This window comes from Ruminococcus sp. B05 (assembly GCF_003628495.1).
GTDB lineage: Bacteria > Bacillota > Clostridia > Lachnospirales > Lachnospiraceae > Schaedlerella > Schaedlerella hominis.
Genome location: NZ_RBZR01000019.1, coordinates 1 through 57671 on the forward strand (window position 1 = coordinate 1; position 57671 = coordinate 57671).

Consider the following 57671-nt stretch of genomic DNA (forward strand, 5'->3'; position numbering starts at 1 on the left):
AATCTGACGCTGGAAGCTGCCATATCCTGTCTTTATAATTTTCTCGATTAAACTCTGTGATTGCATCCGGCTTTTTATAATCTGAACCAAGTTTCGCATAAATCTTATTCCAGGAAATTCCAATACTCACTGTTACTCCAAGTTCGTATTTAATCCGATGGCTGATTTCTCTTGCAATCGTCATTCCGCTTCCTTTCAGATTTCTGCTGTCCGATACATCCAGCCAAGCTTCATCAATTCCATATGGCTCGATCTTGTCCGTATACTCCGAATAGATTTCTCTTGCCATCTGTGAAAATCTCAAATACAAATCCATCCGTGGTGGTACAAATATGATTTCCGGACAAATCTGTTTTGCCTGCCATAATGCCATTCCGGTCTTTACACCTTTTTGCTTTGCAATGTAATTTGCTGTCAGCACAATCCCATGTCTGGCTTCCGGATCGCCACCGACTGCCAGCGGCATTCCGGCAAATTCCGGATGATGCAGCATTTCTACACTGGCATAAAAACAGTTCATATCACTATGCAGGATCACACGCTCACTCAAACTTTTTACCTCCCAGCTGTTTCCTTCAACATGATGTCTTATCAATTTTTGTATGTTTAGTATATATCGACATTCCGGAGATAGTCAAGTAACATCTTGGTTGTATTTTCTCCATTTTGGAGATTATTGTTGATTTTATTTCTGACATACGGTATAATGCATATAGAAAATTCAAATAGAAATGAGGCGAACAAATGCGCGATTTCGGGGAAATATTAGCAGAAAATAGAAAAAAGAAAGGATACTCTCAATCAGATCTTGTAGACCTGCTTTCTCAGGAAGGTATTCAGGTCACTACAAAAGCAATCTCCAAATGGGAGACCAATGCACGAGAACCAGCTTTACATGTTTTCCTGACACTTTGCCAGTTACTTGATATCGAAGATATATATGAATCCTTCTTTGGAGAAAACCCATATAACATTATGAGTGGATTGAATGAAGAAGGCAGAAATAAATTGATTGAATTTGCTGATATTTTGAAAGCTTCTAAAAAGTTTTCTCCACTGTCTGCAAAAATTATCCCATTCCATCATCCTGTAGAAATTACCTGGGAACCAGTTTCTGCTGGTACTGGAAATTACCTGGAGGATTCTGTAAAAGAAACCTATGATGTAGGACACCTTGCTCCTGAGCAGACTGACTTTGGTGTACGGATTTCCGGTGACAGTATGGAGCCACTTTATCATACAGACGATGTTGCATGGATTCAGAAAAAAGATTTTCTTGCTAATGGTGAAATTGGAATCTTCTATCTCAACGGCAATACTTACATCAAGGAATTACACGATGAGCCAGATGGTGTTTATCTGATTTCTTTAAATCAAAAATATCGTCCTATCCAGGTTTTGGAATCTGACTCTTTTAAGATTTTTGGAAAAGTAATCGGGAAATGCAAAGGTGCAGAAATTCCGGGATTTCATTAGATTTCAACAGCAGGTTCATGATCCTGCTGATAACAATAAGCAAAGGAAGTGATTGAATGGCAATCAATAATACACTAAAAGATATTCGTGAAGAACGGAATCTCATTCAAGCAGATTTGGCTGAAGCCATAGGTTCCTGCAGCCAGACTATAGGCCGCATCGAACGTGGAGAACGTAATCCCTCTCTTGAGATTGCAATCCGGCTGGCACATTACCTGAAAGTGCCTGTAGAAGATATTTTTCAGGTTGAAGACTAGAAACACAACTGCCAGAAAACCGAGGAGTAAAATCCCCGGTTTTCCTTTTACTCAAAAATCAGTGTAATCCTTTTACGAAGTCCGCTGCGTTTTTCATATCTTCTTCATTCGGATGGTCTTTAGCAATACCTCCAACCAGTTTAAATGGTCCGAATGTGTCATACCCTTTACAGCCAAATTTTCCAACCACACTGGCATGTCTTTTATCCAAAATCTGCTCTATGGTTTTATAATTCGCACTCCCGCCATAAGTACAGATCAGAAATATCTTTTTGTCGTCCGGTAGATTCTTCTCTGCAAATTCCAATATCGACTGATGAAACTTTGAAAAATAGATTCCTGATGCAAACCCAATCATATCATAACTGCTCAGGTCTGCATCTTGCTGTTTCACAGCATCAATCAAATCCACCTGACATTCTTCTGCGATCCTCTTTACTAATTTTTCTGTATTTCCATGATGCACAGATGCGTATACTATCGCTGTTCACATTTTTCTTCCTTTCTGTCTGCTCCGTCAATCAGGTCATAGCTCATATCCAAAAAGTCCAATATCTTCGCTTCACTGACTGAACCATCCAGTAAAATCGTGATCCAGTGCTGTTTATTCATATGGTATCCTGGTAAAAATCCATAAGTCTGAATAATCATACTGGTCATTTCTGGATCGCACTTTACATCCATGATTTCAACCAGATCATTTCCCTCTAATCCCAGTTTCGATTTTTCAACCGTCATGATCACTGCATACCATTTCCCATTTTTATGTCGAAGTACTGCACTGTCCGATAGTTTACTCCATAAATATTCCGGCATTGTGCCATACTGTTTCTGCACATATTCAAAAATTTCTTCTTTCTTCACAATCTATTCAACTCCTGATTTTTCTGATATCCTGCCCATAATCATACCACATTTTCGTATCCCATACTACCTGCCAAATTCTTTTGCATTTTTCCGGTTCTCCTGACTTTAACTAATAGAGGGGTAAAACAGCAAGGACAGGAAGTGAGGATACACTTCCGAAAAATCCCAATTTAGGGAACCCTGCCCTAAATTGAAAAATGCTGAAAGCAACGATACTACTGCCCTCTCAGAAAGGAGAGCCCGCCAATGGCTGAAAGAAAGAGAAACAAAGAAATCCATTTTTATGTCACTGAAGAAGAAAGGAAGCTTATCCGCAGAAAGATGATAGAATCCAAAACAAAAAACATGGGAGCTTATCTGCGTAAAATGGCAATCGACGGTTACATCGTCAACACCGATACCACTCCACTAAAGAAACAGTATGAGGAAATGCACAAGATTGGCATAAACATCAATCAGATTGCAAAGAAGGTGAATACTACTGGAGATCTGTATCCGGAAGAAATGCAAGAATTGAAAGAGATGGTGAAAGAATTATGGCGTATCTTAAGATCTTCCCCATTAAAGTAACAGACAAGAAAGCTCTGAACTATATTACAAATCCAGATAAGACAGATGAAAAACTGTTAGTTTCCAGTTTTGGCTGTTCCCCAGAAACTGCAGATCTTGAATTTTCCATGACAAGAGAAATGGCAAAAAAGAATGGAATGGACAAAGGCGATAACCTGGCATTTCATCTAATCCAGTCATTTAAACCTGGAGAAGTTGATGCCGAAACCGCCCATCGCTTAGGGCAGCAATTCGCAGATGAAGTACTAAAAGGAAAATATGAATACGTGATCAGCACCCATGTTGATAAAAATCATATTCATAACCATATCATCTTCAACGCTGCAAGCTTTGTTGATTACCACAAATATGTTTCTAATAAGCGGAGCTACCATAAGCTCTGCAGAATCAGCAATCGTATCTGTCATGAAAATGGACTTGCCACCAGTATGCCAACCGGAGAAAAAGGCAAAGGTTATAAGGAGAACATGGAATATCATCGTGGCACCAGTTGGAAAGCCAAGCTACGTGTTGCAGTTGATAAAGCAATCTGGACTTCCATCAACTATGAGGAATTTTTACAAAAAATGCAGTTAGCCGGATATGAAGTCCGACAGGGAAAACACCTGTCCTTCCGTGCACCGGAACAGAAAAACTTCACTTATATGAAATCTCTTGGAAGCTATTATTCAGAAGAAAATGTCCGCATCCGTCTGTCAAAAAATCGTAACAAAGTAAAAGCTCCAAGGCATCTGTCCAGAGAAGCTCGCCTGTATGTCAATATCTCCACGTATGTTACAACTGGCAATCGAGAAGGATTTGAACGATAGGCAAAATTAAGTAATCTAAAAGAGGCAGCCCGCACCTTCAACTATCTTTCCGAAAATAACCTGCTGAATTATGAAGATTTCAAGCAGCACGTTTTCGATATTGAAAATTCTATTAAAGCAACAGATCAGCGGATTGAAGAAATCAACACTGAACTTGGGACCAAAAAACTTATTCAAAAGCATTGTGATTCTTACCGACTCTGCCGTAAAGTTATTGAAGATTGCAAATCTGTCAAAAATCCAAAAGCATACCGCACCAGGCATCAGGCAGAATACCAACTTCACGATTCATTAAAAAAAGAGCTTCAGGATCTGGGCGTTACCAGAATCCCAAGCTCTGAAAAAATCCAAAAGCAGATTGAAAATCTTGAATCGGAACAGTCTGCCGCTGTCCGGGAAAAACAAGAATTACAGAAAAAACAAAAGACACTGGATATCATTCAGCAGAATTTCACTGCACTGCTCGATGCTCCTGAGATCAGTTCAGACTTACTTCCGGCAAAAAAGGAACCTGTTTCTGTCACAAGAGAAAAATAAGATTGCACTGGCAACTCACTCATTTTCTTCCAAATCTTCCCAAGGTTTCAAATCCTTTTCCTCCCAGGTGACACCATACGGTGCACCTCCGGAGGTATAACCAGCAATACAGAAAAATCGGTCATCTTGCAAGATCTCTTCTTTGGTCAGATTATCTCTTGCTTCTTTTTTCCGTTTTGCTCGCCTCTGTTTCCTCTTTTGTTTCGCAACAGCTGCTTTTTCTTCCGGCGTTTTCCTATGTCCTTTTGCCATAAATGTTTCTAGTGTAATTCCACTCTGAATGTCTTTTAGTATACGAGTTTCATACCCTGTTTCACGTTTCTCAACAATTCTATAAAACTCTTCATATTCTGTTTTGGGAGCGATTGCTTTAACTGCTACAAATAAGCTTTTGCAAATATCATTCATTTCAGCAACATCCGGCATTCGCTGATTTTCAAGATAGAACTTCAAGTACATCTTGTATGTTTTATCTGCTATTGTACTCTTCTGTTTTTGTTTTAGATTTTTATAGCTTCTGTTATTCCTCTACATCTATACTTCCTCATCTGCCTTCTTTCTCCCGTGCCATCAAAAGCATTTTTTCAAAAGACTGAGCGAATCTTTCATTGTGAACTTCCAGAAATTTTACAACTAAATCCAACCTATATCCATTCATCGACATTCCGAATCAAGTCAATGATTTCATCCAATGAACGCTCGCTTTCCACGTATGCATTATACAACGCCTGCTTTGCCCTCTCGATTTTCCGTTCCGGATGTCGTTCATCCAACAGTGTGTAAAGCTCCTCAGCAAGAACACTGTGTTCCTTATCTTTTTCCTGAAGTCTTTCAATTTTTCTGTCCAGAGCTTCTATGTAATAATCCGACCTCCGTGTCCCATAGTCTTGACTGAGATGTTTTTCGAGCATTCCGGGAAGCTTGTGCTCTTTCAATACATTTTGGATCACAATATATGTTCCGATCCGGAGGACGCAGCTCCGATAAGCTTCAGGGCGTTCCTCCGGCATAGGAGAGTCGGAAAAGATGTCAGTCAGAAAACTTTTTATTTGGGTACATCATTTCCGGATGGTTTGGATCAAGTTTTCCGATGCTGACCCGCACAGGGATCGTGTATTTCTTTTCCGGGTAATACGTGCGACCAGTTTCGAACTGAATGTATGTGAGATTTCCTTTTTTCATCCGGGTAATTTTTCCCTGTGCTTTGGAATCGGCACCGTAAAACTGTAGTACATGTGGACCTCCTTTAGTATGATATTACACTAAGGAGGCCCACATTCCCAAGAAAAAATTCAATCAGAAAGTGCGTAAAATCAAGGAATTTGGCAAGTTTTTCCTGCTTCGTTTTTGCTTTAATGCGAAGTACACGAAGAATTCACAATTGTATGAATGGCTTTTTTTAATCTCTATCCATTAGGCCTTGGAACACTCAAATTACCCCTATCAAATATTAACTAATAGTATTTTCTGAATATTGCGTTTTCCTGCAATTTCTTTTCGTAATCTACTGAATTCTCCAGCTTCATCCCAATCTCCAGATCAATATCTTCATGCTCGCCATTGCTCGCAAAAAAATACTTTTTCCCAGTCCGAAGGTTCTTTCGGATTGTTTCATACTGGAACCGGACTTCATAAAACGGGATAATGACCTGCATATTTAATATCTGCTTTGAATGCAGGTTCTTCACAAAATCCCTGTATTCCTGCGTTGCCGGAATTGTTCCTTCAATTGCCTCTCCTGAGCAAATTCTCAGCAGTCGGCAAATTCATGGATATGCACGTTTTCACTCCTTTCTCCACTGTCCTTCTTTGATCATTTTCCAAAAGCACAAAAAAGGAACGTAAACACTCCTTTCTCGCTCCACATCATTTTCTTTGTTTTTTAGTTTTCATTTTGTTTCCCGCATTCCTGCTCGTTTATAATCAATCAAAGGTTGTTCTTGTCTTCCCTCCTTCCGCCAGCCTGAACATAAAAAAAACACCAAAAAACAATTCTTTGCTTTTTGATGTCATTTCTGTCTTTTCAGGCTAATGCCTGAACCAATATTACAGAAGCCCGAACAGACTTCTTCGGTGCGTTTCGCACAATCTGCTTTCAAATCCCGGATCATTTCGAGATGAAATTTCTTATTCAGGATATTCCCCGAATGAAACTGTTTACGCATTTATCATGGCACTAGATTTTGTTTTCGTCAACATTTTCAAGTACAATATATTGATATTTTTGCACTAAATGGTATTCATAGTACTACAAAAGATATAGCAGCAATAGCTTAATATCCAGCATTGCTAACGGTTCCGGGGTGCATTCATATTTTTGAACAATTCTTTTAATTTTTGAAAGCTCTCTTCAGATAAATCATGTTCCATCTTACAAACCTCCTTTTGCGCCAGTTTATCATCAATTCCGGCTGAAACCAATAACTCATAAGAGAAGCAATGTTTTTCATAAATTTCTTTCGCACATTCACTTCCTTTTTGAGTCAGACTAAGAATACCCTTGTCATCTTTTTGAACCATTTTCTCATCAATCAAAATTTTTACCATATTCGTAATACTTGGTTTACTGTATCCGAGAAAATCTGCAAGATTGATTGAACGTACCTCTGATAACTTTTTTGTAATAGATATAAAGCTTCTAAGTAATCTTCTGCTGATTCATGTAATGCCATTAAGCACCTCCTATCTTTTGCCTGACTAATTTTTTTGATAAATTTCCTTTGAAAAACTATCTTACTGCGCCGGAACACAATATCTCTTATTTTGTTGCAACAGCAAAATGCAGTGAAAAACTATTATTATCCCTTATTTTTTTGTATGCAATTAATACATTAATTCATTTAAGTGTCTTTAATGTATTCTTTTATCACTTCAAATATCTCTTTGTTTATTACTATATCCTTTTCGTTTTCAATCCTTGTAGGATAATGACCTCTATTCTTTTCCAACAAAAATTCAGCCTGATTATTGATAATATCTTTCCGTAAACTATATAACGAATTATTTACTTCGACTTGATCATCTTTAGCCCCCTGTATAATTAACACAGGTTTTTGATATTTATTAACGCCATCTTTTCCACTAAGTAATGCATACTTACCAAATTGAATCTTTTCAAATACAGCTATCCAAAACTGTAATAAATATGCAAAACATTTCATGTTTTTTTGCATACACATTCTCACAAATTTATTTGGAACATCAAAGGCCGATATTATAATTGCCTTATTCAAATTTTCTTTCTGTATATTCAACAATGCCGCCACAGCATATGCACCTGTACTATGCCCAAATGCGATAATTTTATCTAGTCCTTGTTTTTTTAAATATAGTACAGCATTTTGGGCATCTATAATAAACTGTGCAAATCCCTTTATATTTTCTCCTTCACTTTCACCACATCCTGTCATATCATAAGAAAATACAAGGTATCCACAGTTTATCAGTTCACATATTTCTGGCATATAAGCATTATACGTAACTCCATACCCATTCACAAGCAAAACAACCTTATTATTAACTTTATTTTGATTAATTCCATAGAAATATCCTGTTAATTTATTTTTTCCCGAATAAAATTCTATTTTTTTCTTCTGGGAATATCTGATTTTTTATCCGCTTCACAAATATCTATTCTCTTTCCAAACTGCATACGATACATTATGAACGTAAGCAAAAAACTCAAAGCAAGAATAATAAATGCCAATAAGATAATAATAATTATTATTTTCATGATAACCTCTTACTAATATTTAGGTATGCCGTTTCATTAGGAAAGCAAATTTTTCATTATTATAATTATAATTTTTTGCTTTCCTAAAATACCAACGACATATTAAATTAATCCAAACTTAACACCGCACTCTGCAAGCAGTCATAATCCATAAACAAACAATGTGCAGAATACTCCTTGCATCTCAAGAACACAAATTGCACAACAATGTTTATAAATGACTTTTTTTAATCTCAATACATTATGCCAGAAAACACACAAAACCTCAAATCACTCCTATCAAATATTAACCAATGGTATTTTCTGAATATTGCGTTTTCCTGCAACTTCTTTTCGTAATCTACTGAATTCTCCAACCTTCAGCCTGCTCACGAATACTAATAAAATCTCGATAGGTTCCTTTTTGTTTCAGTAATTCTTTATGAGTTCCTTTCTGCACTACCGTTCCTCCATCAATAACGAGAATCTGATCCGCATTTTCAATCGTTGCTAACCTATGGGCAATCGTTATGATTGTTTTACCATGTGTTAGAGCAGAAATAGCTTCCTGAATCAAATGCTCGTTCTCTGGATCAATACTGGCTGTTGCCTCATCCAAAATAACAATTGAAGCATCTTTTAACATGGCTCTTGCAATCGAAATCCGCTGCTTTTCACCGCCAGAGAGGGACGAACCACCCTCACCAATTACGGTATCATACCCATTTGGCAGGGCCATGATAAAATCATGGCAGCGCGCTTTTTTTGCGGCAGCAATGATCTGTTCCTCCGTAGCATCTGGGCTGCCGAATTTAATATTGTTGCGAATCGTATCCCGAAACAGATACACATTCTGGAACACCATACTGATGTTCTTTAACAGACTATCGCAGGTAAATTCACGAATATCTGTTCCACCCAAAGTAATTGTTCCGGCATTAACATCATAAAAGCGGGCGATCAGACTACATAGGGTAGATTTTCCGCTTCCAGAGGGGCCTACAATCGCTGTTGTGGTATTCTGAGGAATCCTGAAATTTACATCATGCAGCACAATCCTTTTATCATAACCAAAGGACACATCCTGAAAGGCGATGTCATAAGAAGTCGGCGTAATATCTTTTCCGTTCTGGTCAATATAATCTGCATTTTCCAGAGATTCCAGCTTGTTCATAGCTGAATCTATAAGCCCCAACATGTGCGCCGCATCGTTAACGTTTTCCACACTTCCAAAAACCACGAAAGAAAACAGGACAAACATCAGGAAATAGGCAAGGCTCATTTGCCCTTCAAGAGCCTGCCATGCACAGATGAATACAATTCCCATCGATGCCAGTTTCAAGGCAAACAGATGCAAACAATTAAATGGCGTATAGCCTTTTTCTACTCTGATATGAATATCTTTCAAATCTTTATTTGCGTTGCGGAAACTCTCAATAGAAGCGCCTTCCTGTCCGAACGATTTAACGATGGACAGCCCGCGGATATATTCAATCGCAGAGCCAGACATATCCTCCATGGCCTGGTGCGTGATAGCAGCGGTCTTTTCACTATGCCTGCTGATACCATGTAAGGCCAATGAGGAAAAGGCAACGCCGACAACAGAAATCACTGCTGCGGCTGGACTCAGGAAAAGGAAACACAGGAGAATTGCAATAAACTTTGCATATCCGTTGATAATGATGTCAACCATCTTCATTCCCTGCAATTCAAGTGTGGATAGCTCCGTGGTAACACCTGTCAGAATATCGCCCACGCTGTTTTTAGAAAAATATCCCAGAGGAACCCTTTTCAGCACATCGCCTAAATGGATTCGCTGCCCTGCGGCTACTTCATAACCAATGCTTTCCTGCAACACCGCCCGCAAATAAGAGAGTAGAAAGTTAAGCGCAATCGAGCCAACAATAATCCAAAGCGTCTGCCAGATCAGGGAGGATTCTATTGTGTTGCCTGCCCAATAAGCTGCGATTGCTTTATCAAGGGCATAAGCGGCAGCCATTGTAGGGATCGCCGTAGACAGGCTGCTGAAAAAGGAAAAAACAGAGCCAAGATAGAGGCGTCCCTTATATTTCCCCGCCCATTTAATGATCCGTTTCATAGACTTAAACATGAGCGGCCACCTCCTTCTTTTCACTCACAGACCAATTCTTCGCCCCGATGTGGGCTTTCCACATATCCGCATAAAGCGGACACCGCTTCAACAATTCTTTCTGCTTTCCGCAATCCACAATCCGGCCTTTTTTCAACACGACAATCTGATCTGCGTTCTGAATGGTGGAAAGGCGGTGGGCGATCACAAGAAGAGTTTTACCCTTTGATAACGCCATGATAGATTTCTGAATTTTATCTTCGTTCTGCGGGTCAGTAAATGCTGTCGCTTCATCCAAAATAACAATCGGGGCATTTTTGAGGATCGCCCTCGCAATCGCAATTCGCTGTTTTTCGCCGCCGGACAGCCTCTTTCCGGCATCACCGGCAGGGGTATCATATCCTTTGTCCAAACGCACAATAAATTCATCACAGCAGGCCGCTTTCGCCGCCGCATATACTTCTTCATCTGTGGCGTTTGGATTTCCAAGACGGATGTTTTCTTTCAGGGAGCAATTAAACAGGAAGTTATCCTGCGTCACAAAACTGACCAGTTCGGAAAGCTGGCGTATAGACAACTCTTTGATATTCTTCCCCCCAATGGTAATGTTGCCGCCTGTCACGTCCCAAAACCTTGCAATCAGACGGGCAATCGTTGATTTACCGCCGCCAGACGGTCCTACAAGTGCCGTAAAACTTCCCTCTGGCAATTCCAGGTTCACATCATGCAACACTTCATTTTGCTCGGAACCGTCATAGGAAAAGGTTACATGCTTCAACGCAATATCATTGTGAGGAATAGATACGATTTTCCCTGAATCCGGCAGTACAGGCAGGTTCAAAAGTTCATTTGCCGCCTCTACTGCATATTCCATAGACTTTGCTTCGTTAATGAAAGTGGTTGCTTTCATCAACGGTCCAACAATGCTGAGGGAAAGGATAATCCCCATTGCAAGCTCCGCAGGGGAGATACTTCCATTCTGCACCAGCAAAAGGCCGACAGGAAGAACCCCTAGGAGCGTTGTCGGCATAATTGCCATCATCAAGTTCATGGTTTTCCATGTACTCTTAAACCATGCCAGAGTAAAGTCCTTGAATGACTGGACAGCACCAACAAATTTTTCATAAGAGCTTGTGCTTTGGTTAAAAGCCTTTACAACCTCGATACCTTCCACATACTCGATAATGATACTGTTGACATGGTTATTTGCCTCCATATAAGCGGCATACTGGCTATTATAATTCCTCATCAGGAAAAACATAGGAATCATAGCCAGTATCGGAGCAATCAATACCGCCAATCCCATGCGCCAGTCGATGACCAGCATCCAGATAAAAATTGCAATAGGGAGCAGAAGGTTAGAGGTCAATTCTGGGATCATGTGCGCCAAAGGCGGCTCTAAATCCTCAACTTTATCCATGATTATGTTTTTCAGATAGCCGATTCGCCGCCCCATCACCTCGCCAAGAGGAGCTTTCATCAGTCGATCCGCAATTTTCAGACGGATTCCTTCCAAAATAGTATAGGCTGAAATATGCGCCAGGATCGTAGAAGTTCCATAGCAGAAAACCCGTATCAAATAGCCTGCCGACCCAACCATGCACCAAATCAGAATACAATTTAATGTTACAGTTCGGTTGATAAATGCCAGCAGGATTTCATATACAGCCCAAAAAGGAATAAACCCTCCGGCAACACTCAAGATAGCACATAACACTGAGAGGGTCATTTTCCCTTTGCATGGCTCGGCAAAGGAAAACAGAATTTTAACCCAGTTATCTTTTTGTTGTTCCATTACAATCACCTTCCTTCTTTTTAGCTAGCAAAGAAAAAGGATGGGTAGTCCTTGCTAACCATCCTCATTGTAACAGTATTCGATTCTTCTTTCCTCTCCAAAACGGCATTTATGCACCATTTAGAAAAAAGATTTTCGGTACTCCATAGGCGTTTGTCCCATCACCTGACGAAAGGCCGTTGCAAATTTACTGGGACTTTCATATCCGACAGCTCCGGCAATTTCTGCAATCCCCTTTTTGGAATCCTGCCTGAGCATTGTAGCAGCGATATTCATTCGATAACGGCGAAGATAAGAATACATGGAATCTCCGTAAACCTCTTTGAAACAGTTTTTCATGCCCGTCAATGAAATCTGGAACCGTTCAGCCAATTCATCCATTGTATAATGCTCTTGCAAATCCGTTGTAATCAGGTCGTGGATTGCTTTTATTTTCTCTACCTGCCCTTTATAAAAATAAGGACGTTCCTCTTTGGACTCGGAAATTTGCAAAGCGTCCAGATACAAAAGTAGTTCCAGTGCCTTTACTTTATAGTAGTCTCCTTTGATTTGCTGCGGGACAAAGTAAAGTTCTGAAAAAATATGTTCAATTCCCGGCTCATTATGAATAACAAACGGTTTCTTGTCGTTACAATACTTCTTTTGAAGTTCATATAAATCAACCGAAAACCCGCCAAAAAAATCTCTGAGGGCTGGCACAGCAATTTCCAAATCAAACCCGAGCGTCATCCCGTGGTAATGGCAAAGCGGAAAGCAAACTCGTCCCGAATGGAAACGCCTGTTATCAACTCGCATTTCATGCTCCTGTAAATAGCCATAAGCATGATTGCCAATTTCGTTTTCGATTCGTCCCTCCCGGCAATGGTCGATATAGAGAAGCGAACTGCCTGTACTACTCTGAAAATGAGAAACGCATTCTTTTAGGTGCATATCACTATACATCACAAAAGCGCCATCAAAAATTTTGTGAGCTGTCATTGTCCCTTCGCCGCTTTCGTCAAAAATTTGCAGGACAACACAATCCTCAGTTTCAATGACATTTTTTACATTTGATCCGCAATTTATTTTACCATCAAACAGTTTGATTTCCGCCGCCCCCTTCCAGTATAAAGAAGTTTAATAGCCGTTCTCGTCCTTCCATATCCCAGAGGGAATAGCTTTCTTCCAGCATTCCGTTTTCCAGATGAATCACATGATTGCAGCATCTAAGTATAAATTCCGGGTCGTGGGTCACAATCATAACTGTTTTTCCTGAATTAGCAAGCTCTTTGACCGAATCGGCTACCTGTCTCATATGAAAAAGATCAAGCCCGCTGGTAGGTTCATCAAATAAAATCAGCGGACGTTCAGAAGCAATCGCTGATGCAATAGCTACACGTTGTTTTTGTCCTCCTGACAGTCCCATCGGATGACAGTTCTTGTACGGGAGTAAATCCATTTCATTCAGAATGGCTTCTGCCCTTGCTATATTTTCAGGAGAATCGTCCGAATCCTTTTCCGGCATACTCAGTAAAACTTCTTCTAAAACACTCTCAGTAAAAAGCTGGTGGTTCACATCCTGCATAACCATATAGCATATTTTCAGACGCTTTTTACCTGCATAGGATATGCCGTCTTTTTCAAGAATTCCTTTACAGCGTTTTTCCAATCCACACAAGCAACGGGATAGTGTTGTTTTTCCCGCTCCATTATGCCCGATGACCGCCGTTACATTTCCAGCAGGAATCTCAACTTCTTCCAAACGAAGCGTTTCCGGCTGATTTTTGTACGCAAAACGGAAATGGTTAAGTTTCCACATTCCCCGTCCTTGATGCAGACCGACAGGATCAATGTCTGCAAAGTCACACAAACCCAGTGGCCTTAATCCCATTTTAGCCTTTTCTGATGCCGGAATCAACTGAAATTCCGACAAATTATAGTCCCCTTGTATTTCTCCATTGCTTAAATAGATAATCCTGTCAGCTAAATCATAAAGATAATAAAGCCGATGCTCCGCAATGATGATAGTTTTTCCCTGTGCTTTTAGTATTTTCAACAATTCCTGAAAGTCAGCTATGGAATAGGCATCAAGATTGGAAGATGGTTCGTCCAAAACAAAAATATCCGGTTCCACAGCAGCGGCAGAACCACAAGCGATTTTTTGCTTTTCTCCGCCCGACAGGGAAAAAACACTTCTATCCAACAGGTTTATAAGATTTAACTGCTTGGAAACGCGCTCCACCCGTTCCAGTATATCTTCCTCGGCTAGCCCATGATTTTCACATCCAAAAGCAATTTCACTGGTCGTGTCCACATTAAAAAACTGAGAACGTGGATTCTGAAAAACAGAACCCACTTTTTTTGATATATCAAATAACGACAGGCTACTCATATCTTTGCCATCGAGTATGACTCTACCTTCCAGCTTGCCATCGTAATAGTGCGGAATCAGGCCATTAAACAAACGAGTTAATGTAGTTTTGCCGCATCCTGATGTTCCGCAGAGCAACACGAAATCTCCATCATTAATAGACAGGTCTATATTTTTCAGCGTTCCATGTACTTCACGTTCTCCGTCGATACTTTCATTTGAAGGGTAGGAAAAAGAAACTTTTTTACATTCAATCATAATCCTACCTCCCTGCAATCATTGTTGCAATCGGAATAGCAAAAGCCACTGCACACAATAACAAGAAAAGAATATCCTGCACATGAAAACCGATTTCGCAGATATTTGTTCTCTTAACCGGTCCGCCCAATCCTCTCGTCAGGGCTGCAGCACTTAATTCTTCCCCAATCTTAACAGAACACATAATTACAGGAACAAGCCTATATTCCAACATTGCACCTGCTTTGCCTCCGCCGAAGCGAATCCCTCGCATTTTCATAGCATCGCCTATCGCATTATATTCCTCAACAACTGTTGGGAAAAAGCGGAATATAACAGACATTGGAATAATAATTTGCTCCGGCAAATGCAGCTTCTTCATGGCAGCAACAAATTCACTGACGGTGGTTGTTTTGACTGTAATGTATCCCATCATAATTCCCGGAACAAACCTCATTAAAAAGCCACAAACTGCAACAACAAAAAAACTTGGCAGTCCTGACAAGTACGGGAGTGACAGTATTTGCAGTAGATAGCTGCCACCGTACAAGGCAAAATAGATACATGACCCCTTCCATGCCCCTTCGGTCAGCATCAATATCAGAGGAACTGCCGACAAAACAGGAGCGAACTGTCTGGAATTTACACCAATGCCTCCACTTAAAACAAATACGGAAATTGTGATAAGCAAAGCGAGTTTCGTCCGGGGGTCTAACAGTATTCCTCTGCCGCTTTTCTGACTTGCTAATAACTCCTGACGCATTATGCAATACCTGCCCTTTTGAAGTGTTTCTTAAAAATCTTCTGTCCGATGATAGCGCCAATCACGCCGCAGACAAAACCGGCAATCAAAAGAAGCGGAAGTGTATATGCACTGATATACCCCATAATCGCATCGGCATATTCCTGACTATAGCCGGTAATCAAATCTTGGTAATAGCTGTCCCTTGTTACAACAATAGGAATATAATTACCAATAATCCACATCGAGAAAACCCCATGAGAAATGATCCCTTTCTTTGCGCTCTTATAATCGCCGGACTTCAAGATTAGATCAGCCAGAACACCAAAAACAAAACCGGTAATAATACTCCAATATCCCATACCTGTGAGCAGCATCAAAATACCACAGATCAAACCGGTCAGAGACACCATTCCAAACTTTTGGATTTTAGAATAGTACAGCATCATAACAATGCCGGCAATAAGCGGCGCAATCGCAATCAGCAGTGGCAAAAAAATAGGGATAAAACCCAACATAGCAACGGCCATAAATACCACGAAATAAATTGCAGTAAAGATTCCAACGTTAATAAGGTCTTTTCCTTGTAGTTTCTTCATTATAACATCCTCCTTCTTTTGGTTAGCCAGTTCTAACCTTCTTCAACGTAATATAACAGATATGATAATATTTTTCTACTCCAAAAAGGCATTTTAAATCCAAATAGATTTTTTTTGATTCATTTGAATATTATTTTTGAAATAGAATTCTTTTGATTAAAGTTTAACTATATTCTGTTTTATTTCTCCCGGAAGACTCTCTATAAATTTTTGAATACCTTCTATTTCATCTAAATTATATGCCTTTCCTTTTGAAATTTCATCGTTTAGGCACCATTCTGCCACCAACGCACAAACATACCCCGATAGGGAATTCCAGTTACACGCATATTCAAAAGACATAAGTTTTTTTTCTACATCATTTCCATTTACAAGTTCTATACCAAACCAAAATATAGTCTTTTCATTTTCTGTACTTTTGTTCCTATACATTTTTTCCAATTGCTCTGTATATCCAAAAGTATCCATACTATTCGAATGATATATTTTGCTTCCAATTTCAAAAAAACTAGCCATGGAAGACAGATCAGAAAATGTGTTAAAAAAACAACCTTCCTTGACTCCTGTTTCCTTGCACACTCTTCGAAAATCTTTACTAATAATAGGATACAGATACATTGTTCCTACTTTCTCATCTATACATATACTTTCCCCTATCCTCATTTTGCATGGAATAATTTCGTCTTTATAAAAAAAACTCATGCTTTTAGATTTATTATTAATCATACTTGATATTACATCTTGTGTAGCTCCATGCGAAAAATAACTATTTCCATAAAAGTATTCTTTGATAGATACCTCAGCTCCTTTATGTATTTCTGCCACATACTTAAATAGAGCTTCTGATAATCCTGGATATGTACCTGATGATAGTATAATTCTAGTTTTTTTATCCCCTATCATACTTTTATTATCAACAATATATTTCTCGACATCTCCTTCTCCAAATGGATCAATATAATCATTCCCTTGCTTAATACACTCTCGAACTATCCTTGTCCCAACTATAGATGCGGGAGATGTACAATTAATGACTACATCGCATTGCGAACAGAACATTTCAACTTGTTTCGGAATAAATACATCCATCTGTATAATTTCTATATTCTCTGTTGAAAATTCTTCTTTCAAACACTGAAGTTTATATTGATTACGTGCCCCTATAAGTAAAGCATACCCTTTCCCTTGTAACGCAGATAACACAGATGATCCTACCAAACCTGTTGCTCCAAGAATTCCTATATTCTTCTTCATCCTCTTATATTCCTCTCTATAATTATTTGTGCTAGCAATGTGGCATTTTCCTCACTATGAATGCATGTAACATGATTTCCCGGAACATTTATCACTTCAAATTCCCCAAGACATATATCGTTCCACATTTCTAAATTTTGGTTTTTATCTGCAAAAAAATATTTTTGTTCTTCACATGCTGATAAATAACAAATATCCCCACTATAAAAAGGTAATTCTACATTTGCACCTTTAAATCCATGCTGATAAATTTCAAATGTTGCTTCTAGCAGTTCAGCACTCACGTTAATGCAAGTTTTTTTCTCAATGGCTTTTGCGTAGGCTTCAAATCTTTTTTCTTTTGTACTATTAACAAATTCCCAAAGACCACTATTGTTTTTCATTTTGCTATCTTTCTCTATAATGTTAAAGAAAGTATTTTGAGGGATATTACCATTATTTCTTTTCCTCACTTCTGTAATAAATTCCATTACCTTAAAGTCATCGACATCTTCCAGAACCTCCGAAAGCATTAATTGATAGTTAGGCAAAAAGATCACTTCATCTATAAATTCATCCTCTACCTTCCCGGAAACAGGATAACTATCTATAACAAACAGATTATTTACTTCGATTCCTTTCTCCAGCAATTTTACAGCTACATTTAATGCAAGAATACCTCCAAGACAATATCCAATAAGATTAATATTTTTATAGTGAAGTTGCTCTATTTTCCGAACATACTCGTCTGTAATTCTATCAACTAATTCATGATATTGTATTGAATAATACCATTCTACATCTTCTACATTTATAAATAGAAAATCTCCCAAATCCTCTTTTCGTAATTCCTTTTCTACAAAGCGATAACAATTAGTTGTTCCTAATGCCGTATGGAAAAAAATATATACTGTATCCTTCGCAGTTTTCTCTATAATTCTAAAATCATCAGTTCGTACATTCTCAGATGTTAGAATGTTCTGCTTGCTCTTTACAAAGGTTGTTATTGCTTCCCCCGTAGGATTATTCAATATTTGGCGTAGAATCTCATCAAAAGTGACGGATGTTTTAGTTTGCTCTATAATTTCTTTTACTCTGCCCGCAATCTGTGCCATTAATAAGGAATCTGCCCCTAATTCAAATAGATTATCATCTGGATATAATGCATCAACCTTTAAGACACTGATTAAAATCGAATAAATTTCTTTGTCTATTAAATTTTCTAATTCCCATCTTTTATGTTGAATCTTATCATCCCTTTTATCAATAAAGAGTTTCCGAATTGCCTGTCTATCGACTTTACCATTTGAAGTACATGGTATTTCATCAATAAATTGCAAAAAAAACGGTATCATATACTGAGGTAAGTATCGCTTCAATGCTTCCCGTACACTCTTTTCATCTTTTTTTTCATCTTCTTTTGGAACAATTACCGCAACCAACTTTGGTTCATTATTCCAATCTACTGTTGTTACACAACAGTTTTTCCCCGAGCAGCAATCCATAATTGCATTTTCTATTTCCCCGGTATCAATTCTATGCCCCGAAATTTTTATTTGGGAATCTTTGCGTCCTAAAAACTCAATCTCTCCGTTCCTTAAATATCTGCCGAAATCCCCGGTTTTGTATATTCGTTTATTATTTAACCAAAAAAAGCTACTTTGTGTTTTAGAAACATCTCCCAAATACTCTTTTGCTAACCCTTTTCCTGTTATATATAGTTCTCCTTGTACCATATCTGGGCATGGTTTCATATTTGCATCCAGCACTTCAAAACCTTGGTTACTTAAAGGAACACCGTACGGTATGCTACTATTATATGATTCACCCATTTTGCACTCGTGATAAATAGACCATATGCTAGCTTCCGTAGCCCCTCCTAGTGAATATATTCGAACATCTTTTAAGAATCTGCAAATTTTTTCTGGCAACTTTACTGGTATCCAATCACCTGACAACAATATTTTGTTAATTGACAATTTTTCTCCTTTATAGAATCGTTCAAGATAGTCTACAAACATTTCCATAAAGGCGGGCACAGAATTCCAAACTGTGATATTCCACTTCTCTACCAACATAAGCCAATAAGACGGATCTTTATATCTAACTTTTTCTGGTATTACTATTGTTCCACCTGTAGCTAACATTCCAAAAATATCATAAACAGAAAGATCAAAATGTAATTGTGAGAGCGCCAGAATACTGTCTTTATCTTTTACCTGAAATCTTTCATTTATATCTATAATCGTATTTACAACAGCTTGCTGCTCGATAACTACCCCTTTAGGTTCACCTGTGGATCCAGACGTAAAAATCACATATGCCACATCATCAAAGTTGTCATTAACAATCTCATCATAACTCTTTTTTAAAATGACACTGTCTTTGTCAATCCATTTATATTTTTCTCTATATTTATGAGTTTCTTCTTTTTCTCCAATTAAGCATTTGATTTTTGCTATCTCCAGTATTTTATCTGCACGAATTTCTGGTTGGTCATTGTCTATCGGAACAAATGCTGCTCCAATCAACAAAGTTCCCAAAACACTCGCAATCTGAAAAAAACTCTTATTCAATTTGATTCCAACATAGTCACCTGCTTTACAACTGCATTTCTGCAATTCATCTGCTATTCCATATGCAGTCCACAATAGTTCTTCATATGTATGTTCTCCACATTCATCCACGACTGCTGTTTTTTTCGGCATTTCTAAAGCACTCTTCAGAAATAGGTTCTGCAGAGTATCCATCTTTATCTCTTTAAAAGTACTATTTACATTCTTTCTTTGATCCATTTGCTTTTCAGGTAATTCTACATTTGCTTGTTGATTCCAAAATTCAACGGATTCCGAAATTTTTTTCAAATATGTTAAAAAGGTACAAAATATATCTTGAATAACTCCTTCTTCAAAAATACCGTTTCGGATATCCCAATTAATAAATAAACCTTCTTCATTATCCATAACTTGACAATCTAAGAAAGCCTGCGGCGTCTGACTGATTCCATTATTATTAACTTTCCCAACCATCCCATCGTTTTTTATCAATCCAATAGAACTTGTAAAAATAATAGGAAAGAAAAGCATCGGATTCTTTCTTCTCTTTCGCAAATCGCGAATCACTTCGATCCCAGAATATGAACTATGATCCAAATCTTCAAAAATTTGTTTATTTACATTTTTTACAAAATCAGCAAATATTATTTTCTCACTTAAATCAATTTCTAAAACATCTACACTAGTAAAGTCTCCAATAGTATTGTAAATACCCGTATATTTGTTATTTCTTATGAGTGTAGTTAGATTTAATGAAAATTTTTTGTTTACACTCCAGCGTTCAATACACAAAGCAAATATAGAAAGCACAGTCGCTGTAGGCGTCACACTATTTTGACTTGAAAAAAACTTTATTTTTTCCCAGTCTTCAGCCGATAATTTCCTTGCCATACGAATAAATTTATTACTTTTTTCAGCATTCGATCGCATCGGGAGAACTGGCGCTTCAGGAATTATATCCAGTCTATTTTTCCAATACTCTTTATCTCTACGATATCGACTACTGTTTTTCATTCCCACCTCATTAAGTACATAATTTCGAAATGAAATAGCACACTTTTCATCCCCGTTACCCTTATTGTAGTATATTGTCTCAAATTCTATTAATAATGTCCAAATACTTGCCCAGTCTGCAATCAAAAAATCAAACGATAAATGCAATGTAGTTTTTTCTTTGTCTTCGGTTACACCAATATCAAACATAGGCCACGTTTCAGTATTATAGTATTTATCAGACCATTTGCTGCGTATTTCTTCACATTTTGTAGATATATATATGGGATATTCTGCCACATCTCTTAATACTTCTTGAGTCCCATCTTCTAAAACAATAGCTCTCAACATATCATGCTTATCAATTAACTGATTCCAAATCTTTTGTACTTTTACAGAATCCAAGGCCGGATAATCCAGTTCTAAATATAGATGACTTGCCACATCCCCATACTCGAAAGAATTTTTTCGCCCTAACAAATAAGCCATTTGAATATCCGTCAGTGGAAATTTATCGAAACGCTCCCTTTCTTCTTCAAAATAACTTATAATTTCCTTTTTGTTATAAATCAAAATATTTTTTATATCATCATCTAATTTCCCATCCTTTTTTAAATAACGTATTTTCCCACCTTCAGTCCAAATACCAATTCCTTGTTCCCGCATATTTTGAATCAATTTACTTACTTCCACTATATTTATCCTCCAACTGGCAACTTAATACAAATACCTTTTGATTATACACGCACAGTTCAGAATCAATAGTTGGCAAACTTTTTTCGACAGCAAATCCAACTTTCTGAAACAGTTCGTGCCATTGATATAATTTTAAAAAAGTTTCATTTTTTTCGGCTCTTGCATCATCTGGCTCTTGCATCATAAAAGCTTGGGATATTAACATTTGAACAGATTCACCAATTGCTTCTACGATAATTACCTTTCCATCTTTTTTTAAAACTTTTTTGATGTTTTTTAAAGTAACTTCTATATTTTTTGCGTTATTCAGCACACCTACTGCAATTACTATATCTACGCTATCCTCCTTTATTTTATCGCTAACAAAATCATTATTAATATCTATTTTTAAATATTCAATAAACCGAATTCCTGAGAATAACTCTTTAGCACGATTTACAAAAAAATCTGAAATATCAGAAAAAAAATATTCTTCTACACTAAGAAATTTTATTTTTTCGATAATAGGCTTGGCTGTTGAAGCCGTTCCTCCTCCTAATTCCAACAGTCTACATCCTTCACGCAGTTCACATTCACTTTTAACATAATCCGAAATCATTTGATTATAATAACTTGAAATTGGTGTCTTTGAATACAAATCATCCGCTACATACATCTGACCTTCCGGAAACAATAGTAATGTAGGATTTAATTCCCCTTTCATGATATAGTTAAGTTTTAAAGCATTATTCTTAAAATATTCATATGTGGATATAGTTCCTAAATTTGCATTTTCCCAAACGTTTTTACCATCCACCCAAATTTTTTCAAGTTCTGAATAATGCATTTTTTTCTCAAAATAATATTCTTTTTCTTCATTTCTTATATAGCTATTAGAGTTAAGCACATGAAGCCAACGATGTATTATGGGAACAAAATCAGCTTTCACTCCTATTCGTTCTATCAGTTCATCACTCGTATATCCTTTATTTACTTCTTTGATATTCTGCTGCAAATAATAATACATTGTTTTTAGACACATATTATTAAATACTGCCATACCACCAAGCAAGGCACTGCTTTTTTCAAACAAAGAGGTACTTTCTCTCAAAAGTTTTTCTGACGGATAGTAACTATAAAAACTCCCCGAAACAATCTCAGGATATCCCAGTCCTTTCATTAAAAGTTGCCAAGCATGACTATTATTCAAAATCCTTTGTATATATTGAATAGTTGGTTCTGTCGGTTCCACTACAGTTTTTTCTATATCCTTTGCAATTGCACAAGGCCATTCATCCTTAAAAATCATTTTTTGTTTCTTCTCGCTACTATATAATATAAATGAATTCTGTTCATCCATATTTAAAGGTGAATGGAATTCTAATCGCCCTGGTATAATATTTTCATCCGGGAAATGAATTCTAGGATTCCAAATAACAGGACCATCAGGATCAAACAATGTCAATTGTCCACCTGCAAATCCAACACTAATCCGAAACAGCATATGTAAAAATCCATCTATATTTTCTTTTTCGATTTCATTATGTGCTCTGAAACTTATTGGAATATCTCCAATCTTTACAGTTTCCGTCTGAAAGGGCACATGACCGCATATACTTCCCACATTCTCCCATGGGCGAAGTGTCTGAAGCACTTCGCCCAAAATACTAATTACTGGATAGGAAACCTGAGTCGCTAAATCAACATTAATATATGCTATTTTTTCTGTCTTACTAACTATATGGACATTACGTATAAAATTTTGAACTGCAGGTAGGTTCAAATACAAGTTACCAACCCCAAAATACACTTTTTGATTTTGCGCAATCTTATAGCATTCCCCCAATTCTTTATAATGAACTGGCTGCTCCAACAGAACATTTATTCCTTTTCTCAATAATTGTTTTGCTATATTAGCGCCTTCGCCTCCTAGTGCCCCTGTTTTCACAGCAACACAAGCAACATCTACCCTTTCTTCTACTTCATCTAATGAAGTATATAGAGGAATATTATAATATCTTGCGCATTCATAACTCCTATCACTTCCTTTGGCTAATAAACCTACTATCTTTATTCCTTTCATTCGCTTTAGCGCTTCAAGATAAAATTGTCCAAACCGACTACCATAAACAATAATATTCTTCATATAGTTTTTACGCCCTCCTATTATATTTCGCCATCATCCTCCATATAATTGTTTGAGTCCATCTCCTGCTGAATTCGTGCTGCAAATTCTGAAATAGTTGGTGCTTCAAAAAGCCAACTAATTTTAGGCTCTATACCTAACTCTTCCTTTAAAGCGTTTACAAGTCTGATAGCTTTTAAAGAGTCTCCTCCGTTTTGGAAAAAATTTGAATCCTTATCCAAAATATCTTTTTCAAGTATAGTTTGCCACACTGAAGCAACACTTTTTTCAAAATTTGTCATATTTATATCTGCTTGTTTCTCATCTTTTTCATCAAAATCCGTTTGCTTTATAGAATTGAGTAATTTATTTCTATTTACTTTTCCATTGGCAGACAACGGAATTTTGACAACTTCATATATTCTCTTAGGAATCATATATTCTGGAACAATATTTTTTAGCCTCTCAATAATCTCTGCTTCACTTATAAAATTCACTTCTTCATGATTCCTTGCTATAAATATCGTTTCTCCAGTTCCACATTTCGCATTTTCGGCGGTTAATCTAAAACTCATAATGTTATCGAATCCAGCATTTTTCAACAACTCCTTCCACTTATCAACTGACAAAAGCGGCATACATGTACCCTTGCGAAGATCTTGTATCATTGAGAATCCTTTTTCTAATAACGCTACTGAATTTAGAATCAATCTATTAGGAATGGTATATTCCTTAAATAAAAGAATGCCACCAGATTTTAGCATTTCTTTGAAATTGGATAATGTCAATTCAATATCATAGCTTCTATGAAGTGTATTGTCTGCTACTATTATGTCCATTTTATGGCGAAGTTCTCCAATATAAAGATAAGGTTCCTTAAAATCATAAGTTATACTTTTCAGTCTGTTCACATCTCCAGCTATCTCTAATGCCTTATCTATATACTCGCTTGATTCATCCAAGTAATAGAATTCTCCACCATTTCCTAGCACATCCATATATCTTTTGGTATTACTTCTCATCCTACTCCCAATTTCCAAAACAGAAGAGTCAGTTCCCGTAATCTGTAAACTCATTTTATATAATGAAAACAACACATCTTTCATCGTTTTATCGAGTGGGCTAATTTCTTCCAAAACTACTGGTAATGCTTTAAATTCCCCCTTGCTTATTATTTCTACGTCAGCATATTTGTTGCGTAAAATGGTAATTGTTGCTGGTATATTCTCTTTCAATTCCTTATAAAGTTTTAATACCCTTTCCTTTTCTTGGCATTCTTGCATTTCCCTGTATAAATCATACTCGAATTCATCTCTTCGACAAATTATAACGCCTAAATTTGTCTTAACCATCATTCCTTCATCTATTAAAATATCTATCCATTTCTTTACAAGATTTTGGAATTCAAGATTAACGTTGAGAAGTTCTGCAAATTCTCTTGATGTATATTCGCAGTTTTCCTTTACACCCATTTCTATAAATGTTTGAAATATTATCATTGCGGATATTTTTTCTAAGGATTTTCCATAAGAATTTATAAATATCTCTTCCTCATTCTTTACAACTTCTTTTTTTAGTTCATTTATTCCATTTTCCCAAAATATATCCTCATCAATTTTGACATATTTCATTTTATCGAAACAAATAAAGGCTATTAAGTATTTTTTGTTTATTACCTCTACTATTGACTCTTTGATTTGGGGAATACTATTCAACGCATTTTCAAGTTCTCCTAATTCAATACGATGTCCACCTATTTTCACCTGATTATCCAATCTCCCAAGAAATTCAATATTACCATCATTCCAATACCGTCCCATATCTCCGGTACAATACAGCCGTTCTCCAGTTCTATCTAAGACAACAAATTTTTCCTTTGTTTTTTCTTTATCGTTTAAATATCCCTGTGCAATGCCATCTCCGGCAATATAAAGTGTTCCCGGTACCCAGTCAGGGCAATCTTCCATATTCTGATCCAGAACATAATACTTCTGGTTTGCAAGCGGTTTCCCATACGGAATACTCTTCCAATCTTCCGGCACAACCTCTGGAATCTCGAAATGATTAGACCAGATACTGCCTTCTGTTGCTCCTCCAAGAGCAACAATCTCAACATTCTGGAACAGATTACGGATTCTCCCCAGAAGTGAAACAGGAACCCAGTCACCACTCATCATTACTAACCGCAGCGATTGTGAAGTTACCTGCCTTTGATATTCCTCATATTCTGCCAGCATTTCTACAAAAGCTGGCACGCTGTTCCATACGGTAATATTCTCATGATTCAACCAGTGAATCCAATGCGCTGGATCTTTTCCATATTCCGGATCCGGAAGAACCAATTTCCCACCTGCGCCTAAAATGCCAAAAACATCATAAACAGACAGGTCAAAATGAAGATTGGAGATTCCAAACGCCGTATCCTGTTCTGTAATCTGATAGCGTGCATTGATATCCAGTATCGTATTCACTGCATTATGGTGAGTAATCATTACTCCTTTCGGCATCCCGGTTGTTCCCGACGTATAGATTACATACGCAAGGTCTCCCGCCTTATTCTCCTGTGCTTTGTATTCAGAATCGGTTTTTAATTCAGACACAGAAATACAATCCCACTCGTGCAGCCATTCGGTATCCTGATCATACGCCTGATTCTGCACAAGAATGATTCTTGTTCCACTATCACGGAGAATCTTTTCAACTCGTTCTCTCGGATTATGGATATCTATCGGAAGATATGCGGCTCCGGCAAACATGATTCCATAAACAGCAACTACCTGCTCCCACCCTTTTTCCATAAATACAGCTACCGTCTCTTCTTTTTTTATTCCCATGCTCTGCAACTGCCCGGAAATGTAAAACGCTTCTTCTTTTATCTCCCGATATGTCATCCGCCTGCTGCACGTTACCAGCGCCTCCTTATCCGGAAATTTGTCTGCCGCCTCCAAGAATAATCCATCCAACGTTTTCTCTTCAAATTCAGCCGCCGTTTCATTCGCCTGACGCCGTTTTTCTGAAATTTCCGCTATTACCAGACTTGCCGTTTTTTCCTGCATGATCTCCGGATGAACTGCTAGCGTATGAAGCAGGCCGGTATATGCCCGGAACATCTCATCCAACATTCCTGGATAAAATAATTCGTCCACGGAATCCCAAAACAGGCATAAACAGCCATCCATTTCAACCACCTGATGATCCAGCCACACCTGCGGCGTCTGTGAAATGTTATAGTTCAGTTTTCCAAGCCACTTTCCTTCATGCCACTGCTCCACGCCAAGACCACTGGTAAACACTACCGGCATAATAGCGCCCCGCATATTTCCAGTCTTTTTCTTTAATTCGCGCTCCAGTTCAACCGCGCCATAAGCTGTATGCTCCAGATCTTCTGTAAGCTGCTTCTGAATTGCCTTTGTCCTTTCCGCAAAATTATTCCCTGCATTCTTTATCTCCAGCAATGTCAGTGTTGTAAAATCTCCAACCAGATTGTTCACTTCCGGATGCAATTGTTTCCGGTCAAACTGCGTCAGATTAAGTGTAAAATCCTTATTACTGCTCCACAAGCGGAGAGTCTCCGCATAAGCACTCATCAAAAGAACAGAAGGCGTTACCTCCAGTCTTCCCGCCGCGTCTTTTACAGACTGCCATTCTTTCTGTGACAGTTTTGCGCTCCGGCGACAGAAACGCTGCTCTGTAATCTGGCTTTCGTTCTTTGCAAGCGGCAGATCCGGTGCGTCCGCAAAAGTCTCCACCCGGTCTTCCCAATATTTTTTATCTTTCTCATAAGCAGAGGTAGACTTTATCTGCTCCAGTCCCAGCACGTAATCCCGGAAAGACAAAGTAATCGACATTTCCGCTTTTCCATTTCGATATACTTCTGCCCACTCATCTAAGAGATGGAACATACTCCAGCCGTCAAAGATAATATTGTCAAAACTGATATGGATTCTATGCTTCTGGTCCTCTATTTTAGTGATTCGCACATCAAACAGAGGCCATTCATCTGTCTGAATTACCTGATGAGACATCTCTGCCCGTTTTTCATCCAATGCCTTTTCTTTTTCTGTCACTTCCAATTGTCGGATATCCGTCACGTCAATATGATACTGGGGAGTATTCTCCAGTATGCGCTGCATACCATCCGGCTGGATAATAACACGCATCATCCCATGCCTCTGTATCAACAGATTCCATGCCGTCTCTGCGCACTCAGTATCAAGGCCGTCTGCATCCAGTTCAAAATAACAGTGTGTTGCAACATTTCCCAATTCATACAATCCGCTTCTGCCAAGCCAGTAAGCATACTGCACATCGGTTAATGGGAACGAATGATATGCTTCCTCCAGATTCGGTTTGATCTGCAGTGTATCTTCTTCTTTCCGTTCGGACTGTTCAATAGCTTTTGCCAGAGATTTTACGGTCAGATTTTCAAAAATCGTACTGATCGTTATTTTGCAGCCGAAGGTTTTCTGTACTTCCGAGATCAACCTTGTGGCAATCAGCGAGTCTCCCCCAAGGCTAAAATAATTATCTTCAATTCCAATATTTTCATATCCAAATAATTGTTTCCAGATATCTAAAAGCTTTTCTTCTGTTTCTGTCGTTGCCTTTGAAAATCGGATAACCGCAGTTTCTTCTTTAAAATCTTCCCGCAATTGCTTCCTGTTAATCTTCCCATTGGACAATGTTGGGAGCTGCTCCATGAAATGATAGTTCTGTGGAACCATATACTCCGGCAGTTTTTCTGACAGATATTCCCTTAGTGCTCCATTATGATAGGACAGGACAGACGCCTGCTGTCTGCTGCAGCATATACATCTTCCATATCTCTCTGTCACAGCACAGTCTTCGCCCAATCCTGCCTCTGATAAACATTCTCTCCACAGCAGGCAATCCGGGGTAACCAGCCCTGCTTCTTTTCTCTTGTCCCGAATATCCGCAAAACCATTTTCCAAAAAAGCCGCTGTAAGTTCCTGAAGGTATGTCCTTACCACAAGGTCAGTCATCAGCAATATTCCGTTTGGCTTCAGTAATTCCGCTACTTTCTTTACCGCATCCGCAGCATCAATATTTCTATGTAAAGCATTTACCGATATCACAACGTCATAACTATGCAAGGACATCTGCTGCTTATCCATGCCTTCTTCCAGATTCAGCATCTCAAACTCGACTCTCTCATATCCCGCAAGTTCTTTCTCTGCTTCCTGCAGAAAATATTTTGAAGAATCCGCATATGTATAAGCCGCGCTTACATCTTCCAGTGCATTCAAAAACTGTCTTGTAATTGCAGTGTCCCTTGTACCAATTTCTATAATCTGGAGTGGCTCTTTTCTGCGTTCTTCTGCCAGAAGCCTTAATCCCTGCACCAGTCTTTCCACTGTTTCCTCGCAGCCCGGAATCCTCCGAAGCAGCATATTCGGAGCCAAAGCCGGCTCTTTCTGGTAGAATACGTCCAGCGGAACTTCATTCCCAGTAACCATATGCTTCAGATACGGCTTCAGTTTATTAAAATACGTTTCCGTATCTCCAGCTTTTTCCGGTACAGCCACTTCCTTCCCGGTACGCGATAGTCTGCCGTCCTCTTCTCTCAGGATTCCTTCCTTCTTTAAAACTTCCAACCATCTTGCCACAGTATTCTTCTGTGTTTCCGTAATGCTCCCTTTTTCAAAAATTTCCTTCTGCGAAAGAACTTCCTTCTCTGATACAAAAATGCCTAACTCTATGAGTGTCTCCAGCATAAGCTGTACACATCTCTGGTCTGCATAGGCAAGGAAATTTTTGTATGCTGTCTTCCGTTCCTGCTGCATCTGCCAATTGCTGACATCATCCTTCAGTTCTTTCCAGCCCCCACCAAAGATATCTGTGCCGTACAAATACGTTGTAACTTTAGAATCTTCCTGTATCGGCGCTCCGATATAAGCAGCCAGCGTTTTATTGCCATGACCATCACTAACTGTATCAACAACTGCATGAGCCACACCCGGAAACTCCTGAATCGCATGTTCAATTTCTCCCAATTCAATCCTGTGTCCGCGAATCTTTACCTGATGGTCTTTTCTTCCCAAAAATTCAATTGTCTCATCATCCCAGATTCTTCCGAGATCGCCGGTCCGATACCATCTTCCATACTGATCTGTGATAAATTTCTGCCCCGTAAGCGCAGAATCTCCCCTATATCCTTTTGCTACACCAAAACCGCCAATCCAGAGTTCGCCTTCTGCCCAGTAAGGGCAATCCCTTCCATACTCATCCACAACACGATATGCCTGATATCTGAGTGGCTTTCCATAAGGAATAGATTTCCAGTTTTTCGGCATCGGCAGGGTAACATTCTGATAATTGGACCAGATACTTGCCTCTGTAGCTCCTCCCATAGCGACAAACTGGCAATCCTCTGTCCATGCCGCAACCCTCTGCGGGAGATCCATCCCAATCCAATCTCCAGAAAGCATAACCGCCCTGATCGGCAGTTTCTGTTTCATGGATTCCGCCCGTATCAAAAGCATATCCAGAAGCACCGGCACTGAATTCCAAACGGTAATCTGATATTTCAACACTTGTTCCAGCCAGTAATCCGCATTCCTTCTCTCCTGCTCTGGAAGCAATACCAATGTTCCTCCTGCGCCTAAAATTCCAAAAACATCATATACCGACAGGTCAAAATCCATAGCTGATACAGCCAGCGCCCGATCTGCACTTGTCACATGGTACTTTTCATTAATATCCTGAACCGTATTCCATGCGCTTTCATGCGCAATCTCTACACCCTTCGGAACACCTGTAGAGCCTGACGTCATGATGATATAGGCGCTGTCCTTCGGCGACACCTCTGGCAGTCTCACATTTTCCTGTCCCTCTTCCATACCCTCCATCACAAGGATTTCCGTACCTTCCGGCCAGTCCAGTTTTTCGGATAATTCCCGATTCGTGACCACATAGCGGACTCCCGTCTTCTCATGGATTAACGCTCTCCGATCTTTAGGCTGGCTTAAGCTGACCGGAAGGTATGAATTCCCGGAAAGCAAAATTCCTAATGCCGCCTCGATCTGTTCTATCCCGCGCGGCAGGGTAAGTGCAACCGGGACTCCCTTAATATCCTTTTCTGAAATTCCTGCCGCCACTGCTGTTGCCCGTGTTTTTAATTCCCCATAGGATACCGACCTTCCGCTTCCCGCATCAATAAGCGCAATATCTTCCGGGCAAACTTCCGCATGGTTCATAACAGCCCAATGCAGGCATTCCACACGCTCCGGCACTCCTGTACGCGCTGTATCTTCAATTTCTCTTTTTCTTTTTTCAGGAAGCACATCAAATCGCTGATTCCAGTCCTTCTTTCCCAATTCATGCAGAAGATTCTCAAAACACTCCAGCATATCCGGGATCATATTCTCCGGGAATAACTTATCCACGCTGTCCCATGTAAGCTGTACGCCATTTTCATCTTCATAACTCTGGAAGTCATTCCACACCTGCGGCGTTTGGGAAATCATATAGGAAAACTGTCCCAGTTCTTTCCGGAACGTATCATTTACCAACGGCGTTCCCAGATTGCAGGCAAAAACAACCGGCGCCACTGCCCATGCGTCTCCATACATCTGTGCAAGGTCTCTCTGGACTTGCACGCCGGAATATGCCGTATACTTCATATCCTCATGAAGCTGCTTCTGGATTCTGTCTAGCAATTCTGCAAACGTCGGATTCCCTTCGCAGTCAATCTCCAGCAATAACAGTGTAGTGAAATCTGCTATCACGTCTTCCAATCCCTGCTGCTCTGTTTTCCGGTTAAAAAATGGAATATTAATAAGGAAACGATGATTCCTGCTCCACCGTTCCAAAACCGTCGCATATGCAGTAAGAAGAACCATTGCCGGAGTTGTCTGGTATTTTTTTGCCCGCATTTGCAAATGATCCCATTCTTCCTTTTCGATTCTCACAATCCTGCGGTTGAACACCGTTTTTTCCACTTCTTGCGGACGTTTTGCCAATGGAAGGTCAGGGCCTTTTGGCAAATGCTCTAAACGATTCTTCCAGTATTTTTCTGCGTTTTTCCGTTCCTCCCCTTCTTCCTGTTTCTGCCGTTCCAGATAGGAAGCAAAATTCCACCCTTTTGATTCTTTCGGCAGGTTTTCCCCTCGGTAAGCAGATGCCAAATCCCTCAATAATATCTGCAGACTCTGTACATCAGCAACCAGAAGCGCCATGTCCACATGAAGGCGTGCCTTATTTTCAGGAAAAAGCGTAAGCTCTATTCCTGCTACTTCACCTTCCTCAATCTTTAACTTCCGATGGGATAAACGTTCTCTGACAGATACTGCCATTGCCTCTGCTTCCTCAGATGACATCCGTGAAAAATCATGAACCTTTATTTTTTCGCAATACGGCTTATCCAGGATTTTCTGTGTCCCGTCTTCCAGAAAGCAGGCACGCAGCATGGGATGATGATACTGCAGCACATTCCATGCTTTTTCCAGACGCTCCGGATCTATATTTCCCCCATCAAACTCTAAATACGCATGACAGTCTATTCCTCCAAGAGCCTGTTCTTCATCCCTGCCAACCCAATATGCATACTGTACGTCTGTTAAAGGAAACGGCTGTTTCATATCCTTTTCCGGCGTTATCTTAGATTCTTGCGCCCGTTTTTTGCCCGCTTTTTTCTTCATGCTGCGCTGGATCAGCGCCCACCAGCCTTCAAGGGTAGGATTTTCCATCAATGAACCGAATGAAACCTTAACCCCCTGTTTTCTCCACTGGTTTACCAGACGCATGATCGTCAGGGACGAAAGCCCAAGCTCCAGCAGATTTTCGGAATCCCCCAAATCTCTGGCTACCGGCAGCTTTTGTTTGATCTGTTCCTTTATCTCTATATATTCCATGATTCTGTCTCCTTCTATTTTTCCTGTGCCATCCGTTCTAATGCTTTCTTATCTATTTTTCCTACGCTGGTCAGTGGCCATGTCTCTACCCGTTCTATCTGATCCGGCATTTTATACGCCGCAACGCCTATTTCCCGCAGGAACCTGTGGATTTCCTGTAAATCGATCCCGGCTTCATCATCGGTCACAAGGAATGCAGATATCCGGTTTCCAAGGGTTTCATCCGGAACGCCGACAACGGCTGCCTCTTTGATTTTCGAATGCCTGCAAAGGTAAGCTTCAATCTCTGAAGGCATGATCTTTTCTCCGGCGCGGTTAATCTGCTCTTTGATCCTCCCGCCCAAACGTAACCTTCCGTCTTTCGTCCACATAGCTTTATCGCCCGTCCGGTAAAATCCGTCCGGCGTAAAGCTCTTTTTATTCGCTTCCTCCGCCATATAATAACCATCAATCGTATACGGGCCTCTGGATAATAATTCCCCAAAAACTCCTTCCGGTACGGCCTTATCTTCTTCATCCACAATCTTCACTTCATCCGCAGGAGACACCGGAGTTCCCTGGCATCTTGCAATCAGGGAACCTTCATCCTCCGGGCTAGTAAAGGACAGTAGCCCCTCCGCCGTACCAAATACCTGCATCAGTTTACACGGCCATTCTTCAATGATCTTATCCGCAAGGGAATCTTCCAGCATTGCGCCGCCTACCTGCAAAATCCGCAGGCTGGATATATCAAAATCTTCATCCCATTCCAGCATTTCCATGCACACAGTAACCATAGCAGGAACCAATGCCGTTATCGTGACACCTTCCTCTGTAATTGCGTCAAGGATATCATCCGGGCTGGTCGCAGACGCAAGCACAACTTTTCCTCCCACGTCCAGCGTGCCTAAAAGCCCCGGGCAGCATAATGGGAAATTATGAGCTACCGGAAGAGACGCCAGATAAACGTCACTGCTATCCAGGCGGCATCTCTTCGCGGACATGCGGGCATTATACATATAATCCGTATGGGTGCGCGGAATCAGTTTCGGAACCCCTGTCGTCCCGCCGGACAGCAAAAGCACCGCCGTTTCATACCCATCCACAGCCGGAAATGCTCCATTTTCTCCACACGTTTCCGCAATCATTCCACTGATATCCCCGGATTCGCTATCTACAAATATATGCCGGATACATGAATATTTCTCTTTCATCGCATTTGCCATCGGCACATATGAAAATCCCAGATATTTCTCCACCACAATATAAGCGGCCGGCTTTGCCAGTTCAATAATTCCTTCCAGTTCCGCCTCCCTGTGGGCCGGCAGCATCATGATCGGCACCGCCCCTATCTTGGAAAGCGCAAAAAACACGACCACAAAAGAAATCCTGTTCGGAAGCTGTACAAGCACTTTGTCTCCCTTTAAAATCCCTTTACGCAGAAAAGCTGTCGCAAGACAATCTGCTTTTTGCTTTAATTCCATATAACTGATCTCGTCTTCGCTGTCCGTGACCGCAGTTCTTTCTCCATATTTTTCCGCCCACTTATCAAGCTGTTCTCCAAAACTACATCTCTCCCAACCTTCCAGATACTCATATTTGCTCATATCTTTCTTATAACCCATTTGATTTATCTCCTTTCTTATGCACCGCCACATACGCAGCATATCCTTTGATCCTGACCGGATACAGGAACCAGCCCTGATCATTCCTGCCTTTTTCTATAATTTCCCCGTTTCTGACAGAGAAGAAATCCATTCCTCTTCCTAATCCAATACCGAGTGCTTTTACATACGCTTCTTTGGCCGCCCAGTACTGGAAAAACAAAGCCGATCCTTCCTTTATTACATCTTCCGCTTCTTCTTCCGTATAAAAATTCCCGGCTATCTCCCAGTAATCCGGACATCCCGCCATTTCCTGCACATCCACTCCGATGTCCATTCCAACAGCGAATCCCGCTAGTATGAATTCTCCCGAATGCGAAATATTAAAATCTACGGTCTGCTTTCCTGCAATCTTTTTATGATAAGGCTTGCCCCGTTCACTGACAGAAAAATCAATCGTTTCCACATCTAAATATCTTTTCAAGAGAAGCCGCACGACAACCTTCCCGGCTATATAACGCATCCTGTCTTCCGAAAAGCGGAATCTTCCGACCTGCTCCGATTCCTGCCCACTCAGGATATATTCATGGTTCACCCAGAAATCTGTCATTTCCGGCCAGCAGATGCACCATATATGTATCTCATTTTCACGGATACAAAGTTTGCCTGCCGCCAGAAATTCCTTCGCTCCATACCGTTTAATCTCCATCTTTTATTCCCGGCAGGCGCCTTATAACTTCACTTATTACTTCGTCTTCGTAATCCCGCAAATAAAAATGTCCTCCCGGAAATATCCGGTAGCTAAAATCATTATCCGTATACTTTCCCCATTCGCAGATTGCGCTCTCATCCGCTTCGCCATCCTTTTCTCCGCCAAATGCAGCGATAGGCGCATGCAGTACTATTCCCGTCTTGTCATAATATGTTTCATCCATGGTAAAATCTGCCCGTAGCATAGGCAGAAAGAAATCCAATAATTCCTGATTCTCCAGTATCTCTTTTGGCGTCCCCTCAAATCTTCCCAGTTCCCTCTTAAACTCTTCATCCGGAAGATGATAGATCGGATTCGGCTCCGGAATACTGGGAATCCGGCTACCGGAAATAAACAGACAGCTCGCTGTATATCCGACCGCTTCCAATCTCTTTTCCAGCTCATAGGCAATCTTACCGCCCATACTGTGCCCCCATAAGGCATACGGTCCATCCACAACCTCTCTTACTGCCTCTTCCAGATCATCTAACATAACCGGCATATCTATATACGGCTTCTCCATGATCCGTTCTTCCCTTCCCGGAAGCTGAACCAGACATACCGTTACTTTTCCCTGCATCTTTTTCGCCCACTGGTTATAAGCAGAAGCGCCGCCCCCCGCAAACGGCAGACAAAACAAAGTTATTTTCTCTTTGTTAATATTTTCTGTATTTTTTATCAACTTCAAATTCACTTTTATGTTCCTCTTGCATCATGTTCTTTTTTATTCTGTTTATTATCATTTTGTGATATGCTTTTCCCAAGCATTTCTTATTCCTATCCAGGATTAGTTGACTCTAACTCTTTGTCAAAAAAAATTTTTGATCCATCCCAATATTAAACCGGACGCCAAAACAATATGCGCTACCATAATCCCGTTTACGACCAGGAAATATCCGGTTACAGAAAAAACACCTGCTATCGCGCATTCAATAATTAAAATTGCCCTCGCGCGCATACCATAAACTTTCTTTTCTTTCTCATCCAGTTTCTTACTGCTGGCATCCACCGGTGCCATAACAAATATGACTCCAACTGCAGCAAGCCATATGATCCGTATTTGCCACATCACAGCCGAACCAGACGCCAGATACTGACCGCACAGAAGGACAAGGATACTGGAAACAACCATGCAGCTCCCTGCTTTTTCTAAATGAATCCCTCCGGCATACTGCCTTAGAACAGTAAAGGGCAATAAAAAGACTAGCATCTCCAGCCAATTCCCCGTTACAATGCCAAGTATGACAATGATAAGGTATATCGCCACCCTGCCCAGCAGTACGCCGTAAGCATATTCATACAGCCTGCGGTCTTTCTCTTCAAGAATCCCGTTCCTGTTTTGCACTTCAAAAAGCCAGCCGGTAGTTTTTTTCCACACTAGAATTTCCTCATTTTCTTAACTTCTTCCGGCTCTTCTTCCTGATAGTACAGCCAGTTGCACGCCAGATTTGCCGTATATGCCGTCAGGCAGAGTGCAAGACAGTTTACAACTCCAAGTACTTTGATACCCAAGCTTTTTCTGATTGTTTTTTTCATAGTTACATGCCTCCATTTTTTTCCGATAGTTTACACAAAAATCGCCCTTTTTTCAATTACCGTGGCAAAAACGGTAACTTTTTGGGCGATTTTTGCACATCTTTATTTTATTGTAAAGATCAGCTTAACAGAGAACTCCTGTTCTCCGACCTCCACTCTCATAATTCCAGCATACTTTTTAACCAGTTTTCCAACCGTATGCAGTCCGATCCCGTGACTGTCTGCATCTCTTTTGGTGCTTATGTACCGGTCCTTGTCCTTTAACAGTGGAACAACATACCCGTTGCAAAATTCCATAACAAGGAAATGTTCCTCATTTCCCATATACATCCTGCATTCCACATATCGGCCATCTTTTGTCTTTTCTGCCGCTTCCAGTGCGTTATCCAAAAGATTACCTACGATTGAGATCATATCCAGTTCTTCCAGAAAGTCCAGCCTGAGATCATTACCCAGCGTAATCTTATAGGAAATATTCTTAGATTCCGCAAGGAATTTCCTTTCGCACAGGATGCTGTTCAAGATCGGGTGTTCGCAATACACACCTTTTTGAAGGCTCTGAATCCGGACACCTAAATGTTCCATAATCTCCTTAACCTCTTGATTTTCTCCTTCTTCCATCAAACCGGCTACTGTACAAATAAATTTATTTATATCGTGTAAGAATGCCCTGTTATCCTCATTGACCTTATTCATATACTGTAAATTAGCAATCTCCGCCCTGCTTTTCTGGTAAAGCCGGTCCATCTTCTTCACTTCTTCTGATTTCTCTACAAACCGGTCAAACACTGAGAAAATGAAGATATTCGTCAATAGCAGCAGCGAAGCTCCTACCGGAACCATAACCCTGTTCATTCCTTCAAAAGAAATATTTGAATAAAACACACATCCTAATATAATGATCGTAGCGGTTGGCAGCATGAGCAGCACAGTAAAAGTTTTATTCTCAATCGTCAGATAATTCCTTTTTCTCGTTACCTGATTAATGCATTTAATAAACAGAAATGTCATGGTACTCATTAGTAGTAGCGCTAATGTTTTTTCTATTTCCGTCCCAAAACCCTCAGATGCACCAGTCACGCCATACGCATTCGTAAGCGTTGCAAAGAGAAATTCAGGAATAATTGCCAGCACATAATAGCAGCATACTATAACCAGCTTCTTCCATATATTTCCCCGGAACACAACCATTGACACAATCATATACGTTACCGGAATCATTACCATATTAAATACTGAGGATTCCAAGTGGTTGATTCCGAGCATTATCAGTGCTACGACAAAATATATGAGAAATTTTCCCCAAAAGTTTTCTCTTCTGTATGGAAGCATGTTCTTTTCCAGATCTTCCAACAGATACATCTGAAGAAGGCAGATCAAAAAATCTCTTACTATCATACCATGCCGTTCCTTTCCCCAAGAAACATGATCAGAGCGTCAGCAAACTGACCTTTTCTCGACCTTGAAACATTCAATTGGATTCCCATCTGTAGCAGCCCACATTCTTTTCCAATCCTTCCACTTTCGCCAGATTTACAATATAACTGTTATGTGCATACTCAAATCCCCTTCCGGCCAGACGTTCATATAAATCGCCTAAAGATTCCTTACAATGCATCTCATCTATCTCCCCCTGCCTAGCAACGTATATAGAGCAACCCCTTTTCGCCAGACAGATATATAAAATGTCTTCCGTATAGATACGAATTACTCTTCCCGCTGATGTAACCGTCACGGAAGAATCTCCACAGTGCAATTTTACTTTTGATAAAATTGCAGGGATTTCCCTTTTTAGACTTCTGTCATGCAAGTCTTTCATAATATACCGGAACGGCTGCCCAATATTGATGCTGTCTGAAGTCGGTTCAAAGTATCCGGAGCAGAACACCAATATCGCTGCCCTATTGTATTCCCTCAGCTTCAGTACCGATTTATTCCCATCCAATCCGGGCATACGCATATCCATAAAGACCAAATCATGCAAAATATCAGCATTTTTCAGTAGTTCCTTTCCTGACTCGTATTCATAAAACCGTATCTCGCTCTTAGGAAGAATCCCTTCCGTTTCTATAACCTTCTCTATTTTCTCCCTGTAATTTTTATCATCATCGCAAATTGCTATTTTATACATCTATGTCCTCCTAAGTTAGTTTCCTCTAACCCTCTTTCATAAAAAATCCATCCTGCAGAATCTGAATCCTATGAGCATTTACTCTTCCTATAGTTCGGGTTCCAAATCTGCAAAGATGGGATCAGCAAAAAATTCCTGTATTGTGACATCCAATCCATCGCATATCTTTTTTATTGTAACTACGCCAGCATTCTTACTCTGACCATACAAAATATTCTTTAATGTTGAAGGAGGAACGCCAGAACATACCGCCGCCTCATTCACTGTGATATCTTTCTGATTAATCAGATCGTTTAAACGATATATGACCGCTGTTTTTATATCCACGGTATCGACCACCTTTTTTTCTTCTATTTTATATAAATCGGCTTTAAAAGGTCGCCCATATATAGTCTTTTTGATCTATATACGATATTTTTTTAACAGTTTTTCTTATTCTAGCAGAAATCCGCTAAATTTCTATATTTTATTAGATACATGAAACCCTGTGAGAACATTTCTGATCCTACGCAGGGTTTTCCACTTTGTTATAAAATTTTTATATTTTGCAGTATGCTGGATCGGAGTTATCATTCAACTTTCCTTCTGCTGCCGATTGTAAAAACATATTTTTACGAATAAATATTCAGCAGTTCTTCCGGAGAAAGCAGTGTAATCCAAAAGGAAAGAAAATCCTTTTTATTCCTTGTCACAATCGCATCACACTGATTCTCCTTCGTACAAGTTGCAAGTAGGCAGTCTTCAAAATCAGATACTCTCTGCAAATAAGCAGGCAGCACATCTTCGTTCGTCACTGTCAGCACTTTTGCTATGTCCAAAACGGAGCCAAGTGCCTTTCTATAAATTTATACCGTTCTTACATCCCGATCAGCTCCTCTCTCCAGCTCATCTTTTCCCTGCTTTTCTTGGATTTTTCTCTTATTGATTTCCAGTCGTTCATGAATAGATGGCTTCTTTGCCTTCGTAGTTGCTTTATTCTTTTCTGTTTGCATACTCGAAACTACCTTTTTCACAGCTTTGTCATTATCCCCTTTTGTCACATTCGCTGCTCTTGACGCTTCTACTCTGCTGTCCTGCTTTTCTGCAACCTGCCGTTCCTGCTTTTCCTGCACACTTTTTTCTTCCAGACTGCAAAAGCTCTGCAAATATGGCAGCACATGGTTCTGCATATCGGTCAGATCTTCCATACACTTCTGAAACTCTTCATTTCCCTTGTTTTTCAGATAACCAATCCAGCTTTCATCCGTAAGTTTCAGTTCATTTTGGAGTTTCAGCTGACTTAAAATACCGCCATTTCCTGTTCCAATATCTATTTTCCCTTTGAAATGTTGCAGCATTTTATCGCCTTTTTCCGCATAATATATAGTAAAAAACATCTGGGCTGTTACCATCGGCTCATCCGTCCTCGGATTACGGTCTGCGTACCATTCCTTATCCTTCTGTGCAGTACGGGAATCCAGATCTGAGAGCTTCTGACAGCGTGGTTCCATCAGCTCTCGCTTTTCACAGTAATTCACATACACCATCGGCTCTGTTTCTTTGGATATATCTGGTTCGTAGGATTTCAGCCGTTCCAGCAAAACACCTGCCCACACGGACTGCTCACAGTCTTCTTCAATCACATCCTTCAGAAAGGAAATATAAGAACCAACATTTCCACTTTGCAGATCCAGCATGACTTCCTGTATGGTATCCTGCCCTGGCTCTACATGGTCCCGATAGTCATACGGATCGAAGTCTTCCGCAATCTCATCCAATGCTGCTGCCAGTTCTTCTGTTGTCATTTTTTTCGGATACATTGCCTCACGCACATCCTGAATCGGGATATATTTATAATCAGGCAATGCTTTATGAATCTTCTCCAAACCTTCACGCACCACCGGCTGATCTTTTAAAAACCGCACATTATCCAAGAAGTCGCCGTGTATCGTTGTTCCCATTACAATCAACAGTTCTGTTTCATCAAACAAGCTATCCTCCGGATCACGATAAATAATCCCCATTCCACTGCCTTTATAAGCATTTTCCGGATCTTCTCTGTACTTCTCATAGATTGCTGCGATTTCTTTCACATCTGTGCTTTTCTCATAAGCTCCCATATCATGAATTTCATCACATTCTGCAGCATAATATTCCAGATAAGCTTCTTTCTTAGGCGGCATATTATTGAGTACATTATCAATCATGTTATAATTGGCCTCTTCCAGTTCCTCCACCTTTGCCAATGGCTTATATTCGCCCTGGCTTTTCTGAATCTCTGCCATTACAGCTTCATCCATTTCTTCTACTTTTTCCATCAACTGATCATAATCCCCACGGATGCGTTCTCCCGTCCAGCCTTCGTCTTCCAAAAGTTCCTCCGCCGCTTCTTCAATAGAAATTTCATCATTCTCATAAATGCCACCATCCATCAAGCGGAAATCTTCATCGTAAAAGGAATAATCATATCCTTCTTCTGTTCTCTGAATAGCAAAATATCGTTCTCCTACCTCATATGCCAGTTCACTAAGAACCTGTTCTTCCAGATTCAGGAAAGAATCCAGCTGTTCAAAACTGATACTGTCTACAAAATGAGCAGTTACCTTTTTCCCGTCATTCAGAACTATGATATCACTGACAGACAGGGAATGCCCACGGAAGTCTTCCGGTCTGTCAATGTTGAACTTTTCAAAAATATCATCCAGTGACATATTTCCTGATAATTCACCAACATAGACCAGCTTATAATCTTCTTTTTTTATCTGCATACCATGACTTTCAATAAAACTCATATTCATAAATGCATAGTTTTCTCCCGGTAAATCATCCCGAATCTGATAAATTCCAAATGTCCTTCTTGTTCCTAACAACAGATTTGCTTCTTTCAAAGATTGAATCTGTGGATATTTCTGCATTTCCCATTCCAGGTTACGGAAACGCTCCAGTTCTGTCATAGACATCTGATAATGCTCCGGTCCTCGTTCAATTTCCATGCGTTCTGTGACATACATAGGTGATGAAAAATTAGTGATCAGATAGATATCTGCTCCTGCATCGTATAATTTCAGTGCTTCTTCCTGCTCAATGACACTCATAGGCTCCTGAAATGCTCCTAAATTTTCTTCTGCATAATCTAGGTTGTTATCTTTTATCCGTTCCCACATCTGCGATTCCATTCCAAACAAACCGTCATGTGCCTGTATCATTTCTTTACTCGCATATTCACCTTTACTGCCAGCACTGCCAAGACAATAAATCTTAGAACCCATTCTGTGATAATCCAAAGCTGCTTCTTTTCTAAGTGGCACCATATCTTCTTCCATATATCCATAGTCACGTAATTCCAGCTTACCTATGGTTGGATCTGGCAGTTCCTGAATATCCATTCTTGCGTCATCCAGCAAATCCTCTACACCTTCTGAATCTGCCTGGCTCACTGCATCTGCCAGATTTCTTACCAAAGCCCTAACTTTCTCTTTCTCGCCGATCAGATTCGCATATTCAAAAAGCTGTTCTTTTACATCTGTTGATATTTCTATACCTCTACTCTCTGCCTGATTGATCTGTTCCTGCGTATATTCCTGCATTTTCTGCGTTTCTCTACCTATTATCCTGTTTCTTGCCATATAAGTTCCTCCTGTATTCTGAAAAATGGCATAACCCACAGAACATATTTTCTGTCAGATTATGCCATCTTCCTTGTTTTCTTATTCCAGACCAAAGTCCCGTTTTCTGTTATCCTTGCCAGTTTCACTTTCCCGCTGACTCTTTTCTTTACAAATCTGCAGTTTTTCATGGATAGAACCACGTGCCGGTCTTTCTTCTTTCTCATCTGATTCAGATACCTCTGCTTCTGCATCTTCCCGTTCATCCATATTGAGCAATGCATTTAGCTCTGACAGTCGCTCCAGTTTCTGGTTCAACTCCTCTTCTTTTGGAAATGGCTTTCCCACTTCTTCTTTCGCATTTGCCATCTGTTCATACACTGTTTCCAATCTTTGTTGTGCTTCTGAAAGCTTCTCTGGATAACTGTCCAACAGATTGTTGATACGGGTAATATTTCCAAGTGCATCTGCTCCAAGATGAACTTTCGAGACAGCCTCATGTTTGACAGATAATATAAATTCTTTACTCCATCCATCAAACTGAATCCTCATATTGAATCCCTGATAGTTTCCGATATCCATCGCAGCATCTACAGTTTTAATATCTTTACATACCGCCAGAAGTGCCGCTCCTGCCTCTTTCTTTTCTGTGAACACTTTGCCACCAATCTCCATAGTAAACTGCTCTGGATCTGTGCTTTTATGCTCAGAATAATGAGCGATGTCTGCCTTGTAGCTGTCAATGATTTCTGTCAGTTTTGCAATCTGTTGTGGAAAATTCCTTGCAATATCATCTTCCAGGCGGTACTGGTTATTCATGTGGTTGGCTTTTAAAAGTTTTAATTTTGCCACATCAACATCCAATGCCATCTTCTCTTTTACTGCTGGATTTCCGGTTGCAAGAGCTTTGACCTCTGCATAGGAAAGTGCCGCTTCGTCCACATCTTCACAGCTTCGCACAGGTGCTTTACTGGTCATAATCTGAGAAATGAATTTCTGCTTGTTCTCAATCAACTGCCACATGTAGCTGTCAAATGTGGATTCTGTTACATATCGGAAGATATGAACCTTTTTATTATGATTTCCCTGGCGGATAATACGCCCTTCTCTCTGTTCCAAGTCAGATGGTTTCCAACCAATATCCAGATGATGCAACGCAATCAGACGATCCTGCACATTGGTCCCGGCACCCATCTTTGCTGTTGAGCCAATCAAAAAACGAACCTGCCCGGATTTCACTTTTCCAAACAGCTCCGTCTTCTTTGCTTCTGTATTTGCATCATGAATAAAAGCAATCTCTTTTTCCGGTACACCTTTTTCCATCAATTTCTGCTTCAAGTCATCATAAACATTGAAGCTGCCATCGCCTTTCGGGGTACTCAAGTCACAGAAAATCAATTGTGCAGATTTCTGTGCTGCCGTGCCTTTCCAGATCTCATAACTTTTCTCTGCACAGACTGATATTTTGCTTTCTGGATTATCTGGCAATAATTCGTTCACCAAACGCTGATCCAATGCCAATTTTCTTCCATCGTTGGTAATTTTCAGCATATTATCAACCGAAGCATCTACCCCTCCGTTTCTGACAACTTCTGCACGTTCCCCCAGACTTTCTACGATTTCTTTCTGCTGTTCCGTTGGTTTCAGCACCACTGTTTCATATTCCGCCTCTGGCACAGGAAGCTTTAACTGATCGGAAGTCTTGATATCTGCAATCTCCTTAAACATATTCATCAGTTCCGGAATATTATAAAATCTTGCAAATCTTGACTTTGCACGGTAGCCTGTTCCTTCTGGTGCAAGCTCAATGCTCGTGACTACCTCGCCAAAGGTGGAGGCCCAGGAATCAAACAGTCCAAGTCCCATATTTTGTAATTTGCTGTTCTGCAGATACCTCTGCATAACATATAATTCCGTCATGCTGTTGCTAATCGGTGTGCCCGTAGCAAAGGTAATGCCTTTTCCTCCGGTAATCTCATCCAGATACTGACATTTATTAAACATATCCGCCGACTTCTGTGCTTCATTCTGTGCAATCCCGGCTACATTTCTCATTTTTGTATAAAGAAATGCGTTTTTATAACTGTGTGCTTCATCTACATATAAATGATCCACTCCCAGTTCTTCAAACGTAACTACCTGATCTTTTTTCTCTTTCTGATTCAGTTTCTCCAGCCTTGTCTGCAATGTTTTTCTTGTCTTTTCAATCTGTTTGACGGTATAACGTCCACCATCCTGTTCATACCTTGCACTCTGGATTGCCATTTCCAGATCATCAATCTGCCTCTGAAGCATGGCTTCCTGTTTCTCATCAGAGATTGGAATACGCTCAAACTGGGAATGACCAATAATAACAGCATCGTAATTTCCCATAGCGATTCTGGCACAGAACTTCTTTCGATTTGCCGGTTCAAAATCCTTTTTCGTTGCTACCAGAATGTTCGCCCCTGGATATAACTGCAGGAATTCTGCTCCCCACTGCTCCGTCAAATGGTTTGGAACTACAAAGAGGTTTTTCTGAGATAATCCCAGACGTTTGCTCTCCATTGCCGCCGCTACCATTTCGTAAGTCTTCCCAGCTCCTACTACATGTGCCAGAAGCACATTATCACCGTATAGCTGATGTGCGACTGCATTTTTCTGATGCGGTCGAAGTTCTATTTCCGGATTCATTCCTGGGAAAGTCAGATGACTTCCATCGTATTCACGGGGACGGATACTATTAAAACGTTCATTGTACACGCTTACCAGTCTTTCTCTCCTCTGCTGATCCTTAAAAATCCAATCTTGGAATGCAGCCTTCAAAGCATCCTGCTTTTGTGATGCCAACATAGTTTCTTTTTTATTCAAAACTCGCACTTCATCCCCATTGTCATTTACGACTTTATCATAGATTCTAACATCTTTTAGATTCAAGGTATCTTCCAGAATCCGGTAGGCATTTGCTCTCTCCGTTCCATACGTTGCATAGGCAAACGCATTTCTTGGACTGTCGGCGTTCTTTCCTGTAATCCTCCACTCACCATTTATCTCAGAGAATTTTACCTGTATTTCCTTCTGCGCAAGATACCTCGGCGTATGAAGCAGTTCCACCATAAACTCCTGATAATCCGAAGGTTCAATCCAGGTGGCTCCAATACGCACTTCAATCTCCGATGCTTCCAGATCTCTCGGCTGAACTGCCTCCAATGCACGGACATTCGGTGTGAATTCTGGATGATTCTCTGCAAAAGTTCTCGCTGTATTTAATTTATCCCTAACATTTCCGGACAGATATTCATCTCCACTTTCCCACTGGTCTGTCAGTGGATTTTTGAAGATAACTCCAACCAGCTCTTCTGTGATTTTCTCTTCGGTCTTTCCGGTCAACTGTGCCATATATGGGAGATCTACTTTAGCCTTTTCATTTAGGGACAAAGCAAGTGCTTCTGTGGCTGTCTCCACACTTGTCACAGCGACCGCCTTTTTAATGGTTCGTTTGGTAAACATGTCCGCTTTCCGCTTCAATGTTCCATCTTCATTCAAGTCTTCCAGGGAACACAGCAGACAATAAGAAGAGTCATCAGAAAATGCACGTTTGTTAGCATTACTTCCAATAACTCCATACTTTGCTGTGTAGGTATCATACACCTGATTCAGTTTTTTCTGCTGTTTCTGGATTTCTTCGTCTGTGACAAATTCTTCCATCTGCATGGCGATCAGTTCACGAACGGTATCACGGATTGCAACCATGCCTTTTACACGTTCTGCAGTGGCTGCAGACATTTTCACCTGATTCATCAAAGAATTGACACGGTAATATACCTGATCATCTACCACCGTATAGCTGTAATTTCGAACATTCGGATCTGCCGGAATACTCTCTGGCATCTCATCCAGTTCTGCCTCTATATCTACTGCCGCTACCATGCTTCCCTTGATGTGTTTTACAGCTTCTTGTAACTGTAATTCCAGATCAGCTCCTTCCATTGGAGCACAGGTTGTTTCCATACCATACGGACCGGACACTTCTTTCATCTCACCAAGAATCAATCCCGGATGCTGAACAAAATACTTGTTAATGGTAATCCCATTTGCATCACTCTCCAAATTCACCCAGTCTGGCATCTCTTTTGTGAAACTCTCACGCTTCTGGAAAAACAAAATATCAGCACTGACTTCTGTTCCTGCATTTGCCTTAAAAGCTGTGTTCGGCAGTCGGATTGCCCCCAGCAAGTCTGCACGCTCTGCCAAATATTTCCGGACTTCCGGTGATGCCTTGTCCATAGTTCCCTTTGTTGTGATCAACGCAGCTACACCACCTGGACGTAACTGATCTATAGTCTTGGCAAGAAAGTAATCATGAATCATAAAATTGTAGCGGTCATACTGACGGTCATTGACCTTATATGCACCGAATGGCACATTTCCGATTGCCACGTCAAAGAAATCATTGGGATAATCCGTCTTCTCAAAGCCTTTGATCTGGATATTGGCATCTGGATAGAGAAGTTTAGCAATTCTGCCACTGATGCTGTCCAGTTCCACTCCATAGAGTTTGGACTGGTTTAGATTCTCTGGAAGCTTTCCAAAGAAGTTCCCGACTCCCATAGATGGCTCCAGGATATTTCCCTTTGTAAATCCCAGATTCTTCAACACCTGATACATACTTTCAATCACAATCGGCTGTGTATAATGAGCATTTAATGTGGAAGCTCTGGCTGCAGCATATTCTTCCGGTGTAAGGACGGTCTTTAATTCCAGATATTCTGTCTCCCATGCAGATTTTGTCTCATCAAATGCAACTGCAAGACCTCCCCAGCCAACGTACCTGGATAAGATTTCCTGTTCTTCCGGTGTTGCATTGCGATTCTCATCCTCACATTTCTTTAACAACTGGATAGCCATGATATTGGCACGGAACTTTTCTTTTGCTGTACCCTGTCCAAGCTCATCATCTGTGATGCGGAAGTTCGTTGCTGGAATCGTTTCTGATATTCCGTTAATCTCTTCCAAAGATTCTTTTTCTTCCGATACCTCAACTTCTCCAGATAATTCTTTTTCTTTTTTATCATAATCTGTCCACACACGTTGAGAAATAGCAGTAAAATACAAGGACTCTTCCTCCATAATTTCTTCCCTGATTTCCCGTAATTCATCTAAAGTATCCGCATTTACAGTTTTGTTGTGATAATGATAATAAAGTACTTCTTGTCCGAGTTTTACATCCAGACGTTCCAATTCTTGTGTTGACATTCGATTCCAAATATCATCTTTTTCCGTATGAATCGTGAAACCTTCTCCATCATCATGATATTCTAATGTGTATTGAAGTCGATTCGCTTCTCCCTTAACTTTGCAATCAAAATCGTGGATTTTTGTTCTGGTACCAGACATATATTCTGAATCAACTAATCGCAAATCAGTTATATCTTCCGCTGTCAAAGTATCCTGCTCCAGCTGTTCTCCTAACATCTGCTGTGCTTCTTCCAAATCTGCCAGTCTTTGTGCTTCCTGTCGTTCTTCGTACTTTTCCATTTCTTCCGGTGACAAATAATCATCTGTGCGGATTAACTGGCGAACACGTTCTGCAACCTTGTTCCACTTTAATAAAACTTCTACCTCTGGACTGCCAATTTTCCCTTTTGCAAGTTTTAATCCTTTTGCATCATGGGATGCGTCGGAAGCATCTGCTCCTGGTATTCCGGGTGAGGAACCACCTGTTCCATACTCATTTTTCAGGAACTCAGCTGCATCTTTCATATCATGATGTTCCATGAAATACTCATAGATTCGGTTACGTCCTCCTGCAGTAATGCCGCCTCTTCTTAACACTGCGTCAATTTCATCCTGTGTGATAAAGGATAGTGCCGGACGTTCGACCGTAAATTTCTGGTCTACCCAGGAACGCTCCCTCTGAAGATCCTGAAAGCGTTGGAAATATTCCGGATTATGCTGAATCTCCCAGCGGTGATAATCTCCCGGATTCTCATCCATATATTTCTGCAGCCATTCAAAACGATAGACAATCGCATCTGCTTCCTCTTGATCTGTCCATGCTCCACTCACTACATCCTGCCAGTCTGAATATGATTGTTTCTTTTCCCAGTTTCTGCAAGTATCCCGAAAATGAAGTGCAAGAAGATTGGTCATTTCTTCCTGCTCCTGTTCAATGGCATTATTGGAAATCAAATTATCCACGTAATTTCCATCCTCATACATATCCCGAATTCTGTTCGCTGCTTCTTCCCACGTAACCATGCGGTCAAAGTTTCTTCTGGCAGAGTCCCCTCGCCGGATACGGATACCATCATTGTCATACCAGATACTGATTTTCTGACCATCTATGGTAAATCCTTTGCCACCAGTTCCATATTCATCTTTCAGAAAACTCCGCATTTCTTCATTATCCAGACCTTCAATCAGTCTTGCTGTAATATGAAACAGTGTATTTTTCTGTCCGCTTCCCGTGCGGAGAATATCATTTACCACTTCATCGGAAATAAGAAAAGCGGCTGGCTGTTCCAATGCAGCTGCCGCTTTCCTTATTTCTCCTAACTGTTCCTCTTCTGTTGGGAACAGACTTAACTGTAAATAATCTCCTGAATCACCAGCTCCTCTGCCTGTGCCTTGATCTGGTTCATGTGTCTGGTCCATGCCATCCCGTCTGCCATTTTGTCCGGTGCCGGATCTTTCTCCAGAAGTTCGTTCATCAGGTCGTCTACTCTCTGTCTTGCCTGGCTGTCGATCTCCATCAGATGACTGTCCAGACGGTTCTGCAGTGTCAGAATGTTGAACCTGGCTACCTTGTGATTTCTCAGATACTCTTTCCGCATCATTCCGTACTTGCCGATGGTTCCTCTCGTCTCTTCCAGGCTGATATCTGGAATCTGATACTCTCCGTTCTGGCTGTAACTGATCTCTCTCATAGTCTGTTTCCTCCTTTTTTTCTTCTCTATCTTCTGTGTTATCTGTATTACTTTCACGAATTAACGTGTTAAATTCATTATAGACTACTTCTTTTTCTTTTGCAACCGTTTTCAGGTCATTTTCCAGATCATTCAATACATACCGTCCAATCTGCATCAGGACTGGTCTGCTGATCTCGTTGACTGCACTTCCCAGATGTCCTAATATTTTCAGCTGATTGAAGTCCGTTATATGCCGAAAATCCTCTGCATCCAGATATTCCTGTGCATCCAGTCCACACCGGTTTAGTAATACATACCAGACACTATTGGTCATCAGTTCCCGAAATTCGACTTCCTGATTCTGTTCGTCCAGTTCTTCCAGAAATGTCCCTGTTACGTCCAGTCTCAGTTCTTCCAATGCATCTGGAAGCCATTCTTGCATACTCTCCTTCGCTGCCTGATGCAGACTTTCAGCAAGTCCTCCTTCTGTATCTTCCAGTGATAACTGCTCCTGCAGATAATCTGCCACCAGCTGTTCTCCTTCCACCGGAAGATTCCATAACTGAGGATCCTTTCCAAGATTCCGCACTTTATAAGTGTCCTGCACATCAAATACATACCGAAGTTTCGTTTTCGGTCCGGAAGTATTGTCAATCAAGGCAATCCCTTTGGATCCCTTTTTGATCCAGCGGTACATCTTCTGATTCCAGATTTCCATGGATGCTACGGCAGTTGCTTCCGGTCGCTGTGCATAAATTAAAAGCTGTTCTGGAAAAGTGTATTTGTACAGTCTGGATGCAGTGTTTAGGAACCGCATCCATTCCTGCGGACTGGCAGCTACATCTTTTGCCACCTCTTCCGTCAGCTGTTCCATTGCATATAATTTATTTGCCATGCGCTACTCCTTTTCATAAAATCAGGGACTGCTTAGCACAGTCCCCTTAAAATCATCGTTGTTACTCTTTATAATGCTGTGGCAAGCTCTTTTGACTTATTCTTTGGCACTTTGTCTCCCTCTTTTGCCTTGATTTCTGCCTTAGCTTTTTCCAGTCTTCCATGGATTCCACCTTTTACTTCCGCTTTTTCGGCTGCTTTTTCTTTCTCCAAACGAGCTTCCCTACGCTCAGCATTTTCCATAACTGCCGTTTTCCCATCACAAAACTGAACTTTATCGGAAAGCTGCTCCTGTCTCTCCACCTTTGTCTCATTGACTTCCTGTACCATCGCATTTAATTCCGGAACCTGAAAAATGCCGTTATCAGGAAGAATCAGCACTTCATGAATGGAAGATGGGATGACAAAGTAATCACTTCCCAGGCATTCCCCAATCTGTTTACGAATATCTTCCTGCAGTAACAGGGAAGCTCCATTCATCTTAGCTTTGTTTGTCAGACAGAACATTGGGTTTTCCATGGCTTCCATATCCATTTTTTCATTCAGCAGGTTTTCTGGTTCTTCACCAAAAATCATAGATTTGATAATCTCATTCATATCCATAAGTGTGACACCACGTTTTCGGTCTGCCACCATCGCATCCGCTTGAATCTGTTCGGCAGATACTCCCCACTCGTTCATCAGAGAAACAGTTACCGGAATACTGCTGATCCCTTCTCCATTTTCCTCCAGATTTACTGCATAATAAGCTGCAAAATCTCCGTGTTCTGTGACTACTTTATCTGCAAGAAGATCGGTATTCCATTCCTTATCACAAATTCTCATCTGTAATTTGTCCTTCATCTTTTCATAATCCAGAATATCTGGAACTCCCATATCAAAAAATTCTGCTTTTCCCTGTGCCTCAATACGCATATCAGCCACATCGCCAACACAAGAGTCTACATCTTTTCCATGGATATATTCCTGGTAGAGGGAATCCAGATAGACTGTCGGTACGATTCTCTGATCTCCGTTTGGAATCGTAATACCTGTCAACTTCAAACCGTTGTTTTTTTCTACTTCCTGAAGTTTAATTTCTGCGTCCTTATAAGACTCTGGCAGATACTCCTTTACATTGTCTTTGACATATTCATAAAATTCTTTTCTGTTCATCATACGCTTTTACCCCTTTCTGATCATGTGATGGTTCATTCTTTTTCTGCTGACCATCTGCTCGGCTTTCTTCTGATAAGCCATCATTCTCTTTACTGTTTTCTCCTGGTTTTTTCGTGCTTCCTGTCTTTTTTCCATTGCTTTCATCATAGTTTTCTGTTCCTTTCTGTGATTTTTTTGTATGAAAAAGGGAGCCTCACATAGAAGCTCCCAATCATAACCGTTGGTTTTAGTTTCCTTATTTCCTTTTCCTGCTGATATAAAGTCCTGCCATACCTCCTGTGGAGATTACAAGAAGCAAGATTGGCAGCCAGATATTCGTGCTGTCACCTGTTTTCGGTGCGTTTGATACCTTTGTCTCTTCATGGGACTGTGGTATATCCGGTGTGTTCGGTGTTTCTGGAACTTCCGGTTTCTCATTTGTCAGATTAAAGGTAACTTCTACAACCGGTGTACTGTCATCTGCATAGGCAAATGTCACTTCATGCTTGGTCTGATCCAGTGTGTATCCGTCCAGTGTTTTTGTTTCCACCAGATAATACTTGATTGCTGTATCATATTTGCCGTTCTTAAATGTGGCAATCTCATACAGCTTACTTTCTGCATGACCGGCAGCGTCTGTCTTTAAGGTTTCCAGTACCTTTCCTTTGCTGTCACGGAGTTCAAATTCTACCCCTTTTAGCGGTTCTCCTGATGATTTATCTGTCTTATTGAGAATCACTTTTCCCTTGGCAGTATCATCTTTCATAGCCACTTTCTGGATTTCTCCGGTATCTTTCACCTCAAATGTCACATCGGCTGTCAGGAGATATCCTTTCGCTGCCTGCTCTTCACGTAAGGTATATTTACCGATTGGCAGTTTTTCGATATAGTGTGCTTCCTCTGTAGAAGTCCAGCTCTCTACTACCTGATCGTCCTTATCGAGAATCGTCAGTTTCGCACCCGGAATCTCAGTTTCTCCTGTGATATCCGTCTTACTGATCTGCACTTTTGTCACATCATCTTTCATTTCATGCTTCTGAATTTCTGCTGTATTTTCTACTGTAAAGGTAATACTTTCTGCAGTGACATATCCATCTGCCGGTTTTGTCTCTGTTATGGTGTATTCCTTACCAACAACCAGTTCTTTAATCACATGGGATTCTTCCGTAGAAGTCCATTCATCCACTGTATTGCCATCTGAATCCATCACTTTCAGGTGTGCACCTGGAAGTTCTTTGCCTGTTGTCAGGTCTGTTTTGGTCAGCTCCACTGTGGTTGGCTGATTTTCAAAAGTAAAGTCGTAGCTTACTTCTGCCTGGTCTTCTCCGGCATATTCAAAGGTAAATTCCTGTACTTCTTCTGTTGTAACAAATCCGTCCGGCGCAAAGATCTCTTTCACATAGTATTTTCCGTCTACCGGAAGATCTGCCGTAAAAGTAATCTGTCCTTTTTCATCCGTTACCCTCTGCTCGATCAGACTGTCTTTCTCAAGGAGTACCTCGCCCTTTGCATTTTTGATATCTTCACTGGTATAAAGACCGAAGACACCACCTGCAAGGACACGTTCTGTATCTTTTTCTTTCTTCAGAACCGTAACCTTTACTTTCTGACGGGCATTCTGCCATTTCTCATCATAAGTGATGACTGGTGTGTCCTGATCACGGTAGGAAAGATCAACATATCTCGGCTCTTTGTCCAGCACATAACCATGGGCAGTTTTTACTTCCTTCACATAGTACTTGCCAGCCGGTAGATCTCCCATCTGTGCAATACCATTGGAATCTGTGGTAATGGTTCCCACTTTTTCATCTGCTTTGAAATAATCTTCACTGACACCATCTGCCGCTTTGATGTCTTCCGCAGCAAATACATCGAACGTCACATCTGAAAGGCTTCCGGTTACATATTCAAAGAGATGCTCCACAGTACCTTTTACCTGATCCAGAAGTGTTACCTTATCCAAAAACTCTCCATTTTTGTTGATGATTAGAAGTCCTGTTGGAACTTCATCTTTCATCTCTACTTTCTGAATCTCGGCAGTATCTTTCAGCGTGAACTTCACATCCGTTGCTTTCAGATATCCATAAGGTGCCATTTCCTCACGAAGAGTGTATTCCTCTCCAACTGTCAGTCGTTTGATCACATGTGGCTGATCTTTTACAGAAGTCCACTGATCCACAACATTTCCTTCTTTATCAAGAACGGTGAGTTTTGCCCCATCCAGTTCCACACCTGTTGTTACATCAGATTTTGTGATTTCAACTGTTGTCGGCTGGTTCTTTTTCACTGTTTTCAGTTTTACTGTCTTCACATCCTGTCCCTGGTAAGAAGCATCCAGATTCAGAACTTCATCAGAGGATACAAATCCCGCTGGTGCTTTTAACTCTTTCACATAATACTGTCCAAGTGGCAGATCCAGCGTACATGTTGCAAGACCATCGTTATCAGAAGTCATTTCCTGTAAGAGTGTGTCTGCTTTCACGATCACTTTTCCATCCGCCTTGATATCCGCTTTGTTATAGATACCAAAGACAGCTCCCGCCACGGTTGCACCATTCTCTGCATCCTGTTTTTCTACCTGGATTGCAACTTTCTGTCGGTCATCGCCAACCGTCACTTCCTGTTCGATCACAGGTGTATCCTGATCTGCATAGACAAATGCGACACCTGATCTGTCATGGTTCAGGACAAATCCTTCCGGTGCAGTCTTTTCTACTACATAGTAAGAACCAAGTGGCAGGTTATCAGCAACTGCTTTTCCGTCTTCCCCGGTCGTTACCGTTGTTACCAGTGCATCTTTTGCATAGATCAGCTGTCTGTTTCCGTTTTCATCTTTCTGATAATCCGGTGTATAGATATTTTCAGCTGCATAGACATGAAATGATGCACCCTTCAGGTATCTTTCTTCATAAACAAAATCCTTCTTGTATCCGGTCAGCATCTCACCTTTTTTATAGATCGTCAGCTTTCCTTTTACCGGATGGTTCTCGTAATCTACCGTAATAATGGCATCTCCACTCTCAGAATCCATCTGGTATGCTGTGTTAGCATCCACCGCAATCTCTACATAATTCTTATTAATCGTGTACCCTTCCGGTGCATTGACTTCCTCAATCCGGTAATGTCCGATCTTCAGATTCTTCGGCATGATCAGATATCCCTGGCTGTCCGTAAAATAGGACTTGTGAGTGGTTGTCACAGGGTAAGTTGTTACCTGTTCCACATACTTTTTGTTATCCAGGTCATATACCTTAAATTCTGTTCCGGCAATCAATACGGATTTCTTTGTTTCATCGTCTTTTTTCACAATTTTCAGTTTTGCCTTAAACTCTTCATCCAGAAGCACTCGCCAGATCTGCGGCTCATTTGGATGATGCTCTGTGATATTTACTTCAAAATCATCGACTGGCTTGTAATTATGCGGTGTTGTAGTTTCACGCACGATATAGCTTCCAAATGGTAATGGAATACTGCAGGCATACCCTTTTTCATCTGTGAAAATCTCAGTTGCTCCATTCTCTCCGCTCACTACTGGTTTGGCAGAATCAAAATCATAGCTTCCATCTGCTTTCTTTGTAAGGGAAGATTTCAGATAAACTGTAAATCCAGCTCCGGATAACAGATCTGCATCGGTCTTTCCATTGTTGGCTGCTTTGATGATCTGGAATGGCTGCTTGATGACCTGCTCACTGGAAGTGCACTCTCTTTTTACTTCTGCTGTCATATCTCCTTCATAACTGCACGTAAGATCATGCTCTTCTGCATCTGCCAGGTATCCGGTCGGCGGAGTAATCTCTTTGACATAATATTTGCCAAGATATAAGCCATTTACAGAAGCCTGTCCTTTGTCATCTGTTGTAAGAGAAGTTACCTGCTCTCCTGCTTTATAAATAGTTCCCGTTGCTCCATCCGGGTGCACGATATCTTCACGGGCATACAGACCATAAACTGCACCTTTCAGTGTGGCATCTCCCTGTGGTACTGCTTTTCCTGTTTCTTTATCAACTTTGAATAAATTGATCTTTGCTGTCACACGGTCATTGCTGAAGGTATGGGCAAATGATACGGTTGCTTCTTTATCATTGGTGTAAGAAAACTTGAACGTATACACATCTTCTGTATTTCTTACATAGCCTTCCGGCGCCTGATCTTCTTTTACAGAATAGGAATATCCAATCGGAAGATCTGCTGTGAATTTTGCAGTTCCATCTGCTCCAGTAGTTGCTTTCTCAATCAGTGTTCCTTTTTTCACAACAACGGTTCCGTCTGCATTTCTAATATCATCGGATGCATACAGAGCAAAAATACCGCCATTCAGTGGTTTCTTTGTATCTTTATCCTGTTTTACTACGGAAACATCTGCTTTCTGTCTTTCGTTGTTAAAAGTCACATCTGCAAATACAACTTCTTTATTCTGTCCGGCATAAGTCAGAGTCACTGGCTTTTCTTCGCTGCCGTTATAGAAATTGTCCGGTGCTTTTGCTTCTTTCACCACATAGCTTCCAAGATGCAGGTTCTTCAGTGTAACAGAACCATTCTCTCCCGTAGTCAGATTATCTTTTACCAGGTCACCTTTACTGTACACTTTTGTGCCATAAGCAGTTACGATATCTGCCCCGGCATACACGTTATACACTGCATTTTTCTGTCTGCGGTTTTCATACTGGAATACCGTTCCATTTTCACTGACATCTGCTCCGGTAAGAACCTGTCCTTCTTTGTAAATAGTAAGCTCTGCCAGCTGTTCCTTATTTTCCACAGTTACCGATGAGGTTTTACTTGCTACCAGTTTTACATTTGTTGCCGTTGCATTTACTACATATCCCTGTGGTGCTGTGATCTCTTTCAGATAAACAGTATCCTGTGTCTTGATGATCGTAACAGAAGATTTTCCATTCTTATCTGTTGCCGGCATCTGAGTGATCAGCTTTGTACAAGCCTCATCGCTGTATACACCGAATACTGCACCTGCAAGATTAACATCCGCTGTATCGTCTTTCTTTACGATTTCGATCGTAGCCTGTTCAATCCAGGACACCTTTAAGCTTACATATTTTTCATCAGCGACACCTTCTCCAAATACAAATGCCAGATCCTGAACACTTGCATTCGTAGTCAGTTTATATGCTGAGTAATCTTTTGTAATACTTCCCTTCATTTTTGCAGAAAAAGTAGCATTTACATCTTTTGTCTGTGTCAGAGGCGCTGAAAGATAAAACGTGGTTCCTCCACCAATTGTTACGCTTGCACCTGCCGCACTTACATTTCCAGTAGATACATTATGGAGCTTTACTCCTTTTGGTAAGTCCATTGTGATTTTCTGCTGGGAAGATGCGTTGAACTGAATGTTCTCCGTTCTCTGAACATTTCCATCTACATAAGCTTTTACATCCGGCTTTGAAAATGACATCGCTACATCTGGTATTTCCGGCTTATTCACACAATAATTATAGAGTTCCTTTGCCAAATCCTCTCCTGTAGCATTTGTTCCGTAAAATGCATCACTACTTCCGTTGGCATATGATGCAGCCATGTGAATAATGATGAATCTTTTTCCTTCTGAGAAATCCGTGTGTTTATTAGCGAAAAAACTTTCGCTTCCTGCGGCGTCTGTACCGTAATAACACACTTTTGCTAACGTCTGATTGTCTCCAATCTTTGTGATTATATAATTTCCAGATCCTGGTCCAGGTTTTGCTGGCTGTACACAATACGCAGTTGCTCTGACGCTTCCGTAGCTGATATAGTACGGCTCTGTCAGATAGGTTCCAAGATTATAATCTGCATATCTATACAGAGGTCCTTTTTCAATCGTTACCTGCTGTGTAGTTCTTGCTGAATAAGCCGAAACTGCTTCAAATGTTGCAATCTCTCCCTCTTCCATAGAATCAAGATCCACACCTTCGTCTCCTGCCTGTTCCAAAACATCGTGAAGCTCTAACCCTGATTCTTCATCATAGGTATCCTGATTCTGTGCCTGCTCTACTAAATCATCAAATTCATCAGCATCAATATCGGTAATTTCCGAGTCTGCTTCGGAATCCTCCGCTTCCTCTGTCTGCTGTTCACTGCCAGCTGTTTCGGATTCGGTTACTGCTTCACTCCCTGCAGTTTCTGTCTGCGTTTCTGTTTCTTTCTCACGCACAATCAGTTTTCGGCTGATCTGATACTTCGGATGCTCCTGATTTACCGGTTCCACATAATAGACCGCTTTGTAAGTGTCCGCACGATCTGTCGTAAAATCCTCATTCTTGTCGTTTTTTGCTTCCTCAAATGTGACTTTGACCTTGATATCATCCTTGATTTCCAGTCCTGTGTAATCTGATTTCACATCAAATACACTGCCTGTTTCAATTTCATAATCTTTGGCAGTCACCACCTCATCTTCATCCAGAAGATCTTTCACTTCCTCATAAAGTGGCGGTTTTTCCTCCGGCTGGATCTCCGCTGCATATGCAGTCATCGGAGATAACACTGTACTTAGCATTGTCATGCCTGCCAGCAAGCCAGATACTACTTTTCTAAAATTACCTTTTTTCTTCATGCTAAGGTCCTCTCTTTCATATATTTGTGGCAATTGTTCAGAGCCACTATTTTTTTATAAAACAGACAGTCCTTAGACTGCCTGCAATACAATACTTATCGTTGTGGAAAAATCAGATTGAACTGCA

General features: G+C 40.5%; 38 protein-coding genes (1 of these 38 running past the window's edge). 4 read left to right on the plus strand and 34 right to left on the minus strand.

Annotated elements, in window-relative coordinates:
- Positions 1-550 (minus strand): DNA polymerase IV (locus D8Q48_RS12725; protein ID WP_147422755.1); only part of this gene is annotated, 550 nt, incomplete at its 3' end.
- Between the two features lie 194 nt (positions 551-744).
- On the opposite strand from D8Q48_RS12725, the gene D8Q48_RS12730 reads away from it, so the two are divergent.
- Positions 745-1476: an XRE family transcriptional regulator gene (locus D8Q48_RS12730; protein ID WP_118037259.1), complete on the plus strand. Its 732-nt coding sequence runs from the start codon at positions 745-747 to the stop codon at positions 1474-1476.
- Positions 1477-1532: 56 nt separating this feature from the next.
- Complete coding sequence (locus D8Q48_RS12735; protein WP_005344265.1) at positions 1533-1733, plus strand: helix-turn-helix transcriptional regulator; 201 nt, start codon at positions 1533-1535, stop codon at positions 1731-1733.
- 58 nt (positions 1734-1791) lie between these two features.
- Here the strand turns inward: D8Q48_RS12735 and D8Q48_RS12740 are convergent, their stop codons facing one another.
- Both D8Q48_RS12740 and D8Q48_RS12745 read right to left on the minus strand, forming a co-directional pair.
- Positions 1792-2199 (minus strand): flavodoxin family protein, encoded by a 408-nt coding sequence (locus tag D8Q48_RS12740; protein WP_172697014.1) that lies wholly within the window; start codon positions 2197-2199, stop codon positions 1792-1794.
- Between the two features lie 11 nt (positions 2200-2210).
- Complete coding sequence (locus D8Q48_RS12745) at positions 2211-2597, minus strand: MmcQ/YjbR family DNA-binding protein (RefSeq protein ID WP_117484514.1); 387 nt, start codon at positions 2595-2597, stop codon at positions 2211-2213.
- Between the two features lie 249 nt (positions 2598-2846).
- Here D8Q48_RS12745 and D8Q48_RS12750 point away from each other — a divergent pair, with 249 nt between their 5' ends.
- Both D8Q48_RS12750 and D8Q48_RS17580 read left to right on the plus strand, forming a co-directional pair.
- Positions 2847-3170 carry a MobC family plasmid mobilization relaxosome protein gene (locus D8Q48_RS12750; RefSeq protein WP_118037257.1) on the plus strand — a complete coding sequence of 108 codons (324 nt, stop codon included), beginning with the start codon at positions 2847-2849 and terminating at the stop codon, positions 3168-3170.
- Positions 3137-3979, plus strand: coding sequence for a relaxase/mobilization nuclease domain-containing protein (locus tag D8Q48_RS17580; RefSeq protein ID WP_243116296.1), 843 nt, complete (start codon positions 3137-3139; stop codon positions 3977-3979). The genes D8Q48_RS12750 and D8Q48_RS17580 overlap by 34 nt, the downstream gene beginning before the upstream one ends.
- Positions 3980-4531: 552 nt before the next feature.
- Here the strand turns inward: D8Q48_RS17580 and D8Q48_RS17585 are convergent.
- The 31 genes from D8Q48_RS17585 to D8Q48_RS12910 all read right to left on the minus strand — a co-directional run.
- Entirely contained in the window at positions 4532-4975 is a 444-nt protein-coding gene (locus tag D8Q48_RS17585) for a hypothetical protein (protein ID WP_243007224.1), read from the minus strand.
- Between the two features lie 185 nt (positions 4976-5160).
- Positions 5161-5427, minus strand: a complete 267-nt coding sequence (locus tag D8Q48_RS12765; RefSeq protein ID WP_147422756.1) for a hypothetical protein — start codon at positions 5425-5427, stop codon at positions 5161-5163.
- A gap of 543 nt (positions 5428-5970) precedes the next feature.
- On the minus strand, positions 5971-6171 hold the full coding sequence (locus tag D8Q48_RS12775; protein ID WP_118037253.1) for a hypothetical protein: 201 nt from the start codon (positions 6169-6171) through the stop codon (positions 5971-5973).
- Positions 6172-6805: 634 nt separating this feature from the next.
- The gene (locus D8Q48_RS12780) at positions 6806-7063 is read right to left on the minus strand and encodes an iron dependent repressor, metal binding and dimerization domain protein (RefSeq protein ID WP_243116297.1); all 258 of its coding nucleotides are present in this window, start codon (positions 7061-7063) and stop codon (positions 6806-6808) included.
- 293 nt (positions 7064-7356) lie between these two features.
- Entirely contained in the window at positions 7357-8019 is a 663-nt protein-coding gene (locus tag D8Q48_RS12785) for an alpha/beta fold hydrolase (protein WP_279230737.1), read from the minus strand.
- 77 nt (positions 8020-8096) lie between these two features.
- A complete protein-coding gene (locus tag D8Q48_RS17260; RefSeq protein WP_015524567.1) occupies positions 8097-8249 on the minus strand; it encodes a hypothetical protein in 153 nt (50 codons plus the stop codon).
- Between the two features lie 340 nt (positions 8250-8589).
- On the minus strand, positions 8590-10338 hold the full coding sequence (locus tag D8Q48_RS12790) for an ABC transporter ATP-binding protein (protein WP_118037251.1): 1749 nt from the start codon (positions 10336-10338) through the stop codon (positions 8590-8592).
- Complete coding sequence (locus D8Q48_RS12795; RefSeq protein WP_118037250.1) at positions 10331-12112, minus strand: ABC transporter ATP-binding protein; 1782 nt, start codon at positions 12110-12112, stop codon at positions 10331-10333. Before D8Q48_RS12795 ends, D8Q48_RS12790 begins: the two co-directional genes overlap by 8 nt.
- Positions 12113-12232: 120 nt before the next feature.
- Positions 12233-13090, minus strand: coding sequence for an AraC family transcriptional regulator (locus D8Q48_RS12800; RefSeq protein ID WP_015524564.1), 858 nt, complete (start codon positions 13088-13090; stop codon positions 12233-12235).
- A gap of 94 nt (positions 13091-13184) precedes the next feature.
- Entirely contained in the window at positions 13185-14720 is a 1536-nt protein-coding gene (locus tag D8Q48_RS12810) for an energy-coupling factor ABC transporter ATP-binding protein (protein ID WP_118037249.1), read from the minus strand.
- A 4-nt stretch (positions 14721-14724) separates the two neighbouring features.
- Positions 14725-15462 (minus strand): energy-coupling factor transporter transmembrane component T, encoded by a 738-nt coding sequence (locus D8Q48_RS12815; RefSeq protein ID WP_118037248.1) that lies wholly within the window; start codon positions 15460-15462, stop codon positions 14725-14727.
- Positions 15462-16040: an MptD family putative ECF transporter S component gene (locus D8Q48_RS12820; RefSeq protein WP_118037247.1), complete on the minus strand. Its 579-nt coding sequence runs from the start codon at positions 16038-16040 to the stop codon at positions 15462-15464. The genes D8Q48_RS12815 and D8Q48_RS12820 overlap by 1 nt, the downstream gene beginning before the upstream one ends.
- 156 nt (positions 16041-16196) lie before the next feature.
- Positions 16197-17294, minus strand: a complete 1098-nt coding sequence (locus tag D8Q48_RS12825; RefSeq protein WP_117484503.1) for a saccharopine dehydrogenase NADP-binding domain-containing protein — start codon at positions 17292-17294, stop codon at positions 16197-16199.
- The gene (locus D8Q48_RS12830; protein ID WP_121056715.1) at positions 17291-21514 is read right to left on the minus strand and encodes a non-ribosomal peptide synthetase; all 4224 of its coding nucleotides are present in this window, start codon (positions 21512-21514) and stop codon (positions 17291-17293) included. Before D8Q48_RS12830 ends, D8Q48_RS12825 begins: the two co-directional genes overlap by 4 nt.
- Positions 21501-23642 (minus strand): bifunctional Gfo/Idh/MocA family oxidoreductase/class I SAM-dependent methyltransferase, encoded by a 2142-nt coding sequence (locus tag D8Q48_RS12835; RefSeq protein WP_118037246.1) that lies wholly within the window; start codon positions 23640-23642, stop codon positions 21501-21503. The genes D8Q48_RS12830 and D8Q48_RS12835 overlap by 14 nt, the downstream gene beginning before the upstream one ends.
- Before the next feature lie 20 nt (positions 23643-23662).
- A complete protein-coding gene (locus tag D8Q48_RS12840; protein WP_118037245.1) occupies positions 23663-32494 on the minus strand; it encodes a non-ribosomal peptide synthetase in 8832 nt (2943 codons plus the stop codon).
- Between the two features lie 14 nt (positions 32495-32508).
- Positions 32509-34098 (minus strand): AMP-binding protein, encoded by a 1590-nt coding sequence (locus D8Q48_RS12845; RefSeq protein ID WP_118037244.1) that lies wholly within the window; start codon positions 34096-34098, stop codon positions 32509-32511.
- The gene (locus tag D8Q48_RS12850) at positions 34088-34786 is read right to left on the minus strand and encodes a 4'-phosphopantetheinyl transferase superfamily protein (RefSeq protein ID WP_054335603.1); all 699 of its coding nucleotides are present in this window, start codon (positions 34784-34786) and stop codon (positions 34088-34090) included. The genes D8Q48_RS12845 and D8Q48_RS12850 overlap by 11 nt, the downstream gene beginning before the upstream one ends.
- Positions 34776-35522 (minus strand): alpha/beta fold hydrolase, encoded by a 747-nt coding sequence (locus tag D8Q48_RS12855; protein WP_118037243.1) that lies wholly within the window; start codon positions 35520-35522, stop codon positions 34776-34778. The genes D8Q48_RS12850 and D8Q48_RS12855 overlap by 11 nt, the downstream gene beginning before the upstream one ends.
- 114 nt (positions 35523-35636) lie before the next feature.
- Entirely contained in the window at positions 35637-36206 is a 570-nt protein-coding gene (locus D8Q48_RS12860) for an accessory gene regulator B family protein (protein WP_199484343.1), read from the minus strand.
- The gene (locus tag D8Q48_RS12865; protein ID WP_015528432.1) at positions 36206-36364 is read right to left on the minus strand and encodes a cyclic lactone autoinducer peptide; all 159 of its coding nucleotides are present in this window, start codon (positions 36362-36364) and stop codon (positions 36206-36208) included. Before D8Q48_RS12865 ends, D8Q48_RS12860 begins: the two co-directional genes overlap by 1 nt.
- Before the next feature lie 102 nt (positions 36365-36466).
- Positions 36467-37762, minus strand: coding sequence for a sensor histidine kinase (locus D8Q48_RS12870; RefSeq protein WP_118037242.1), 1296 nt, complete (start codon positions 37760-37762; stop codon positions 36467-36469).
- Positions 37763-37835: 73 nt separating this feature from the next.
- Positions 37836-38495: a LytTR family DNA-binding domain-containing protein gene (locus D8Q48_RS12875; RefSeq protein ID WP_243116298.1), complete on the minus strand. Its 660-nt coding sequence runs from the start codon at positions 38493-38495 to the stop codon at positions 37836-37838.
- An 87-nt stretch (positions 38496-38582) separates the two neighbouring features.
- Positions 38583-38822 (minus strand): helix-turn-helix transcriptional regulator, encoded by a 240-nt coding sequence (locus D8Q48_RS12880; RefSeq protein ID WP_054337273.1) that lies wholly within the window; start codon positions 38820-38822, stop codon positions 38583-38585.
- Between the two features lie 284 nt (positions 38823-39106).
- Positions 39107-39313 carry a PIN domain-containing protein gene (locus tag D8Q48_RS12885; RefSeq protein ID WP_024728263.1) on the minus strand — a complete coding sequence of 69 codons (207 nt, stop codon included), beginning with the start codon at positions 39311-39313 and terminating at the stop codon, positions 39107-39109.
- 27 nt (positions 39314-39340) lie between these two features.
- Positions 39341-42100 carry a YodL domain-containing protein gene (locus D8Q48_RS12890; protein WP_118037241.1) on the minus strand — a complete coding sequence of 920 codons (2760 nt, stop codon included), beginning with the start codon at positions 42098-42100 and terminating at the stop codon, positions 39341-39343.
- A gap of 81 nt (positions 42101-42181) precedes the next feature.
- Positions 42182-49864: a DEAD/DEAH box helicase family protein gene (locus tag D8Q48_RS12895; RefSeq protein ID WP_121056717.1), complete on the minus strand. Its 7683-nt coding sequence runs from the start codon at positions 49862-49864 to the stop codon at positions 42182-42184.
- A gap of 68 nt (positions 49865-49932) precedes the next feature.
- Positions 49933-51021, minus strand: coding sequence for a DUF5688 family protein (locus D8Q48_RS12900; RefSeq protein WP_024720776.1), 1089 nt, complete (start codon positions 51019-51021; stop codon positions 49933-49935).
- A gap of 6 nt (positions 51022-51027) precedes the next feature.
- Complete coding sequence (locus D8Q48_RS17265) at positions 51028-51168, minus strand: hypothetical protein (RefSeq protein WP_008688072.1); 141 nt, start codon at positions 51166-51168, stop codon at positions 51028-51030.
- Positions 51169-51256: 88 nt separating this feature from the next.
- Complete coding sequence (locus D8Q48_RS12905) at positions 51257-57544, minus strand: SpaA isopeptide-forming pilin-related protein (protein ID WP_121056719.1); 6288 nt, start codon at positions 57542-57544, stop codon at positions 51257-51259.
- A 95-nt stretch (positions 57545-57639) separates the two neighbouring features.
- Positions 57640-57671 carry the 3' end of a DNA topoisomerase 3 gene (locus D8Q48_RS12910; protein WP_121056721.1) on the minus strand. Its footprint extends 2041 nt past the window's final position, so 32 of the gene's 2073 nt are visible here — the last part of the coding sequence; the start codon falls outside the window, past its right edge; it ends in the stop codon at positions 57640-57642.

Bases quoted from the DNA above. Each gene is read 5' to 3' on its own strand.
- D8Q48_RS12730 (WP_118037259.1), top strand. From the start codon at position 745: ATGCGCGATTTCGGGGAAATATTAGCAGAAAATAGAAAAAAGAAAGGA.
- D8Q48_RS12735 (WP_005344265.1), top strand. From the start codon at position 1,533: ATGGCAATCAATAATACACTAAAAGATATTCGTGAAGAACGGAATCTC.
- D8Q48_RS12750 (WP_118037257.1), top strand. From the start codon at position 2,847: ATGGCTGAAAGAAAGAGAAACAAAGAAATCCATTTTTATGTCACTGAA.
- D8Q48_RS17580 (WP_243116296.1), top strand. From the start codon at position 3,137: ATGGCGTATCTTAAGATCTTCCCCATTAAAGTAACAGACAAGAAAGCT.
- D8Q48_RS17585 (WP_243007224.1), bottom strand. From the start codon at position 4,975: ATGTACTTGAAGTTCTATCTTGAAAATCAGCGAATGCCGGATGTTGCT.
- D8Q48_RS12765 (WP_147422756.1), bottom strand. From the start codon at position 5,427: ATGCTCGAAAAACATCTCAGTCAAGACTATGGGACACGGAGGTCGGAT.
- D8Q48_RS12775 (WP_118037253.1), bottom strand. From the start codon at position 6,171: ATGCAGGTCATTATCCCGTTTTATGAAGTCCGGTTCCAGTATGAAACA.
- D8Q48_RS12780 (WP_243116297.1), bottom strand. From the start codon at position 7,063: ATGGTAAAAATTTTGATTGATGAGAAAATGGTTCAAAAAGATGACAAG.
- D8Q48_RS17260 (WP_015524567.1), bottom strand. From the start codon at position 8,249: ATGAAAATAATAATTATTATTATCTTATTGGCATTTATTATTCTTGCT.
- D8Q48_RS12790 (WP_118037251.1), bottom strand. From the start codon at position 10,338: ATGTTTAAGTCTATGAAACGGATCATTAAATGGGCGGGGAAATATAAG.
- D8Q48_RS12795 (WP_118037250.1), bottom strand. From the start codon at position 12,112: ATGGAACAACAAAAAGATAACTGGGTTAAAATTCTGTTTTCCTTTGCC.
- D8Q48_RS12800 (WP_015524564.1), bottom strand. From the start codon at position 13,090: ATGACAGCTCACAAAATTTTTGATGGCGCTTTTGTGATGTATAGTGAT.
- D8Q48_RS12810 (WP_118037249.1), bottom strand. From the start codon at position 14,720: ATGATTGAATGTAAAAAAGTTTCTTTTTCCTACCCTTCAAATGAAAGT.
- D8Q48_RS12815 (WP_118037248.1), bottom strand. From the start codon at position 15,462: ATGCGTCAGGAGTTATTAGCAAGTCAGAAAAGCGGCAGAGGAATACTG.
- D8Q48_RS12820 (WP_118037247.1), bottom strand. From the start codon at position 16,040: ATGAAGAAACTACAAGGAAAAGACCTTATTAACGTTGGAATCTTTACT.
- D8Q48_RS12825 (WP_117484503.1), bottom strand. From the start codon at position 17,294: ATGAAGAAGAATATAGGAATTCTTGGAGCAACAGGTTTGGTAGGATCA.
- D8Q48_RS12835 (WP_118037246.1), bottom strand. From the start codon at position 23,642: ATGAAGAATATTATTGTTTATGGTAGTCGGTTTGGACAATTTTATCTT.
- D8Q48_RS12840 (WP_118037245.1), bottom strand. From the start codon at position 32,494: ATGGAATATATAGAGATAAAGGAACAGATCAAACAAAAGCTGCCGGTA.
- D8Q48_RS12845 (WP_118037244.1), bottom strand. From the start codon at position 34,098: ATGGGTTATAAGAAAGATATGAGCAAATATGAGTATCTGGAAGGTTGG.
- D8Q48_RS12850 (WP_054335603.1), bottom strand. From the start codon at position 34,786: ATGGAGATTAAACGGTATGGAGCGAAGGAATTTCTGGCGGCAGGCAAA.
- D8Q48_RS12865 (WP_015528432.1), bottom strand. From the start codon at position 36,364: ATGAAAAAAACAATCAGAAAAAGCTTGGGTATCAAAGTACTTGGAGTT.
- D8Q48_RS12870 (WP_118037242.1), bottom strand. From the start codon at position 37,762: ATGATAGTAAGAGATTTTTTGATCTGCCTTCTTCAGATGTATCTGTTG.
- D8Q48_RS12875 (WP_243116298.1), bottom strand. From the start codon at position 38,495: ATGTATAAAATAGCAATTTGCGATGATGATAAAAATTACAGGGAGAAA.
- D8Q48_RS12890 (WP_118037241.1), bottom strand. From the start codon at position 42,100: ATGGCAAGAAACAGGATAATAGGTAGAGAAACGCAGAAAATGCAGGAA.
- D8Q48_RS12895 (WP_121056717.1), bottom strand. From the start codon at position 49,864: ATGGCAAATAAATTATATGCAATGGAACAGCTGACGGAAGAGGTGGCA.
- D8Q48_RS12900 (WP_024720776.1), bottom strand. From the start codon at position 51,021: ATGATGAACAGAAAAGAATTTTATGAATATGTCAAAGACAATGTAAAG.
- D8Q48_RS17265 (WP_008688072.1), bottom strand. From the start codon at position 51,168: ATGATGAAAGCAATGGAAAAAAGACAGGAAGCACGAAAAAACCAGGAG.
- D8Q48_RS12905 (WP_121056719.1), bottom strand. From the start codon at position 57,544: ATGAAGAAAAAAGGTAATTTTAGAAAAGTAGTATCTGGCTTGCTGGCA.